This window comes from Lawsonibacter sp. LCP25S3_E2 (genome assembly GCF_052117285.1).
Lineage (GTDB): Bacteria > Bacillota > Clostridia > Oscillospirales > Oscillospiraceae > Lawsonibacter.
The window spans coordinates 1-41,787 of record NZ_JBQKJL010000024.1 but is presented as its reverse complement, the minus strand read 5'-3'; the positions used below and the strand labels follow the sequence as shown (position 1 = coordinate 41,787).

38 protein-coding genes and 2 pseudogenes are annotated in these 41,787 nt (G+C 55.3%); 8 read left to right on the top strand and 32 right to left on the bottom strand.

Features of this window, described 5'->3' with window-relative positions:
* The 3 genes from ACTQ3R_RS15025 to ACTQ3R_RS15015 all read left to right on the top strand — a co-directional run.
* On the top strand, window positions 1-327 hold a 327-nt coding region (locus ACTQ3R_RS15025; protein ID WP_441780005.1), incomplete at its 5' end, for a hypothetical protein.
* The gene (locus ACTQ3R_RS15020; RefSeq protein WP_441780006.1) at window positions 296-1,216 is read left to right on the top strand and encodes a site-specific integrase; all 921 of its coding nucleotides are present in this window, start codon (window positions 296-298) and stop codon (window positions 1,214-1,216) included. The genes ACTQ3R_RS15025 and ACTQ3R_RS15020, both read left to right, overlap by 32 nt.
* 937 nt (window positions 1,217-2,153) lie before the next feature.
* Window positions 2,154-2,768: a signal peptidase I gene (locus ACTQ3R_RS15015; protein ID WP_441780007.1), complete on the top strand. Its 615-nt coding sequence runs from the start codon at window positions 2,154-2,156 to the stop codon at window positions 2,766-2,768.
* A gap of 67 nt (window positions 2,769-2,835) precedes the next feature.
* Here ACTQ3R_RS15015 and ACTQ3R_RS15010 read toward each other — a convergent pair whose 3' ends face one another.
* The gene (locus ACTQ3R_RS15010; RefSeq protein WP_441792681.1) at window positions 2,836-3,942 is read right to left on the bottom strand and encodes an IS30 family transposase; all 1,107 of its coding nucleotides are present in this window, start codon (window positions 3,940-3,942) and stop codon (window positions 2,836-2,838) included.
* A 137-nt stretch (window positions 3,943-4,079) separates the two neighbouring features.
* Here ACTQ3R_RS15010 and ACTQ3R_RS15005 point away from each other — a divergent pair, with 137 nt between their 5' ends.
* From ACTQ3R_RS15005 to ACTQ3R_RS14985, 5 genes are read left to right on the top strand one after another with little or no spacing between them, the layout of a single operon-like run.
* On the top strand, window positions 4,080-4,748 hold the full coding sequence (locus ACTQ3R_RS15005; protein WP_441780009.1) for a SipW-dependent-type signal peptide-containing protein: 669 nt from the start codon (window positions 4,080-4,082) through the stop codon (window positions 4,746-4,748).
* Between the two features lie 59 nt (window positions 4,749-4,807).
* Entirely contained in the window at window positions 4,808-5,395 is a 588-nt protein-coding gene (locus tag ACTQ3R_RS15000; protein WP_441780010.1) for a hypothetical protein, read from the top strand.
* The gene (locus ACTQ3R_RS14995; RefSeq protein ID WP_441780011.1) at window positions 5,392-10,752 is read left to right on the top strand and encodes a hypothetical protein; all 5,361 of its coding nucleotides are present in this window, start codon (window positions 5,392-5,394) and stop codon (window positions 10,750-10,752) included. The genes ACTQ3R_RS15000 and ACTQ3R_RS14995 overlap by 4 nt, the downstream gene beginning before the upstream one ends.
* 24 nt (window positions 10,753-10,776) lie before the next feature.
* The gene (locus ACTQ3R_RS14990) at window positions 10,777-11,376 is read left to right on the top strand and encodes a hypothetical protein (protein WP_441780012.1); all 600 of its coding nucleotides are present in this window, start codon (window positions 10,777-10,779) and stop codon (window positions 11,374-11,376) included.
* The gene (locus tag ACTQ3R_RS14985) at window positions 11,373-12,590 is read left to right on the top strand and encodes an S-layer homology domain-containing protein (protein ID WP_441780013.1); all 1,218 of its coding nucleotides are present in this window, start codon (window positions 11,373-11,375) and stop codon (window positions 12,588-12,590) included. The genes ACTQ3R_RS14990 and ACTQ3R_RS14985 overlap by 4 nt, the downstream gene beginning before the upstream one ends.
* Window positions 12,591-12,811: 221 nt before the next feature.
* Here ACTQ3R_RS14985 and ACTQ3R_RS14980 read toward each other — a convergent pair whose 3' ends face one another.
* From ACTQ3R_RS14980 to ACTQ3R_RS14830, 31 genes and pseudogenes are all read right to left on the bottom strand, one after another.
* A complete protein-coding gene (locus ACTQ3R_RS14980) occupies window positions 12,812-13,108 on the bottom strand; it encodes a helix-turn-helix domain-containing protein (RefSeq protein ID WP_441780014.1) in 297 nt (98 codons plus the stop codon).
* A complete protein-coding gene (locus ACTQ3R_RS14975; protein ID WP_441780015.1) occupies window positions 13,105-14,970 on the bottom strand; it encodes a type IV secretory system conjugative DNA transfer family protein in 1,866 nt (621 codons plus the stop codon). The genes ACTQ3R_RS14980 and ACTQ3R_RS14975 overlap by 4 nt, the downstream gene beginning before the upstream one ends.
* A complete protein-coding gene (locus ACTQ3R_RS14970) occupies window positions 14,967-15,866 on the bottom strand; it encodes a DUF3991 domain-containing protein (RefSeq protein ID WP_441780016.1) in 900 nt (299 codons plus the stop codon). The genes ACTQ3R_RS14975 and ACTQ3R_RS14970 overlap by 4 nt, the downstream gene beginning before the upstream one ends.
* A 29-nt stretch (window positions 15,867-15,895) precedes the next feature.
* On the bottom strand, window positions 15,896-17,497 hold the full coding sequence (mobP3, locus tag ACTQ3R_RS14965; protein ID WP_441780017.1) for a MobP3 family relaxase: 1,602 nt from the start codon (window positions 17,495-17,497) through the stop codon (window positions 15,896-15,898).
* Window positions 17,479-17,916, bottom strand: coding sequence for a ribbon-helix-helix domain-containing protein (locus ACTQ3R_RS14960; RefSeq protein ID WP_331904480.1), 438 nt, complete (start codon window positions 17,914-17,916; stop codon window positions 17,479-17,481). Before ACTQ3R_RS14960 ends, mobP3 begins: the two co-directional genes overlap by 19 nt.
* Before the next feature lie 665 nt (window positions 17,917-18,581).
* Window positions 18,582-19,595 carry a hypothetical protein gene (locus tag ACTQ3R_RS14955; protein ID WP_441780018.1) on the bottom strand — a complete coding sequence of 338 codons (1,014 nt, stop codon included), beginning with the start codon at window positions 19,593-19,595 and terminating at the stop codon, window positions 18,582-18,584.
* 1 nt (window position 19,596) lies between these two features.
* Window positions 19,597-19,875 carry a DUF6103 family protein gene (locus ACTQ3R_RS14950; RefSeq protein WP_441780019.1) on the bottom strand — a complete coding sequence of 93 codons (279 nt, stop codon included), beginning with the start codon at window positions 19,873-19,875 and terminating at the stop codon, window positions 19,597-19,599.
* Window positions 19,876-19,896: 21 nt separating this feature from the next.
* The gene (locus ACTQ3R_RS14945; protein WP_441780020.1) at window positions 19,897-20,679 is read right to left on the bottom strand and encodes a hypothetical protein; all 783 of its coding nucleotides are present in this window, start codon (window positions 20,677-20,679) and stop codon (window positions 19,897-19,899) included.
* 1 nt (window position 20,680) lies between these two features.
* Window positions 20,681-20,872, bottom strand: a complete 192-nt coding sequence (locus tag ACTQ3R_RS14940) for a hypothetical protein (protein ID WP_441780021.1) — start codon at window positions 20,870-20,872, stop codon at window positions 20,681-20,683.
* A 14-nt stretch (window positions 20,873-20,886) separates the two neighbouring features.
* A pseudogene (locus ACTQ3R_RS14935) lies at window positions 20,887-21,093 on the bottom strand (M23 family metallopeptidase); the annotation flags it as partial.
* A gap of 31 nt (window positions 21,094-21,124) precedes the next feature.
* Complete coding sequence (locus ACTQ3R_RS14930) at window positions 21,125-22,198, bottom strand: hypothetical protein (RefSeq protein ID WP_441780022.1); 1,074 nt, start codon at window positions 22,196-22,198, stop codon at window positions 21,125-21,127.
* Window position 22,199: 1 nt separating this feature from the next.
* The gene (locus ACTQ3R_RS14925; protein WP_441780023.1) at window positions 22,200-22,391 is read right to left on the bottom strand and encodes a hypothetical protein; all 192 of its coding nucleotides are present in this window, start codon (window positions 22,389-22,391) and stop codon (window positions 22,200-22,202) included.
* A 15-nt stretch (window positions 22,392-22,406) separates the two neighbouring features.
* A complete protein-coding gene (locus ACTQ3R_RS14920; RefSeq protein ID WP_441780024.1) occupies window positions 22,407-23,471 on the bottom strand; it encodes a M23 family metallopeptidase in 1,065 nt (354 codons plus the stop codon).
* Window positions 23,471-25,300 (bottom strand): VirB4 family type IV secretion system protein, encoded by a 1,830-nt coding sequence (locus ACTQ3R_RS14915; protein WP_441780025.1) that lies wholly within the window; start codon window positions 25,298-25,300, stop codon window positions 23,471-23,473. Before ACTQ3R_RS14915 ends, ACTQ3R_RS14920 begins: the two co-directional genes overlap by 1 nt.
* Window positions 25,293-25,871 (bottom strand): hypothetical protein, encoded by a 579-nt coding sequence (locus ACTQ3R_RS14910; RefSeq protein WP_441780026.1) that lies wholly within the window; start codon window positions 25,869-25,871, stop codon window positions 25,293-25,295. The genes ACTQ3R_RS14915 and ACTQ3R_RS14910 overlap by 8 nt, the downstream gene beginning before the upstream one ends.
* Window positions 25,868-26,131 carry a hypothetical protein gene (locus tag ACTQ3R_RS14905; protein ID WP_441780027.1) on the bottom strand — a complete coding sequence of 88 codons (264 nt, stop codon included), beginning with the start codon at window positions 26,129-26,131 and terminating at the stop codon, window positions 25,868-25,870. Before ACTQ3R_RS14905 ends, ACTQ3R_RS14910 begins: the two co-directional genes overlap by 4 nt.
* 62 nt (window positions 26,132-26,193) lie before the next feature.
* Window positions 26,194-26,505, bottom strand: coding sequence for a hypothetical protein (locus ACTQ3R_RS14900; RefSeq protein ID WP_441780028.1), 312 nt, complete (start codon window positions 26,503-26,505; stop codon window positions 26,194-26,196).
* Between the two features lie 75 nt (window positions 26,506-26,580).
* A pseudogene (locus ACTQ3R_RS14895) lies at window positions 26,581-28,407 on the bottom strand (DNA cytosine methyltransferase).
* A 17-nt stretch (window positions 28,408-28,424) separates the two neighbouring features.
* Complete coding sequence (locus ACTQ3R_RS14890; protein ID WP_441780040.1) at window positions 28,425-29,321, bottom strand: conjugal transfer protein TrbL family protein; 897 nt, start codon at window positions 29,319-29,321, stop codon at window positions 28,425-28,427.
* Between the two features lie 81 nt (window positions 29,322-29,402).
* On the bottom strand, window positions 29,403-29,723 hold the full coding sequence (locus ACTQ3R_RS14885) for a DUF3852 domain-containing protein (RefSeq protein ID WP_441780041.1): 321 nt from the start codon (window positions 29,721-29,723) through the stop codon (window positions 29,403-29,405).
* A gap of 78 nt (window positions 29,724-29,801) precedes the next feature.
* On the bottom strand, window positions 29,802-34,526 hold the full coding sequence (locus ACTQ3R_RS14880) for a SpaA isopeptide-forming pilin-related protein (RefSeq protein ID WP_441780029.1): 4,725 nt from the start codon (window positions 34,524-34,526) through the stop codon (window positions 29,802-29,804).
* 83 nt (window positions 34,527-34,609) lie between these two features.
* Complete coding sequence (locus ACTQ3R_RS14875) at window positions 34,610-35,404, bottom strand: CAP domain-containing protein (protein ID WP_441780030.1); 795 nt, start codon at window positions 35,402-35,404, stop codon at window positions 34,610-34,612.
* Window positions 35,405-35,515: 111 nt separating this feature from the next.
* Window positions 35,516-36,325, bottom strand: a complete 810-nt coding sequence (locus ACTQ3R_RS14870) for a class D sortase (RefSeq protein ID WP_441780031.1) — start codon at window positions 36,323-36,325, stop codon at window positions 35,516-35,518.
* Window positions 36,322-37,239 (bottom strand): cell wall anchor protein, encoded by a 918-nt coding sequence (locus ACTQ3R_RS14865; RefSeq protein WP_441780032.1) that lies wholly within the window; start codon window positions 37,237-37,239, stop codon window positions 36,322-36,324. The genes ACTQ3R_RS14870 and ACTQ3R_RS14865 overlap by 4 nt, the downstream gene beginning before the upstream one ends.
* A 13-nt stretch (window positions 37,240-37,252) precedes the next feature.
* On the bottom strand, window positions 37,253-37,870 hold the full coding sequence (locus tag ACTQ3R_RS14860) for a hypothetical protein (RefSeq protein WP_441780033.1): 618 nt from the start codon (window positions 37,868-37,870) through the stop codon (window positions 37,253-37,255).
* A 13-nt stretch (window positions 37,871-37,883) separates the two neighbouring features.
* Window positions 37,884-38,615: a DUF3849 domain-containing protein gene (locus ACTQ3R_RS14855; protein ID WP_441780034.1), complete on the bottom strand. Its 732-nt coding sequence runs from the start codon at window positions 38,613-38,615 to the stop codon at window positions 37,884-37,886.
* The gene (locus tag ACTQ3R_RS14850) at window positions 38,612-39,133 is read right to left on the bottom strand and encodes a hypothetical protein (protein ID WP_441780035.1); all 522 of its coding nucleotides are present in this window, start codon (window positions 39,131-39,133) and stop codon (window positions 38,612-38,614) included. The genes ACTQ3R_RS14855 and ACTQ3R_RS14850 overlap by 4 nt, the downstream gene beginning before the upstream one ends.
* A complete protein-coding gene (locus tag ACTQ3R_RS14845; RefSeq protein WP_441780036.1) occupies window positions 39,130-40,116 on the bottom strand; it encodes a DNA adenine methylase in 987 nt (328 codons plus the stop codon). Before ACTQ3R_RS14845 ends, ACTQ3R_RS14850 begins: the two co-directional genes overlap by 4 nt.
* Window positions 40,109-40,423, bottom strand: a complete 315-nt coding sequence (locus tag ACTQ3R_RS14840; protein WP_441780037.1) for a hypothetical protein — start codon at window positions 40,421-40,423, stop codon at window positions 40,109-40,111. The genes ACTQ3R_RS14845 and ACTQ3R_RS14840 overlap by 8 nt, the downstream gene beginning before the upstream one ends.
* Window positions 40,424-40,542: 119 nt before the next feature.
* Complete coding sequence (locus tag ACTQ3R_RS14835) at window positions 40,543-40,941, bottom strand: hypothetical protein (RefSeq protein ID WP_441780038.1); 399 nt, start codon at window positions 40,939-40,941, stop codon at window positions 40,543-40,545.
* Window positions 40,938-41,787 (bottom strand): hypothetical protein (locus tag ACTQ3R_RS14830; protein ID WP_441780039.1); only part of this gene is annotated, 850 nt, incomplete at its 5' end. The genes ACTQ3R_RS14830 and ACTQ3R_RS14835, both read right to left, overlap by 4 nt.

Here is a 41,787-nt window from a genome sequence, read left to right as displayed (position 1 = left end):
CGAAATGATGCTTTTGTCAAGCCCTGTTTTGAATTATTACGAAAAAAATCCTCCTACCCTCTCATTTCTGAGGGTAGGAGGATTTGTCAGCTTAACTTACTGACATTGGCCGACCGGGGGAAGCTGTTCAAAATCATAAAAATGCTCTATGGGCTTATGGGCTTGCCCTTTTCCGAGGAAGCCGAGCCTATGGACGCAGACCCCGCCGTTTTGGAATACTTCATTTTTTCCTTTACGGCAGACTTTGGCGAAGTCATACAAGACCTCATAGCCGAAGAAGCAGAATACCCCCGCTATGGTAGACAAAATGTTTCAGCAGATTATTGACAAAGGCTTGAAACCGTCCACCGCAGCCGGGGCAAAGCGTGTTTTGAGCGTGGCGTTGAGCCATGCCCGGAAATACCGCTATATCGAAACAAACGCAGCAAAGGACACGCTTACGAAGTTTGGAAAGAGTGACAAGACCCCCGACCCTTATACGCCGGAACAGGTAAAAGCCCTTATGCAGCGCGTCGAGGGTACCGTTTGGGAAATGCCCGTTATCTTAGGCGGGCTTTACGGTATGCGCCGTTCTGAAATCCTGGGCTTGCGCTGGCGTAATGTGGATTTGGAAAACAACACCTTTGACGTTTCCGAGCAGCTACCCTTTAAGGTGCCGCCGAAAACAAAAGTCATTGAGGAAATGGCACCGCCGAAATCCAACGGGCGAAAGCTGCCTATCACAGAGCTTGCCCGCCCGTTCTTCCTCAAACAGTTTGCTATGCAGGAAGCGCAGCGCGAACAGGCAGAAAAAGACGGAAAGCCATACTATGACAATGACCTTGTTGTAGCGAAGCCGGACGGTTCCCCTATCTCCGCGTCGTGGGTATCTTCCCAGTTTGGAAAACTGCTTGAAGATTTGGATATGCCGCATATCCGCTTTCACGATTTACGCCATACGGCGGCTACGAATATGCACCAACTGACAGGCGACTTCTACACCGTAGGCGAAGTGTTAGGACATACGCTTGCGGGTATCGGCGTATCGCTTGGACTGTCTATGAACTTTGAAGCTGTTACCGCCCGTTATGTGGACGTGCGGCTTGAACGCAAGAAAGAAGTCTTAGACGCTTATCATGGGGCGGTCAAACAGGCTGACCCGGCAAAGGCAGAGAAAGCCGAGCCGAAGAAAGCAAAGAGCGCGGCAAAGAAAAAGAGCAGCGATTTAGAGCTTTAACCGCTGTATCTCTTTACCGCTTCTTATATCGTTTTATAGCCCCGCGTGGGATTTGGGCACCATTTGGGCACCATTTACCGAAAAAGCACCACTAATACAGGCGATAAAAGAAACGCCGAGAACCCGCAAAAACATAGAGTTTATGCGGGTTTCCGGCGTTTTCTAATCCCTCAACCGACCTAAAATCATCTTGCGGCAGAGAGAAAAATTCTACTATTTTTTATCATCTGCGCTCTCGGTGCTTGGCGCAAACCGTTCAAAGAACATATACGCTCTTTTTCATGTCAAACACTACTTTTGCCTATAGTGAAACCTATCAAAGCATGGCTGATCAGGCGATGCCTTGATAGACTGCATAATACCATGCGGCAGGCTTCTTGGCGTCTGCCGCATAGTTCGTGTTATGGTGTTGTTTCTGTTGCATAATGATGCACTGATAAACAACAATCCAATGGGTGAGTATACTGGATTTCCATTTTCTTTGCAACTGTACATTGTTAAGATTTTGTTAATTTTCTGACACGTGTAAAATGTTCCATAAAAGGAATGTTGCGGTCTTGATTTTTGCTTATCCATCGTGTAAAATTGAAAGCAAACTTGTTTGCGGAAGGGAATATCTCAAAATGAAGGTGCTGTCTCACATCGTGTTTCCGTCAGGAATGCGTAGGGGAAGGATGCTCTTTGAAGAACTTCTCTGGGCAATATAAACGATTTAAGAGCGCGTTCGCCTGTGTACTGTCAGGGAAATGGCTCTTTTTGTATGTCTTATGCTTTTGCCCGTGCATGAAAGAGAATAAAGATCGGACTATGGCATAAGACCATTTCACCAAGGGGTACCCCTTGGTGCATCGGGATATCCCGATGCACCAATAGTCTCTGTCACCGATCTGCATGGACAGGCAATTGATATCTTTCCAAAAAGCAAAGGAGAAACATTGTGAAGTGGATATTGAAGCTGTGGAATCTGATCGTAGATATTCTCCTCTTAGCGGCGCTTGTGTTGGCGTTTAGCTTTGTAGGGACCAGATTCTTCGGATATACACCGTTTATCGTCACCTCCGGCAGTATGCAGTCGATCTATCCGGTCAATTCCATCATCTATGTGAAAGAAGTCGCGCCGGAAGAGGTGCAGGTGGGCGACGCCATTACTTTCCATCTCGGCGGGGACACCATCGCCACGCATCAGGTCTGGCAGATCAATGAGGATGAGCGCACCTTCCGCACACAGGGCGTGGACAACAAGGACGCGGAGGGCAACATCCAGCAGGATGCCTCCCCTGTTCCCTTCGACGATCTCATCGGTGTTCCGACGCTGTGCGTGCCGAAGCTCGGCCTGGTGTACGGGGCGCTCAAGCAGCCGCTGGGTCTGTGCATCGTGGTGTTCATCGTGGCGCTGATCGCGCTGGTCTCGGTGCTCACCGCGCCGGCCGCGGGCGAAAAGGCGTCGCGCAGAGCGCGCAAGGGCCGCCACGAGCCGAAGCGTCTGCTGCGTCAGGATGCGGCGGAACCGCAAAACACGGGCATACCATCTTCGGATGAGCCAATAAAATAAAAAAAGCGCAAATTGCAAGTGCAAGCTGGACACCTGCACGGTAGAACTTAGTTAATCAGAGCGTCGGTCAGGATGGAAGCCGCTGGCTTCCATCCTGGGCGATGCTGCCGCAGCCGGAGGCTGCGTAAACAGAGTCGAGGAACTCGTCAAACAGTTCCTCCGGGGTGCGGTAGCCAAGCTTCTTGCGAGGGCGTCCGTTCAGCTCATCAGCAGCAGACAAGATGTACTCTGGAGAGAAGGATTCAATGGAGGCACCCTTGGGCACGAAGGCTCGGAACAGCCCGTTGTGGCGTTCGTTTTGGGGACGTTCCCACGAAGTATAGGGATGTGCAAAGTAGACTGCACAGCCCCAGTTCTCGACCTGACTGAACGCAGAGAACTCCGAGCCGTTGTCCACGGTAATGGTCTTGAAGACCTGTGAGAACTTGTCTCCGAATTCTTCCCTGAGTAACTGCATGGCGTTCAGAACGGAGTCTGCATCCTTGCCGGGAATCCGGATGGCAATATAGTTCTCCGTTTTCTTCTCCAACAGGGAGAGGACAACAGCCTCTTTACCGGCCCTCTTGCCCACGACAGTGTCACCTTCCCAATGTCCCTCCTCGATGCGCAGAGCCGCGATCTCAGGTCTCTGGGAGATGTCCGTGCCGAAGATATTCTTGTGTTCACGGGGCTTGGAATCCTTGTGCTGCTTGCGTTTCATGGCTTCGGGCAGTTCTGTCACAGACAAGTCAAGGTTGCCTGCCCAGACCTCATTGTAAAGAGTGCGGGTGCAGACCATCTCATCTGCTGGAAACAGCCCATGCAGACGGGCATAGCCGACGCAGGCATCCAAAGACCACTTGTGTTCTTTGACCTGTTCAATTATCCAGCGAATGAAGCGAATACAGTGACAGATTCGGTGTGGTTTCCGAGAACGCTTTCTGTTCGCTTTGTAGGCCGCTTCTCCGCGTCTTGCCGAGTATCCGGGCTTCCTGCCCTTGCTGCTCTTTCGGGGCGGTGTGCCGCGCATTAGCTCGTTCCCAACGGTGGTTGGTGAACATCCGATCGCTCTGGCAATGGCTCTGTTCGTGTAGCCTGCGTTCTTGAGATGCTGGATTGCGCCTCGTTCCTCTCGCTGTAGGTGCTGTCCCTTCTTGCGTTCTACCGATTCTGTGATATAATCTTGGCAGTCCATAGTGATTGCCCTCCCTTGGAAGAAGTTGTGTGCAAACTTCATTCTACCATGTGGGGAAAATCACTATGGATTTTTTCTTAGGTGTCCAACTTCATTTTACAATCGACCAAAATAAAAAAAGATAAGGAGAAAAGAAAATGAAAGCACAAACCAGAACCCTATTATCCCTGTGCCTTGCAGTCGTTCTTGTTCTGACGGCTGTCCTCGGCACCATCGCGTACATGACGGCGAGCAGTAGCGTGACCAACACCTTTACGGTCGGCAGCTTTGAAATGCCGGAAGATCCGGATCATCCCGGTACAAAGCTTACCAATTATATTTACGAAAAGAACTGGGACGCTAACACGGACGGTCATAAGCTCGTTCCCGACAGCTCCACCATCAAGGACCCGAAGGTCGGCATCGGTAAGGGCAGCGAAGCCGCCTATGTCTATGTCTACATTCAGAACAAACTCGTTGCCACTGATGTAGATGCTGTTTACTTCACGCTCAACAGCGGCTGGAGTCCGGTCGGCACGGCAGGAGTAGACTATAAGAAGGTCACCGTGGGAGGAACTGAGTATTATACCGGCGGCCTGTTCAAGTATGACACGATGCTCGAACCCACCACAGACGCTGATGCATGGACGACATCTGCTATTTTTGATACCGTAACAACCAACGCCGATGTCAATACGACTGATTTGACCGAGAAGGATATGGTCGTCAATGCCTACATCCATCAGGCGAAGGACAACGGCACTCCGATCGATACCGCTACGCTCGATGGTAATGCCCAGACATGGGTTGGCACTCTTGGTGCCTAAATCCACCACAGCGCACTAACGCGAGCATCATTTACTAACCAATGAGAGGACTGAGGAAATTGCGGAAACGGAATCTGGTTTTGGCGCTTTTGCTGCTCGTACTGCTTCTGTCCGCAGTTTCCTCGGTCCTGACCTATACCACGCGCAGCACGCGCGTGAAGAATGTTGTCTCCTACGGCAGCGTGAAGATGGAGATCATCGAAAATACCCTCTCCGGCGGAACGGAGGTTCCCTATGCGGAAAACGTCCCCGTCCGCATCAATACGGACGAATATAGCCGCATCGTGCGGCTGAAAAACATCGGCAAGCACCCGGTCTATGTGCGTCTCGCACTGACGCTCACCGCAGAAGACAAGGCCGGAAACACTGTCGTCATTCCCGAAAACTTCTATTCCTTTGATATCAACACCACCGATTGGGTCGAGGACGAAGGCTGGTATTACTATGACCACGCCGCGCTCACCCGAGATGAAGAAACGACAAATCTCATGACGAAGATCATGTTTGACCATACAAAACTTGCAGCGCTCTCCGACTGTCGGCTCACGCTGAACATTCAGGCTGAGGCCGTGCAGAGCGAACACAACGGAGATACGGTCCGGCAAGCGCTGGGCTGGCCCTCCGACGAAGGAGGTGTCACGCCGTGAAGCTGCATAATCGTATTCTGTCCCTGCTGCTGGCGGTAGTTCTTTTGATAGGATTGGTACCCGCAGTGACTCAGATTGCCGTAGCAGAGGGATGGACCTATGAAATCAGAGACTTTGAGAACCTCCGCGACTATGCGGCAATGAGCCAGAATGTCAATTGCGAAGGAATAACTTTCCTGCTGATGAATGACATCACAATTACCGAGGAGAATCTGGCTACGCTGGAGAACAAACCGCTGTACTTCGGCAACCACAACTGCTATTTCAAGGGAACTTTCGATGGACAAGGACACACCATTTCCGGCTTGACCTTTAAGACGGGAATCGTAGCGGAGGTGGACACAGCTCTGTTTGCCCATACGGATGGAGCTACCATCAAAAATCTTACCATTGACAATGCCCATTTGTATGCTGACCTGTTGGGCGGTATCCTGATCGGCCACGCCAAAAATACTCGTGTGGAAAATGTGACCATCCAGAAAAGTGATCTGAGTGTGGACTGCGCCGACAATGCGCTGACTCTAATCACCGATGGCGGCGTAATTGCGGGCAGTATTATCGGTCGGGCGGAGAACTGCACTCTTTATAACTGCGAGGTCAATGCGACCCGTGTCCATACTGCGGCTACCGGTGCAATTCAGGCACTGGGCGGCAAGGGTCTGTATATGGGTGCATTGGTAGGCAGTGCCGAAGAAACGACCATTGAATACTGTCGGGTCATCAACGGGTCGTCCGTGAAGAACTCCTATGATGTGGCAGTGGGCGCGCTGGGCGGCAACTCAGTCTATGCAGGTGGTATCACCGGTCAGATTAAGACCAAAACAAAAATCATTGACAGCTTCTCTACTGCCAGTCTGTATACCTACTGCGCCACCTATGTGTCCGTTGGAGCGGGCAACGTGGGCTATGTCGGCGGTATTTCTGCCGCGGTTTATGGGAAGGACTGCGAGATCACGCGCTGCCACTATGCGGGCAACGCCACGAGCAAGCAGTATAACGCCATTCTTGTCATTCCCATCATTCAGAAGAACATAAACGTTTCCGGTATCTCTCAGCGTTACGAGGGCGGCACGGTGACGGGCAGCTATTTCCGCCCCAGCGCCAGCCCCGAAACCACTATGAATGTGATGGGAAACAGTACCTCCACGGAGGAATACGGACCCAAGGATGATACGCTATATGCTGACCGCAGCTTTTGGGCGGGACATGACTATGACTTCACAGGTACGGTTACACGCTCCTCCAGCTACAACGAAAACCATACCAACAAGTGGGTCATGGATTACGAATTAGGAATTCCTGTTCATGGACAGAGTGTGGCAGCGGGGTTTGATTTCCCCAACGCAGGCAGCGTTACCATCGGTGTCACAGATCTCGTGAATACCACTGTGACCACGGACGATGCCTATGACTTTGCCGTGCAGGGCTTCAAGCCCACGACAACGGGCTATATGGTGGATCTGTCTGCCGCAGTAAATGCCAATTTCCGCTTTGTGGAGTGGTATCGTATTCCCGATGTGACGGCTTTCTCCGCCCCGGAGGGACACGAATACTTTGCTGGATTAATGGAAGGAAAAACGCCTGTCTCGTCGGAAGCCGTCTATTCCAAGGCCGAGTGCGTAGACAATGACCTGTTTCTGGCACACATGGAGGCGCTTGTGCGCTTCCATGACATTGCTGGCAGCGCCATCGATAAGACCAGCGGCGCAGCCAGTGATGACCGCAGCAAGGACTGGTATACGTTCGAAGCGCCGCTGCCTGCCGTCACACCCGCAGTGCGTCCTGCGAGCGAGACCGCAAAGCTCATCGGCTGGACAACAGATAAAAGCTCGGAAGCAGGCGGCGGTTACAGCTCAATCACGGATACGGAGCTGACGCAGCTCCGACTCAACGGGAGTTTCTACCAGACCGGTGATCCCATAGAAAAGCCGATGGACCTGTACCCAGTCTATGCGGACCTGATCTCCAACGCCGTGACGATCCACGAGGGCCATGAGCAGGATAACGTGGATGATCCGTCCAGGAGAGAGGGTGTTGGCCTGACCTGGGTGACCATGGATGAGAACAACACCGCCACCATCCATGTCGGCGGCGTGGGCAGCACCAATGGGAGCCTGACTCCCTTCCCCGAGGGCTATCGCTTCCTCGGCTGGTACACCGATGACGGAAACGGCAATCAGGTGCGCATCAGCCAGGAGCAGGAATACACGCTCAAGGGCGTGGATCTCAGTCAGGGGAAGCACACCTACACCGCACGGTTTGAGTATCGTGTGCAGTTCTGGCTGCCGCAAAAGGTGTCATATGTGCTTGCGTCTCATGACTTTGGCTTCACGTTTTCCAAGAAGATCAATGAGGTGTATGTGCCTTATGAGACACAGCTTTTCACCTCGGAATGGGAAAGCGCCTATATCAACGAAACTGTGTATCAAAATGCGCCCTCCGCACATTCTGACTATCAGTGGAAGTTTGGCTTTTGGACTGCGGAAAATATCCGTTTTGATGCGAACGGAAAGCTGACGGTATACCATCAACAAACGCACTTTAGTGATTACACAGTAAAACTGCTAAATCAAGAGAGAGCGCTGAAGTATTCTACTACGGAAAAGGTATCAGCCCCGCTGGAGCTTTCTGGTGTTTGGAAAAATCCGGATATCTATGCCCAACGAGGCGCTTATGTCTACACCGATTTTCCTTACTCTGCAACGGTGGAACAAACTGCGGTTAACGGTGATGATAAGCGAACGGTATCCGCACAGTTGCTGAACGGATATAATTTTGCATTCTGGAATATGTACGGCATCGCAACCGACTATGCCCCGATGAATGTGAACTATGCCGATTCTCAAAAGACAACGTCCGGAACACTGACCTTCACAAGTCCCGCAACCGCTACGTGGGTAACGAATACAGAAGTTGGCGCTGCTGGCGAAGGTATCAACTACACCCATTACTACATCGCCCATAACACGGCGGACGTCAATTTCCATACTGCTGGCGGTGCGCTCATCGAACACGCCACAGTCTCTACGGCTGACTTCCCCTACCTGACGGAGGACAAGCCCGTCACCATGACGCGCCGCTACCAGTCTCCCGTGTTCGGTACGGCCAACAATGTCTACAGTGGCGACGGCAACGAGATGAGTAAGGACCCCACCAATTACACCAGCACCAAGGCGGAGATGGGCACTTATGCCACAGCGGAAGAAGCCCAAGCTGACGGCTACCTCTTCATTGGCTGGGCGGAGCCTGCACGGATGCAGAACTATGAGCGTGCTTACGCCTTCGACCTCTCTAACGGAGAGAGCGCGGAAGGCAAGCCGCAGTACATTTCCTCCACCATCGATAAGGCAAAGGCATATACGCTCAAGTCCGACGCCCTTGTGGAGCACACCATGGAGCTGTACCCTGTCTATGTTCCCTTGGGTCTGATCCGGACCACCACAAACCTCTCTGACGCGCAGGGCGGCAGCATCACAGTACCGGCTAATCCGACCTACACAACTGCTGCCGACCCAGACAACAGTAACATACGGACGGTCACGGTGCAGGCCGACATAACCACAACGATCCCTGGCAGTAGTGAACCCTATAAGCTGCTGCGTATGACCGTTTCTGTAGACGGCGGCGAGGAAATCGACCTGACAACAGGAGATGTGAACACCGGCGAGTATACATACACCCCAATTGAGCCGGGTCACAGCTATCTGTTCACGGCCTATTATCAGCCCTATGTGGTTATCTTCCACCAAAACGGAACGGCAGATATGGTGACGCAGCTCTACAACCAGTACGACCACATCCGCAACACGCCTCTGCCCACGATACAGGACTCGAACTCCGCACTGGACGATTACATTTTCATCGGCTGGACAGAGCAAACGCCGGAGAATGGACTGTACCTCACTTATGTTGCGGAAGCGGATGAAACCGTTACCTACGACAAGATGGACGACATCTATCATTTTGTAGGCGACGGAACCTCGGTGAGCCATGCCATGGAGCTGTGGCCGGTGTATATCAACATCCGGGTGCAGGTCAATTCCAACATTGACGCAGAGTTGACTGAGAAAGGTGTTGACCTGAACACCATCCGTAAGGTAGACCGCAATGCGGCTGACAGTCTCCAAACCAAGGTTGTTGCAACTGAGGTGGAGGGATATAAGTTCTACGGCTGGTACAAAGAAATCCCTTCCGGTAGCTTGGCCGATGATGCACAGTATACGAACGAGAGACTGGTATCCAAGGACAGCACCTATCATCTTACCGGCGATAAGCCTTATGAGACAACGGTTTATACCGCCCGCTATATCAAGGTGTATAAAGTCATTTACCATGACCTGACCGGCGATGTGCTGGAAACCGAGTATGTCTACGAAAACGATGACCATGCTTTTGTCACAGAACAGACACTGACGGATGCGGACGGCAATCCGATCAAGAATGAAGACGGCAGTGAAAAGAAAACAAAGGTGCTCTACAACTCCTCCCCCTTCTATGCCATCCACGAAAAAATGACTCAGGCACAGACCTTTGACACTTGGGTATGGGTCAAGTCAGACGGCAGTCAGACTCCCTTCGCGGACTTCTGTGAAAAGCAGATTATCGCCGGCTGTATTGAAGGAAGCGCAGCTGTCGGTGCGCGTGAAATGCACCTCTATCCCATCGTCTGGACACTTTCTGCCAAGGACAGCACAGGCCAGCCCTACGATAAGCTAATCGTCAGTGGATCTTTTACGTCCGAAGGGAACAGCGTCAAGGCATATTTCGACAGTGAGACTGCCTATAGCCAACCGTCGCTGACGGTCCATGTGGAGAAGAACAAGTGGACAGACTCGGGTAGTTCCGAAGCCCCCGGCAGCGACAATCAGAAAGACGTTCCGGTTACGCTCTATCCAGACAGCAATTCGGAGGCCGTAGCTATCGACACGAAGCCCACCGACATCGAGGGTAACGCTACCTTCTACTTTAACGCTGCTTCGCTGACCATTGAAAAAACCGGAGGAGCAGACCTTGTGGGGCAGACCTTCCTCTTTACCGTCCAAGGCACCGGCGTAAAAAAGACCGTTAGCGTCACATGTGAGGCATCGAAGGACAGCTCTTCCGCGTCAGGCTCGGTCACACTTCTGCTCCCGGCAGGCATCTACAGCGTCACGGAGGATCTGAATTGGGCATATCGCAGCAACACACCGGCATATCAGGTCTGCTACGGTAACGTGGAAAGTTCAGATAACAATGCATCGGTCAAGGTGTCCCAAATCGGCTCTGCTGCGGCAAAGGTGATCTGCACCAATACGCAGAAAGCGGGCTTGAAGGGCTGGCTGTGGGCATCGACCCATAAGGAAAATCTGTTCAACTAACAACCGACGGAAAGGAGGCTGCCAATGGCATATCAAGGAAAACGGCTGCTGAAAAAGCCGCAAAGGAACAAAACGCATCGGCTTCGCACACTTGGTTTGATCTGTGTGCTGTTGGTGCTTCTTCCCGTGGCGATCCATGGGACGATCGCCTTTATGCAGGCGAACGACAAGACGGTCAACCTCTTTTCTGTCGCTTCAAGCAGTCTCAAGATAGACGAGACCTTTGATAAAAACAGTAAGACGAACGTGACCGTAAAAAACACCGGGGATATCCCGTCCTATCTGCGTGCTGCGCTCGTGATCAGTTGGAAGGACGACAATGGAAATATCCTGCCGGCCATTCCGGAAGCTGGAACGAATTACACACTTACCATGGGCAGCGGCTGGATACAGGGCGATGATGGCTACTGGTACTATCCGCATCCCGTAAAAGCAGGAGCTTCCTCCCCTGTGTTGATTAAGTCCTGTGCTCCTGAAGGGAAAGGGCCGACCGTTGTCCACTTGTGTGTAGACATTCTGACGCAGGCTGTGCAGGCCGAACCTTCTGACGCTGTGCAGGAGCTTTGGGGTGCGACCGTGAACTCTGATGGTGCTTTGACTCCGAAGGAGGTGCCGACGCCATGAAAAAACGGCTATTGATGATCGCGGCAACAGCAACACTCGCTATAGCTACACTCGTCAGCGTTGCAGTTGCAGACAGCCTTCGCCCCACCGTGATCTATGATGGCAGTACGCACACCTTTTCCTATCGGAACACGGATGCAAGCGGACTGTTTGCCGATTTCCAGGATCTGATGCCCGGAGACGACCGAACGACAGACATTCGATTTGAACTTAAAAACATCGATCACACGGTACGGGCCTATCTTCGCGCCGAGCCGGAGGAAGGTGACCGGGCGGCACTGGAGCCGTTGGTGCTCGGCATTAGCCGAAACGGAATATTGATCGACCGCCAGACCGGAATGAACAGTCTCAGCCGCAACACGCTGCTTGGCACGTTCTCTCGTGCGGACTCCGTTAGACTGGATGTGTCGCTCTCGGTTCCTACAAGTGTAGGGAATGAAGTGGCTGACCATACAGGTATTCTGAACTGGATATTCACTGTGCAGGAGGATGGCGTCGGCGGTTCGGACAGATCGGATGCTCAGTCACCGCATAGAGGCTTATTGAATGATCGGGACCATTTCGCATACATCATCGGTTTTGAGGACGGGAAGGTCCATCCGGAGAGAGAACTTACCCGAGGTGAGGCTGCAACACTCTTCTTCCGCCTCCTCAATGATGATACGCGAAATCTCTATCTGTGTACCTGGAATCCATTTGAGGATATTTCTGAGTCGGACTGGTGCAATACCGCGATTTCTACGCTTTATAACCTTGGCGTTGTGTATGGAAGAAAAAATAACGTGTTTGATTGCAATGCCCTCATCACGAGAGCAGAGTTTTCTGCCATGGCAGCCCGATTCAGTAACAGTGAGTACCATGGTGACAAGAAATTCTCTGATATATCCGGCCATTGGGCAGAGAACGAGATCTACCGTGCGGCGGAACAGGACTGGGTTCGTGGATTCCCGGATGGTACCTTCCGACCCGAGCGGAAAATCACCCGCGCAGAGGCCATGGTAATCATCAACCGTGTGCTGCGCCGCGTCCCTGCATCGAAGGACGATCTTCTTGCTGACATGATCGTGTGGCCCGACAATATGGATACCGCCGCATGGTATTATCTGGATATTCAGGAGGCGACAAACAGTCACGATTTCATGAAGCGTGCTGACGGCAGTGAAAAGTGGACGGCACTCACACCTGCAAGGGACTGGAAGCAATATGAAACATAGCGGTGCTGATGCCTACTAAGAATTCCTGATTTTAGGAGTCTTGAGAGCCAAGCATAGAGAAAGAGGACACCACCAAGTGTCCTCTTTCTTTCGTACAAGGATGCCTTCAAGCAGTTCTATTATTCTTGTTCTTTCTCTGTACTGGTATATCCTCCGGTAGAGTAGGTTCTTCTGGATGCGCCATGATGACGCCACCCTATAGACAGAAATTTCGCAAAAGGTCACAGTCCCCCCTTGGCGGGAGGCTGTGACGTTTTATGCTTTGTCAGCCGGTATAAATTGCTGGTGAGGCTGCCGTTTGAGCGGCGGCGGTTCCGCTTCTCGATGAGCTGCCTGCACTCAAGATCTGCCAAGGCCCGCTGGACCGTCCGCGGCGAAAGTCCCAATTCACGGGCAATGGTTTTGATCCCCGGCCAGCAGACACCAGAGGCGTCCGCCCGATCCCGAAGGTAGATATAGACCGCCTTCTCCCGGTGGCTCAGATGCTCCTCGGCGTAGATAAAGTTGAATTGGCTCATCTGCTTCCCTCCATGTTATAGGGATTCTTTGTGCAGCTCCGATGGATGCTGCGAACGAGTTCGCCCTGGTCTATGTAGGCGATCTTTCGGGCTGCCCGCTCCGGCATCCGGTAACCATCGGGATCGAAGGTGATGCCCCAATCCAGAAAGAGGCGTAGTTTGGTGCGCATGGGATGAGTTCCCGTTTTCATCACCACAAATTCGCCCTTGGGGATGGATTTCAGTTCATCTGGCGTCATGAGAGGGCGCTCTATCATCTGCAAGGACTGGCTGCTCTCCTTTCCCTGACTGACAGAGCCGGACAGCACGGTCCTGCTGCCGAGGGCGGCGGAGAGTGCGTCGGCTGTTTTGCTCTGGGGCGAAAAGCCGCCAAAGATGGTGTCCTGGCAATTGTCACATATAATTTCCGCACCTTCTTTACCATAGTTCTTCTCCAGTTGGGCAAGGCTCTGGATAATGGGTACCAGCGTCAGCCTACGGGAGCGTCCCGCGCTGAATAGGGGCAGAATGTCAAAGGGCGGCATGGTACCAAGTTCATCGCAAAACAGCACCACACGGTTTTTGAGCCTGCCGCCGGTTTCATCCGCCACGGAGAACAATTCGCGGGACAGGTTTTGGATCATGAGCGCCGCGATGAAATTCTTTGCCGGATCTTCTTCCGGTAAAATCAGAAAGATGGCGCACTTCTCCGAGGCAAACATCTCGGCGTTGATGGGGCTGTCGTAGCAGATGACCTGTTCCAACTCCGTATCCAGAAAGGCGTTGAGGCGGGACATGACGGTGGACATGACCGAAGCCATAGATTGATCCGCACTGGTGAGGGCTGCGCCTGCCAGCCACCGGGCCTTATGCTCCGGTGGCAATTCATCCATGAGCAGCTGAAAGCCATTCTTGCCTCTTGACTTCGGCACCGCCAGCAGGTCCTGCACCAGCTTGAAGGCGGAAACGATGTGCCGCTTTTCCGGCTCTCCGTCCTTTGGTGGTGCGAACTCCGCCAGCAGAAGCACAATGGCAGTCAGCAAACCTTCTGCACTGTCATAGAAGAAAGCATTCTCACCGTATTGTGCAGCGTCGCCGTCCGGGTTGATAATGGTCTTGGCGAGGATCTTGGCGTATTTCTCTGCGCGCGCTCGGGCAGCGAGGTTCTCCGGATGCTTGCGCGCAATATCCATGTAGTGATTCATCAGCGTCAGGAAATTGAAGCCGTCCGAGCGGGTTGGGTTGCGCAGGTCAATGACGGATACCTTGTAGCCGTAATACCGGGAGGCGATGGCACCGTAGTTGCGCGCCAAGTCTCCCTTGGTATCCAGCGCCAGATAGCTCATACCGCTGGCGCTGGCATACTCCAAATTTGCGTATAAAAAATACGCGGTTTTGCCCACGCCGGAAGCACCGATCATAAGGCAATGGATATCATCGCTGTCCACCAGCGCGCGGACATCCCGCTGATCTTCCATCACATTTTTGATTTTGGAAATCGCCGACTTCTTTTTCTTCGGCTTTCGCTTTTCTTTTTTCCCTGCTGTAGGACGGCGGAGCCTCTCCAGCAGCTTGTGAGTGGTTTGCGAAATCACACCTCTTTTGGCTCTGCGCTTTCTGCCGCCCATGCTGCCGAGAATGATGCCCTGTACCGTGGGAAGCTCCTCTCCCTTGCGCCAGCGGCGGGGACGGAACGGGACCACATGATAGGTCGTGTGGATCTCCTTGGGCGTTGCCCAACGCGCCGTGCCGTGCTGACCGTCACCAACAGTTTTGTTCTTGAAGTTGTTGAGAGAATAATTCTTGGAGAGGAAGGATACTACGAGCAAGAATGCCAGCAGTCCGCCGCCAAGCAGAATCAAGGGCCATACGTTTTCGTTCATGCGTCTTTCTCCTTCCTCTCGAATTTGGCGCAGAGATCGTCATTCCAGTCCTTGCGCACCGGGCAGAGACGCTCCACATCCAAGCCCATGTCCTCCAGCGTATCCGTCATACGGTCGCAGGCATCGTTGCCCGCGTCATCGTTGTCGAGGCACAGGTACACCATGTCCAGCTTCGGATTCTGCCGCAGCCGCTCCAGCACCGGCTGGATGGAGAGCCCGCAGCAGGCAACGTAGCTGTGCTCCTGCCAGCCGTAGGGATAGAGGGTAATGTGGGACAGAAGGTCGATAGGAGCCTCGAACACATAGAGGGACTTGTCGGTCCCGCTTTTGTGGAAGCAGTGCTCACTTGTGCTGCCCTCAATGTTCATGCGGAACACCTGTCCCTCGCTGTTGGTACTGCGGATGTGCGCGTGCTTGGCCTCACCGCTGTCATCCAGCCCCACGAAAACACAGTTGTGATGCTTGTCCTCGTAGAGCAGCTTTTCATGTACGAAGGCGGAAATAACCTCGCGGTCAATGTGGCGCTGACGCATGAGGTAGGCATACATACGCCGCATGGTTCCGTAAGGCTCCGGCAGCGCGAAAGCCTTTGGAACTTCATTCACAGGCTTTGCCTGTTCATATGTTTTTCTGTTCTTCCTGCCCAGCAAAAGCAAAACCGCCTCCGGATAAGGGAGGCGGTAATAGCGCTGGACGAAGCTGACGGCGTAGCCGCCGACGCGCGCAGAGTGGTCAAACCATTTGTTGCCCCGCACGGTGATGCTGGGGTCATTGGGAGCGCGGAACTCCCGGCCGGAGCGCACGGGTCGTTCCCCCTGGGCGCGCAGCAGAGACACGAGATCCGTGTTCTGCGCCCGTGCTTTTTCCTCCGGCGTGAAATAGATAAATTTGCTCATGAGGTTTCCTTTCAAAATTCTGCTTTGTGCTATCTGAATGTCTGCTCTTCATGATCGTCCGGCTTGTGTCCCATCGCCAGACGCTTGCGCTGCAATTCCTGTCGGCGCTTGCGGTCGATCTGCAAGCCGCGGTGGATCTGGTCGATCTTGCTGTTGTCCTCAAAAATTCTGCTCATGTGATGCAGCATCCGCACAACGGTTTCGCCCACCGTGGGGGCACGATAATCTGCTCCTGCCGGTGCGCTCTCTTTTTGCTGATCAGGGTGAACTGACTGCTGAGAAAAAGCCGGTGCATCTTCAACCGCAGGCGGCGTGGTGCCGTCAGAAGCGGCAGCATCAGCGGAGGTGGAATCTTCTGGTGCGGCACTCGCCGCCCGGTCAGATTTGGGCTGCGCCGACGCGAGAGATGCCGTGACCTCAGAGTTCTTTGGCGCGGCTTCTGCGGCATCCTTTTTGATGATAGGTCCTTCCTGCGCGGAAGGTGTTCTCCGCACATCCGCGTACCGCTGCCGCTCTGCTATCCATTGCAGTGTTTCCTGAATGACCATATTGCGGACGCTCCGGAACTCCTTTTGCTGGGAGAGCGGCAGACGCTTGCGCGGCCGCTGATCGTAGTCCAGGCACACCTGCTCGTAGAGCGCCTGCCACGTTTCGTAGGCGGCGGACACCTGCTCGTCCTTCGCCAGCTCCTCCACGATGGCATCCACGATGGTCTTGACCCTTGGCGGCAGGTAGCCGTAGACCTTTCGGCCCTTGATCGTCAGCAGACGATTCGCCAGTTCTGCGGTAAGCTGCTCCAGCCGTGGGTTATCCACTACGCCATGCTCCAGCTGCACGATGCACTCTACCATGGCCCTGCGGGTCTGCACCTGTAGCTCCTGCCGCGCGGTATCCTTTTGCTGGTAGATGTGCATCCGATCCGCGTGGTAGATCCGCCTGGCGAAGACGGATTTCATTTCCCGGATACCCTCTTTGGTGAGGTAGCCCTCCTTTGAATCTGCGGAGAAGATGATTATGTGGATATGCACCTGATTCGGCTTTCGGTGGAAGGCGGCATACCAGCGCAGGTTGTTCGGCTGGATCTTATATGCCGCGGCGATGTCACAGACGGAGGCATTCACCAGAGCCTGCCAGTTTTCCGCGTTGTCATAGCCCAGCCGCTCTGCGTCCTCACGGCGCAGCGCCACCACCGGTGTCCATACATTTCCGGTGTGCTCCGCCACCTCCCGTACCGCCTGCGCGAGATTTCTCACCTTGCCATGAGCGTCCCACAGACCATGCTCGCCGTCCTTTTGAACACCGGGACGGTGGGAGATGTAGTCGATGAAATTTTCCTTTTGATCCAGCGCCTCCATGTAGTCTTCCTGCACCTGCTGGATGAATGCGGAGGCATTGCCTTGGGTGGGATGATCCAGATACTCCTCATACTCAATGAGCTCCCAGCAGGAGGGGAAGGACTTCAGCAGCCGTGCGATGAATTCCTGCTGCTTTTTTGTGGCGGGGAGTGTACTGCGCTCATCCGCCAGCAGCTCCACGCCGGGACGGGTGGCGACGTAGCGGGTGCGCTGCGCCAGCTTCGCGGCATTCTGTCCGCCCTTGAGGTAGGGCGAGATCAGTACGATCCGGGCCATGCGTCATCCGGCTCTATGCGCCGCTGGCTCCGCACCGCGCTTTCAAAACTCACCTGACCATTGGTGCGCTTCACCTCATCCACCGCGTAGGCCCGCAGCTCCCGCGTGTGGATGGGATCGGTACGGAAGTGCGCGGCGATGGTGTGGCAGAGCATATTCAGCTCCACCGCGCACTTGAAGAGGATCGTCCGCAGACGGTTGTTGTTGTCGTCCAGCGTACCCTGAATGGCGGTGAGGATGGCTTGGGAGATGTAGGCGGTGTTGTCCTCTGTGCCGAGATAGCCCATGTAGAACCGCAGGGCCTTTTCTACGAATTCATTGCGGCTGCGGCAGTTATCAGCTTTCAGCCAGCTGTCCATGCGGTCGATCATGTCGGGCGGGAGCCAGAATGTCGTTTTCTTTTTCACTTTTTCTTCCATCGGTGTTCTCCTTTCCTTGCCGTCGGTCAAAAGGGGCGCGAGTGCCGGAAACACCGTGCCTTTTTGGAAACCAGACTGCGGTTTTTCTGAAATGTGCTGAAATAGACTGCGCTTTGGAAAGCGCGAAAAAGCCCCGCACTGCGGGGCTTTGTGGGCGGGCCGCGGGCGCTTGCGACTGCGGCCCTTTATCTTGTTCCACTATCGAACGGGTAAATAAGGGGCAAAAACCTCTGGAACAGGGCATGGTCGGGAGGAAAAACACCATCACCAAAGGCTCATTTCTCCATCGTCGAAGCCGTATCCACACGGATTTTTCGCACATCGCCCACAAACGCCGCAACACTCGCTTCAATGGGCTTTGGCGGGTACACACTCCACCCCAGCCCTTAAACGCGCACACAGCGGCACACAGGGCGAACGGTGCGGGGAAACGGGGAGCCGCCCTGCGCGGCACATTTGAAAGCACAAAAATCTGCGCAAAACGCTTTCAAATTCGGGACGGAGAAAAACCGCGGGAGCAGAATAACAGCCGCCAAACTGCGGCTGCCCGCCAAGGGCGGGTTGACGCAGTTCGGCGGCGCCGCGGGCCCGCAGGCACGCGCAGCCTGGACGCTGTTGTTTCCGCAGCCGTGAGTGCTTCAGCCTTGCTGTGCCTGCGTTTGTACCTACAGCTTCATCACCGGCCCCTGCTGCTGTTCCGGTTCCTCGCGGAATTGCTGCGCGTAGTCGTGGAGACTCATGCCGGTCTGCTGTTGACAGTATTCCCCCATCTTGCGCAGCAGGACATCCTGCTCTGCGGCGTTGAGCTGATAGCTCCAGCTCTCCTCGGAGCCGTCACCCTTGCAGAGCGTCAGCTCCAGTGTGTCGCAGGGTCTATCCTCCGCGATGTCGTAGTTGGCATAGATGTTGAGCCAGTCATCGTTTTTGTCCGTGAGGACGAATGTACCGAAGGCAGCATCTACATCGAACTCCGTCTGTACATAAAAATTGAGCTTGCCGTCCGATTCGATGATCTCATCACCGAAAGAGAAATTTCGTGCGGAAAGATGTCCCACCGAGGTGATCTCTTTACCGCTCAGATGATCCAGCAGCTTGCGCCACTTATCATCGCTCGACGCGAATTGCGACTGTGTGGCATGGTACACCGCCACGGATACATCCCGCATCGCCCAGGTCTGCCAACCGTCCATGATGTGAACGGCGGAGAACTCCCGCTTGTCGAAGTTGAGATCAAACACGCCGCGCACCTTGCCGGTGTTCTCCATGCGAAGGGCGGTGAGCGCGTTGTACTCCTCCGCCGTGATGGGTCGCCCGTCCGCAAACAGCTTGATGAACAGATCCGGCACAGTGCCTTTCTCTGCGGTGACATAGCCGCGCAGCTTTTCCGAGGCATCCAGCAGCTCCTCACCGGGCGTGGTCTTGAAGTACCACTCCTGTCCGTTTTCTACCACATGGTAGGCGGCGTAGGTGCGGGCCGCTTCTTCCTCCGTGCGCCGCGCGGCATCCTCTGCGTAGATCTCGGCACTGATGCGTTTATACTCACGTTCTGGAAGCTGGTTGCAAATTTCATCCAGCACATCTTCCATGTGCTCCTGCAGCGTCTGACCGTTGAGGCGCTTTTCGATAGCGGTCAACCAGCGCCGGTCGATCCACAGCACGATTTTTTCCTGCTGTGCCATCTCAACCACCAGCCCTTTCGCCGACAGGCTGCGCCAACGCGGAGGGAGGCTCCTCCCGCGGCTGCGGCTTTGCCGGTCTTGACGGACGGCGGGGACGAGCAGCGGGCGCCGCACGGCTGTCCAGATACTCCCTCACCGGCTCCGGCACCTCGGATTCGTAGAGACATTTGAGCAGTTCCTCCAGTTGCGCCTGCACGCTGGTGTTTTTCTTTTTGAGCGAAAATTCGAGAGCGGCAAGCTGCTCGCTCTCGAATGTGATCGTAACATTTTCTTTTTTCATAGTCGGCATATTCCTCCGTTCCTATTTCATCCACATCGTCTGTTCTTGCACCGTCTGCTCACAGATTTCAAACAGCGTATGAGAGAATTCTTCCTCCTGTCCCACCTCCTGCGCCGAGGCCCATGCGCTGCGCACCACCTCCAGCGGGTCATCCATAGCCGCCAGCACTTTCAACTGTTCACGGTCTAAACGCATGGTCAGCAAGGCATTATAGCAAAAACGATTCGCCTCGATCTCTCCGGCGTTAGCGATGAGCTGTCCCTGCGTCATGCGGTGGAGAGAATCTGTGTATTCTCTCTGCTCGCGCTCGACGTGTTCAAACAGGAGCTCCCGCAGTTCCGATGTGGTCTGCACCGGATTTCCCTGCACGATCCCATCCGTAAGAAACAGTGCCACATCGATGACCTCCGCGCTGCGGAACGTCATATCGCCGCGGTAGCCGATTTTCAGCATGGAGAATTCTTTTGCTGCCTGCATCAGTTCTCTGGAACTGCCGGGAGGGATCTCCTGATTCCAGCGGTACCAGTTATCTTCATAGCCACGAGGGGTGAGTTTGAGCAGCACATAGTCCTCCGGCACGAATTTGGGATAGCGGCAGAGCTGACCGCCTACGGCGTAATAGGGCTTGCCCTCACAGAGAACCGTCTGCCCCATATACGCTTTCATTTTGTCGAGGCTCTCACAGAACCAACATTCGGTATCGTTGAAGCGGCGGATCACACCGTCGTCCAGAATGCTGTCAAGATTGCCTTTTTGCGTCAAATGATAGACCGTGGACGGTCTGGGGACTTTTTGGTATGCCATGTTATTCGACCTCCTCGTAGTAGTCGCGGAGCTGGAAGCCCAGCGCCTCCATATCGACGTGATCCATGCCGAGCCCGTGACGCAGGATGTCATAGAGATTCCCAGCGTCATAGCGGCTGCTGAGAAAATCCACGAGCTTCGCAACCAGCTCCTGCTCACGCTCCGGCGCGATCGGTCTTATTGCAGTATTCATAATTAGTTTTCCTTTCAGCCTTTCGGCAGATATGCCCTCGGATTCGTTCGTTCCCCGTTGACGCGCACCTCGAAGTGGAGGTGCAGCCCAGTGGAGCGCCCGGTGCTGCCGGAGAGGGCGATGATGTCTCCCGCCTGCACGGTTTGTCCCACTCTCGCCAGAAGCTGAGAGCAGTGGCCGTACAGCGTGGTGAGTCCGTTGCCGTGGTCGATCATCGCATAGGTTTCGATGTGTTCGTCAGTAATGAGCATATCAGGTCATTTTCTTTTCCCGTCTAAGCGCCTCCAACAGCTTTGGATGGACAACCAGGACATACCAGCAGCCCTGCTCATCCTTTCTCATATCAATGACTACCATTTCAAGCAAGCCTGCTGTCTTAATCGGTTCCGAATCTCCGGAATAGTCCAGAAGTACAGTGTATTCTTCACCGCGCAGAGCCTTTTCAGCTTCATCGGAGGCAAGCTTTAAAATACCTTGCGGCATCAGAAGCATGAAGCAATTGTTTGGACAGGATTCCAGCATCTGCTTCACGGTTTCTGGCTGTTCATCATCGATCAGATACCCATTTCCCTTCTGCTTGTACAGTTCCGCAAGCAATCGGAAAAAAGCATTACCTTCTCCGGCATTCTGCTGCTCCATCCACACTTCAGAAATCATTCCCAGCGGCTTTTCCACCTGCAGCAAAAATAGAACGTTTCTTCTTGTCAGTTTTTTCCTCTCCGCCATTAGTCTTCTGCGGCACACCTGCATGGCGGAGATCTCCGCTGCGGACTGGATCAGTTCGTCACGTTCCAGATGATCCAGCCCGCGCATATAGGCAGCCATTTCCACCTCGGTTCGCTCAGATAACAGGCCCCACAGTTCACTGGAGGTCAGTTCCTTGTGGCTGACGATTTCGCCGGCAAGGAATTTTGGCACATCAATCACTTCCGCATTTTGAAATGCCATATCACCGCGATATCCAATACTCAGTGGGAAGAATTCTCTTTCTGCCTGCATCATTTCATCAGAACTGCTTGAAGACTGTTCCTGAGTCCGGCGATACCAGGCATTTTCCTGCCGGACGGGAGCAAGCTTGAGAAGAATGTATGCTTCCGGGTTAAAGTTGGAGTAATGGCAGAGTTGCCCATCTGCGGTGCGATACGGTTTACCCTTACACATCACGGTCTGCTCCATGTACGCTTTCATTTTTTCGAGGCTCTCACAGAACCAGCATTCCGTATCGTTGAAGCGGCGAATCACGCCGTCGTCCAGAATGCTGTCGAGATTGCCTTTTTGCGTCAAATGATAGACCGTGGACGGTCTGGGGACTTTTTGGTATGCCATGTTATTCAACCTCCTCGTAGTAATCGCGGAGCTGGAAGCCCAGCGCCTCCATGTCGCCGTGATCCATGCCGAGCCCGTGACGCAGGATGTCATAGAGATTCCCAGCGTCGTAGCGGCTGCTGAGAAAATCCACGAGCTTCGCAACCAACTCCTGCTCACGCTCCGGCGCGATCGGTCTTATTGCAGTATTCATAATTAGTTTTTCCTTTCAGCCTTTCGGCAGATATGCCCTGGGATTCGTCCGTTCCCCGTTGACGCGCACCTCGAAATGGAGATGCGGACCGGTGGAGCGCCCGGTGCTGCCGGAGAGGGCGATGATGTCTCCCGCCTGCACGGTTTGTCCCACTCTCGCCAGAAGCTGAGAGCAGTGGCCGTACAGCGTGGTGAGTCCGTTGCCGTGGTCGATGCACACGTAGTAGCCATAGCCTCCGGCGTTGTACTTGGAGACTGTTACCGTCCCGCCCAGCGCCGCGCGGATGGGCGTACCGGTGGGGACAGCCAAGTCCATGCCGGTGTGCCCCTTGCGCTTCCCGGTGATGGGATCGATGCGGTTGCCGAATTCAGAGGTGACACGGCTTTCCCATCCTGAACCGATGGGCGAACAGAAACCGTCCGCGCCGATAAACGGCACATCCGCGCTGGGTATCCAGCCCTCTGAACCTCCGGCAACGCCATAGCGCACCAGATTGTACACACTGTCGGCGTTGGACTTCTGCTCCGCAGATATTTCCAAGTGAAACAGGGTTTCAAGATTGCCATACACGGTGGCTATGTCTGCAACGGGAATCGCCACGGTGTAGCTCTCCTCGGTTTCCGTCCCATCCTCGGCGGTGACGGTGCGGGTGCGTTCCTCGTAGGTCACAAAGCAGTCCACGAACTGTCGGTGCGCTCGGCGGCTGGGGGTGTCCTCTCCAAAGAAAATGGCATAGAAAACAGCCTTGACGCGGATACCGTCAAGGCTGTCGCTGTTCTCCGTCATGTCATTGACGGCATCAATGGCGCTGTCCAGCAGTGTGAAGCTGCGGCGCATATCTTCGATGTAGGCGACATATTCCGTGGGTGTTTTGCCCGGAATGTTGCCGCCGTTGAAGCAGAGCAGAACAGCGGAATTGTTATGCTCTGCGCTGCCGGAGAGCAGAGAGCAGATCAGCGCCAGCGTCAGGATCAACGGTGAACAGATCGCCGCCACGATCCAGCCCAGCTTTCGCCGGGTGTCCTCATCCGAGAGAGCGGCAGCGGCGATCTTCGCCAGTGCAGCGACGGGTACTGCCATTACCGTCCACCTGCCGTTCCGAAGAGAGCCTGCTTGTACTCTGGGGCCTGCACCTGCAAGAGATACCGCTCATTGCCGCACTTGTAGAGGCAGGAGCCGCGCTGCGGGTCCCGGATCAGGGCATACTCAGATTCCTCTAATTGGAGGTTATTCATGAAGAATTTCTTGTCCACGTTGCCGCCGTTAAAGATAAATTGATGGACGGGGATGGAAAAGAGGGGGCGTGTCAGCTCCCGTATCCCCGGCTGGGTGAAGTCCTCCAGATTTTGGCTGGCAAGGAACAGGGCGGATTCCTTTTTTCGTACTCTTTTAAGCGCGTTGCGGATGTAGGTGATGACAGTGGGATCGGACAGCCACAGGTACAGCTCATCGATAGCCGCTACGGAATTGCCCAGCGTCAAGAGCTGATCTGACATATAGGACAACAGACTGAACAGCAAGGTGTTCCGAAGATTTTCCGCCATGTTATCTAATCCCTTAACGCAGAATACCAGGAATTTGGAGCTTGTAATGTTGGTATGCCCGTTGAAAAACCGGGCGTCCGCGCCGCGGCACATGGAATGGAGCCCCAGCAGCAGATCCCGCAGCATCTCCCGCGGGTAGAGGCTGTCTGCGGCCTCGTAATGGTCGTAGCTTTCCTGAATGGCATCGTAGAGGTCGGAGAGGATGGGGTAATCGGTTGGCTGCATTCCGGCAAAGTCCGTGCGGTCGGTGATGTTCCACTTTTGATAGAGCCGCTCTACCATCAGCTCCAGCGTGTCGATGTGGGGCGTGTCAAAGCCCTTGTAGACGCGGAACACATCCCGCAGGAAGGAGATGTGCTGAGAGAGCAGCGTCCCCCGGAAAGCGTCCGGCGCGTCCGGGTCTTCCGGCCCGCTGCCATCGTCCCAGCAGCGCGGCTCCAGCAGGTTGATGCGGTACTGCCCGCTTAAGTAGTCCAGAAAGCAGCCGCCCAGGGCGCGGCACTCGTCCTCCATCTCGTGCTCGGAGTCCAATGAAATGACGCTTTTGCCCGCCTCCCGCACATTGCAGAGCAGGAGCTTCAGAAGATAACTCTTGCCCTGTCCGGTGTTGCCGAGGATGAGGGCGCTGGCGTTGGTCTTGTCAGAAGCACGGCGGTCGAAGTCCACGATGATGTTGGAGCCGAAGCGGTCCCGGCCAATGAAGAAGCCCTTGGGATCGGTTTTGCCGGAATAGTTCATGGGGTACAGATTGGCAACGCTCCTGGCAGGCAGAACACGCTCCGCAAAATTGGCAAGCTGGCTGCCGCCCGCGGGGTTGGCGGAGAGAAAGCCCTCCCGCTGGCGCAGGAGCAGCGGATCGGCGCCCATGCGGGAGCGGACCAACTGTGCGGATACCGTGTCCCGCGCCGCGCGCAGCTTTTCCGTATCCGTGGCGGCAATGTCCAGATACACGCCGCAGTGGATGAGCGGCTCCTTTTCCTGCCGCTGCTTTGCCAGCAGCTCCGCCATATCCCGCAGGTTGGCCTCCGCCGTGACGCTCTGCTTGTAATCATTGGTATTGCTCCGCTCCATGCGGCTTTTGTTGGTGGCGGCATGAAGGATGGCGTCCTCCTCGGCAGGCGTGACCTGCCGCGCCGTCAAGCGCAGGTTGACGCCGCCCATATCGCCAAGGCCCCGCAGCAACGCCAGCTCATCCGTCATGGGCGGGTAGCTTTTCAGCGCCATCGCCGTGTGATACCGGCTGCCGAGGATGAAGTGATCTGTGTTGAACTTCACCGCCGCAGGCGCGATCATATCCAGAAAGTCCTTCGGACGCGGGGCCTGCTCCGGCATCTTCTTTTTCTTCTTCTGTTTCTTTTTAGCCATGTACATACTCCTCTCCATCGAAATCACGGAATACCTCCGTGGTGAGATCCTGCCGGTAGTAGATCGCCAGCAGGCGCTTCACATCCTGTTCCTCCGCCAGACGCACACGGAGCCCGTGGTCGCAGATGGCTTTCTCCAACTGCCGCAGCGCGCTTTCATCCGCACCGGCTTTTTCATCCAGCGGGAGCACCAGCACAAATTCGCGGGAGGAGGCGGATGAGAATTGAATGGCGTCCAAATGGGCCATGTCCCGTTCCAGCAGCTCCCGCACGGCAGGTTCCGTTTCCTCCTCCAGTCGCCGCAGGTAATACTCCTTGTTCCGCTGGAAGGATTCGCGGGAGTCCAGCGCCAAAATCTCCAGCGAGGGCTGTGTGCTGAGAAGCATGGTGAGGGAGCGGACGCGGCCCCGGATGACCTCCGGGGACAGGACGGAGAGGTTGTCCGGCTGGATCAGGAAGAAGACCCGCTCTCCGGAATCTGTCACGATGCCGTGGGGCGTCACACGGACGATGCCCATGAGCTGCCGGGTCGACTGCCGCTGGCGCAGTTCCTTTTTCTGTTTCCGATTCATAGATCCTGCCTCCATTCGTAATATTGTTGGCATAGAAAGAGAAAGCGGGCGGCACGGCGCAGGAAATCCAGAATGCTGGAGCCATCCACCTGAATGGTGAGGAAGGCATACAGCACCGTGACCACCAGCAGTCCCATGCCGAGGCCCTGTGTCAGCGCCAGCACAGAGAGCAAAGCGCCGATGCCGATGACGCCGATGTCCCGCAGCAGCCAGAGCCACAGCATGGGCTTGGCTTTCAGGTTTTCGGGGTAAATAAACATTTTGTTCCTCCAAAGCAAAACCGCTGCCGAGAATCTCAGCAGCGGTTCGCGCGATGTATTTCTTATCCTTTGGCGGCACCGGTGTCCTCCGCCAGCGCCTGCCGGATACAGTCCAGGAAGAAGGCGTTCTGCTTGATGCCATTTCGCTTGAGGTATGCCTTGAGCTGCTCAAACAGCTCGGTGGGCACCTGAAACGCCACCGTCCTCACATTGTCCTTGTCCATCTTCACATTTTCCTCCATTTCATAAAATTTGGTGATGAGCGCGGTCATGTACCGGCTCAGTGTCTCGCCGGATTCCGCCTGCCGCTGCCGTACTTTGGTATGCAGTTCCAAGGGAATTTCAGCGCAGAGGTTGCGCGTTTTTTCTGCCATGTCAGTTCCTCCGATCTTTTTAATGGTAAAGCCAAGATACCCGAAAGTAAGTGTGAAAGCTATTACCAAAGCCAACTAAAACTCCCATTCCAAATCAAGCGTAATGACCATAGCCACCCGTTGCATGAGGTATTCCACGCAGGGGATGGCAACGCTGTTGCCGAGGGCTTTATAGCGTGCGGAGTCCGAAGCGCCGGGAACATCGGTCCAACCGTCCGGGTAGCCCTGGAGCCGTTCGCACTCCAGCGGTGTGAGGCGGCGAATGAGATTCCGGAAGTCCGCATCCCATGTAGAGGGCGGCTGGCAGACAAGGTCTGTAGCGTCCTTGTGCTGCCGCGCGCTCTCCGTGGAGGCGATCTCATCATCCCTGAACTGATCTACCCTCTGGCGGGCATAGACGCTGTGGCGATCCGAGGTGGTCAGGGTATAGGAAATATCCCGCTGCCAGCCGAAGCCGTTGCCGCCGTTTTGCGGCTGCCGGTCAATGGCGTTGCCTGCAATGCAGATGACCTCCTCCGGCACCTGTTGAACAAGCGAGGTGTTCAAACCGCCCGTACCCATTCTGGCTGAAAGCGTTGGTGCTACCTTATGGGGGCCTGTATAGCGGCTGTCTATTCCATAGTTTTCATACAGTAAAGGCTTTCCCGGACGCAGCACTAAAGGCTGGTGTCCATGCTCCTGTGCCCGCAGGGTTCCGGTGACGTTCTCACTGCACTCCATGATCTGCCCACCTTGATCATTGATACAGAGGATGCTGGGCATACAGTTCCCGCTGGGGCTGCCTTTCAGGGTAGGCGATACGCCTTCCTGATATCCGATGGTTCCGGCGCTTGCACCTGCTCCGGCAGAAAATCCAGCGACAAAGGTTTGCTGTTTCATCCCCGGCTGAGCCTGCAGCGCACCTGCCACATCGTGCAGATCCCGCACCTCATCCCGCTGATTGGCGGCAAAAGCCATCCGCTTTTGCAAGTCGTTCTGATTGATGCTGGGATTTGTGATAAAGGTCTGCATTTGAAGGTTCTGCGTCGCCATCAGAGCGCCGGACACACCGTCCAGGTCAATGCCTTCATTGCGCTGATTGATATGGTAGGCTTTCGCTTCGCCGGATATGGGCGCGGGCGGGTCAAGCCCTGCCTGCATACGCAAAGCTGCTTCCAATAAGGGTGGCAGCGATTTGCCGCGGCAGGCTGCGCGGCGCAGAATACCCAGGCACGCTGTCTGGGATAGCGAGTATCGGGATGGCGCTGTAGCCTGCAAAATCTGCCACAAGGAACACTCGACGGCGTCTTTGGGGCACTCCGAAGTGTTGGGCGTCCCAAACGATCCAAGCCACGGAGGATCGTACTCCCAATATGCCCCCAGCATATTCCCAGCGCCCGGCCTCAGGTCTAACAGCATGAAGGTATGGTTCTTCAACTTGGAGGAACGCTTCGAGGACTTTTTGAAAATCCGCCCCAGGCTTTTTTTGACCCGTTTCAGCGTCCCGCCCACTTGAGAGAGCGCCGACGACATTTTCCCAAATCCCGAATCTCGGCCGAATATGGATTCCTGTCCTTCCAGATTTTCTGTCTGCATCTCGCATCTCCTGAATGATTCGTATTTGTTCCATAAAGAGGCCGGAACGCGCACCAGTCAAACCGGCGCGCATTCCGGCCACGCTGAGTCCTGGCACGGGCTGCCCCCGCAGATGATGTCTACAGGCGGCAGATACGCACCGTTCAGTTTTATGATGTCTCCCATCTGCTCCATGCGTGGGAAACGTATTTTTGATACCAGTATGGGGAACGGTTCAATCTCGCTGGCCCAGATCGGCTCGATACCGCACCGCACCGAAGCCAGAGGAAAGCCGGAGATGCCATCGAACAGGCTCCCCATCGTAAGTTTCCTCGTTGACTGTGTCATATCATACACACCCTTTTTCATTTGATTGCCGCGGCGATGGTCCTCGTCACATTCACCGCGGACTGTGCCGTATAAACGGCGCTCGTAATATTGGCCTTTGTTGTGGTGTCCAGACCGAAGCTGCCGGCGATGCGGGGAACTTCGCCTGCGGAGAGCATGAGTCCAACGCCCATGAGCGCGTGGTCCTTAAACACCATGAGTCCCGCAATCAAGATGGTGGACTGGAGGAAGGCAGTCAGGCACAAGCCGATGACCTGCCGCATCCAGCCCATAAAGCCGTCCAGATAGCCCCGTGGGACACTGAACATATAAAGGCTGCCCACCGCGATCTGGATGAGCAGGATGCCGCCTCTCTTCAAGTTGGCAAAAAACACCTTCAGCACCGCATAGCCCATAAGGATCACGCAAAAGAGAAGCATAATGGGGCTGGTGATGATGCCGAGGCCAAAGTGGGAACTGTTCACTACATCGGCAAGGGTCTGGATCTCGCTGAGTTCGGTGATGATGTCCTGTCCCACCTCACCAATGCTCCGACCGTAGCCGGTGAGGCCCGCAGAAAAGGTTCCCTGCAGCGATACCGATAAGGCATAGAGGCGGACGGGGACAACGGTGAAGAGACTCACCGCCAAAAAGCCCTTGATGATATTCATCCCGCACTGCTGGAGATTTCCTCTGCCGGTGGAGTATTCGATGCCGCATTCAAAGGCGCAGACCACCACGCTGACGGCGAACAGCGCCCACGCAAGGCGGGAGAAAAAGAGAATAATGGCGCTGACCCATTCCAGTTCAAAAAGTTCCACGCCCATATTGCCCATGAGGGCAAAGAAATTGCCGAGAAAGCCCACAATCTGCCCGTAGATCCAATCCACCAACTGATCCAGAACCGTCGCGGCAACAAAGTCCCAAATAAATATCTTCGCTCACCTCCTCGAAATGCAGAAAGCCGCCGCCCAGATGGGCGACGGCCTCGCACAGTCTGTTTCATCTTGTGCTGCTTAGATCCCAATGATATTCCAGATGTATTTTGGCGCAATCAAGCTGAAAATCAGGCAGGCAAAGAGGATGGCGGGGCCGGTCCACTCAAACTGTCCTCTCTGGCGATAATCAAAGTACGCGCCGCCAAGTTTCACAAAGAATGCGATGGCGAGGATCATATCCAATGCAGGGAACACCACCTTCTCCACCACGCTCTTGATCTGCTTGGCCGCCTCCGTCCACGTCTGCTCCACCGCTCCCGCCACATCCCCGCCCGCAGCGAGCGCCGAGGTGCAGCAGAGGGTGGTCAGAAGCAGAAGCGTCAATGACAGAATAATCATTTTTCTGTATTTCAAGAAATCTCAACCTCCTTAAAATGGGGATGCCGCCCCTTGCGGAGCGGCATCCGTTGTTAGTCCTTAATAACCGGTGCGAGGCAGGGGCTTGCTGGGGGCATAGACACGGGTGACCCAGCGGGAGGTCGCCATGATCCACTGCCCGTTGTAGACGCCGCCTGCATCCGACGTGTTGACAAACTGCGTGCCGCCGGTGAGCTTTGAAAGCACCTTGCAGTCTACGCGGGGCGCCTCCACCTGACGGAAGTTTGAAGGTACGATGCCGAACGCCGCCATAAACTCCGTCACATACTCATTGGAGGCAAGCCCCAGCGCCGCGGGCGAAGCATCCAAGACATAGTTTTTGGATGTACTCAGATTATCCGCCAGCGTGCGCCAGGTATCCCCACTGAGATTGGTTCGGTAGACGATCTTATAGTTGCCGGGGGTATTCCACGTGCCGGTGTAGATCTTTTCAAGGCGCACCGCCTCGACGGGCAGGGTATCGCGCCAGTAGAACGACTCCAGCGCCGTGGTAGAGTTGTTGGCAATACCGGTAAAGTTGTAGCGGACAAGCTGCCCCGGCATGACCTCTACGTAGCCGGTTTTCTTGATCGACACATTCGTGTACAGGCTCTTATTGGTCATGCTCGCCTTAACGATCTGACCGGCGTGTTCGATCTCCACCTCAATGGGCGTCTTATCCAGCCCGTAAAACTCCGCCGCCTTGGATTCTACGATTTTGTACCGCGCCAGAGGCAGAGGCTTACTGACCGCGAGCCCGTTTTTATCCGTCTTAATGGTATCCACCAGACGGTTGGTGCGGGCATTGTAAACTTCGAAGACGGTGTTGGGGATCGGCGATCCGGCGGGCCAACCATTCATGGAATTATAGTCTGCCGAGGTCTTGACGATCTGAATCTGACCGGTGATGGGGGTATTCTTCCATTCGATTTCCGTGGTTTCGCCGGACTTTACGTACACGGTCTTTTTCTGCGTGTCGGGGATATAGCCCTCGTTTTCCAATTCACGCAGATAAAAACGGCCAGCGGTCAGGTTTTCAAAACGGACATAACCGCGGTCATCGCTTGTTTCCTGTGAAATGGGATTATTTCCGCTGTCGTAGAGAATGAAGGATACACCGTAGATGCCCTCGCCGGTGGCCGAATCGACCTTGTGGATCAGGATACCGGAGATGGCTTTGTTGGTCACCGTTTTGGTCGTGGTTCTACCATTCTCCACGGCGAAATAGATGGGGGTATTGTCCAGCTGGAAGCCCTTGCCTGCCTCGGTTTCCACGGCATAGTAGCTGCCGCTTTCCAGCGGCACATACACGCGACCGTCCGTTCCGGTGGTGACGGTGTCCACCAGACCGCCATCGCTGACACGACGGATCTCGAAGGTGGTGTTGGGGATACGCTGGGTTTTGTCCGCCGCATTCACTTTCACCAGCTCCAGCCCACCGATGGGAGCATTATAAAAATAGAGGGACTGCGTGTCGTTGGGGTTGACCACCACGGTCTGCGTGCGGGTGTTCTCGTCGATGGTGTAACCGGAGATAGATTTTTCCTCTGTTACCACCAGTGTGCCGGTGACGCCCTTGAGAATGATCTGCCCGTTTTCGTCGGTATAGTACAGACCGTTGGAGCTGATTTTTCCGTTTTCGTCGGGGACAAACTCGCCGGTAGCCGTAGTGATCTTGAAGGTAACGCCCTCCAGCGGCGTCTTGCGGTCCAGAGAGGACAGCTTGTTGATGATGAGCGCGCCCTGTCGCTCATTCCAGAAGGTCATGCGCTGGGGAGACTGGCTCTGGTCGATCTTGATGCTTTGCGGCGTCCCGTCCAGCACGAAACCGTCCACAGATTTGACCTCTTTTGCGGTAACAGTCATGCCGTCGGTCAGACCCTCAATGACGATCTGGCCTGCAGCGTCGGTGGTATAGTAGCCGTTGTTGGGGCCGACTACCGCGCCGGAGGAGTCCGTCACAAGGAACTGTACTCCGGCAAGCGGTTCATTTTTCGTGCCGGAAATGTATTTCTGGAGAATCAACGTTGTGGTGAGTTTGTTGTAAAAGGTCAGCGTCTGCGTGTCGTTGGGATTGACTACCACCGTCTGTGTGCGGGTCGCTTCATCAATGGTGAAGCCCGGAATCGTCTTGGTTTCCGTTGCTACCACGGTGCCGACGACGCCGGAAATGCGGATCTCACCGGATTTATTGGTGTAATAAATGCCGTTGCTGGACAGTTCGCCGTTGGCGTCCGGGACGAAGCTGCCGTCTGCATAGGTGATCTTAAACTCTACGCCCTCCAGCGGCTCCCCTTTGGGGCCGGAGCTGACCTTGCGGATGATGAGATTACCGGCAGGCTGGTTCAGAAACTGCAAATGCGCCGTTTCGCCGCTCTTGATGAGCGCGTGCTGGGGGCTGTCATCCAACAGGTAGCCCGTTTTTGCCCGGACTTCACGGGCAATGACCGTCATGCCGGGTTCCAGACCATCCACCAGAATTTCGCCCGCGGCATTGGTGGTGAAGCGGCCGTTGTCGTTGCCGAGATAATTGCCGCTGCTGTCGGTCAACAGGAACTCTACGCCGGAGAGCGGTTCATGCTTGCTGTCATCGCTCAGCTTTGTAATGAGCAGGCTGCCCAGTGGGGCATTGCCGAAGCGGAGCGTCACCACATCCTGATCCTCGCCGGAGATCCACACGGTCTGGGGTTCGCGGTCGATGATGTGATTTCCATCGCTCTCAATCTCCTGGCAGATGTAAGTGCCGCGTTTGAGGTTTGTCACGGTGAACGCTCCGTTGGGTCCGGTCACATAGGTCCCGATGACTGTGCCGCCAGAGCCGCTGGTATTGCCGCTGAGATAACGCAGTTCAAAGCGGCAGCCCTCCAGTCCTTTTCCGGTTTTGGCGTCATATTTGTACACGACGAGGGCACTGTGAGGAACATTGTCCACGGTCACGGTCTTAGAGGTATTGGCTTCCAGATAGAACTCGGTGACCCCGCTGCCCTGAATGCCGAAGCCCTTGGGAGCGGACTCCTCCACCAGCTTGTACCAGCCACGGTTTACGTCGGTGAGCGTGATTTTACCATCGGAGGCCGTTGTGAATACACCGAGGTCGTTGATCTCGCCGGTGGTGGTATTGTCCGAGCCGTAATAGATATGGAATTTGGCATTGGAGAGAGGATCACCGGTGACGCTGTTTCGCTTTAGGATCGTCAGGGAGGGTTTGACCGCGTTGAAGAAGGTCACCGTTCTGGTGCAGCCTGCTTCCAGATAGACCTCCTGGGGGATCTCAGAGAGAATGACATGGGAAGGCACATTTTTCTCCGTGACCTTGTAGCTGCCCACAGGGATATTCGCCAAGAAGATGCGCCCTGCGCTGTCTGTGGTGGCGCTGGTGGAGTAGCTGCCGTCGATCTGTTCAATGAGATAAGTGACGCCCTCGATAGGCTCTCCGGTGGCAATATTTTTCTTCAAAATTTCGAGTCCCGGCTTTTCATAGTCAACGAAGATGACTTCGGAGGTCTTGCCGGGGCGCAGCGCCACGGTCTGCTCCGTATTGCTCACGATGTACGGCTCTGGTACGGATTCCTCGCGCACGACATAGACACCGGCAGGAATGGCCGAGAGCGTTGCGGAACCGTCCGAGCCAGTCGTGATGGATGTAGAATAGCTGCCGGTCACGGATTTGATGGACAGCACCGTGCCGGGGATCGGCGCACCGGTCTGCGCATCGGTCTTGATGATCTTCATGCTGGGCAGTTCATAGTTTGTAGCGGTGACGGTATACTGCTTGTCTCCATCGGTCGTATCCACATAGACGCTGATAGGGGTGGAGTCTGCACAGTACCCTGCCGGCGCTTCGGTTTCCACGAAGGACCACAATCCTTCGGTGACGTCCTTTACCTCGATCATACCGCCGTTTTTGGTCACATCGCTGCCGACGATCTGCCCGTCGCGGTAAATCAGGAAGCGGGCGCCATCCAGCCCGCGGGTAGTACCAGCTGCGACCTTTTTCAGCGTGATGTCCGCATCTCCCGCGGGAGGCGTGGGCTTATCCGGCTCAGGCGCGTCATTTACCACCAGCTTGCGGGGCGCATAGTAATTGAAGAAGCTCTGACGGCCCTTGACGCTGGACTTTGCATAGACCGCCCATTTTGCAGCTTCATCTTCTACCACAGAGGCGATGATACCCTTGGCGGCGTAATCTGCAATCAGCTTCTGGAATTCCGCATCCTCCTTGGCCTTTTCTTTCAACATCCAATCGATGTAGCCAAGATAGGTTTCATAGGTATCGGCGTTTGCGTAGCCGCCGCCATCGATGTCGCCGTCTCCCTCGCCCTTGAAGGTCTGATGATCCCACACATAGGTCTGTGCGGCCATAAACAGGCTGCCGGGAACATCTCCCTTATAATTCACAATGAACGTCATCATCCATTTGAAGTTTTCAAGCTGCTGGGCGTCCAGCTCCCCCATGCCGCTCTGCGCCAGCGCTGTTTTCAGGACGGTGTCCGCGTCTGCACCGGTGGCGGAGGTATAGGTGTAGCTATTCAAAAAGCTGGCAGTGCCCCAGCGGTAGCCATAGCCGCGATCCAGGCAGTAGAGCATTTTACCTGCTGCCATCGGGGGCTTATAGCTGTACGGTGTCCCGTCATGGAGCAGTCTCGTTGTCCAGTAGTTGGTATTGTTGGTAGGCTTGATGCCGGTTCCGGTACTGGAAGCGGCAAGCGCGGAAGTCGGAAGCAGCGTCAACAGCGTCATAATGACGAGAAGCGCCGACATGATCCTTGTTTTCCATGTTTTCAAGGTTATTTCCTCCTTATATTCAGATTTAGAAACGAAGAAGCAGACCGATTTCTCGGTCTGCTTCGGGTTGAGATGATGTGATTTTATTTGGCTGCCGGAGTGTCTACCCAGCCTACGGTATAGCCGTTCCATAGGAAGAGTTGGACGCAGTACCAGCATGCATCGCCGTTGTCATTGACTCCTTTGGCAAGTCCCACGCCAATCTCAGCGTAATTCTTTTCGAGAAGATTATCACGGTGCCCACCGGAGAGATTCCATGACCATACGGCGACCTCAGATACCGATTTACCCTGCAGAGCCCAATCCGCGATGCGGTGGATGTTTTCCCCTGCATACGGGCAGTCCGTAACGGTGGTATTTTTCCGCCCATCTGGTCTGGTGTGGGAGTAGGCTCCACTGGCAGCCATTTCTTCTGCCCGTACCTGCGCCGCCTGCATGAGTTTGGCATTGACAGTCAGCGCAGAAATTCCTTGCTCTCTGCGGAGGACATTGGTGCGGTCAACGATGTCCTGTTTCATGGCATCCACATCGGCATCATTGGTGGGGACTGTGGGTTCTGGCTGCGGAGTAGGTTTAATGACTTCGTCCTTTGCTGGTTCTTCGCCGGTGTAAGGTTTTCCGCTCTCCACCTGCACACAGCCGTTCTCGCTATCCCAATAAACTTCGAAACCAACAGCCTTGCCGATGTCCCGGAGCCGCACATAGTTGCTGCCGCCGATGGTATAGGCGGTCATGTGGGTTTCCTGTCCATCCACAAGGATGCGGTTGGTGGAAAGTGTCGCTTTCAGCGATTCCACCGCCTGCGCCGCGGGAGCACTCAGCGAAAGCCCCAGCACGAGCCCGCAGAGGACGAGCCCGGTATTCTTTAATCTGTTCATCGTTCTGCCTCCATTCTAAATGTGTATGTGGAAATCTTCCTCGCAGCTTCACCATATCACAGGCGACGGGCAGAAGTCGAACAGAACCGATCCGGCAAAACGGAGAAAAAATCAAGTTTCCACTGCGGTGACGCACCAGCGCTGGTCCCGCTGGTTGCGGACGCAGGTGTAAAGCGTGAGCATATTCTCGCCGGAGTCCGCAAGACCGCTGCGGTCTGTCTCACTGACCTTGCTGACATCCGTCACCTTGTAGGTGCGGGTGCCCAGCCTGGTGGTCAGGGTAATTTTGTCCCCGATGTCCAGCGTGTGGATCTGGCCGAAGTAGCTGTTGGCGCCCCGGTTATGGGCGGCGAGGCAGACGTTGCCGTTCCAGATGGAGGTATCCTCGAAGTGCCCGATCCCCTTGGCAAGCGTCTTGCTGTCCGTTCCCTGATAGATTCTCACGCTCAGATCCAGAGCGGGGATCTCCAGCCTGCCGAGGGAGCCGTTTTTGTAGTAGAGGTCGCCCGTCACCTCCGTGAACAGCACGGCGGGCTGATAGCCGCTGCCGCCATTCACCGTGCTGCCTGGGGTGACAACGCCGGAGGCGCTGCCGGGTGTGAAAACGCCGGAGGCGCTGCCGCCAATCACCGCGCCGGACGCGGGAATACCACCGGGGGCAAGGTTGGGCGTGAGATACTCGCCGGTATGGAGGGCGTTCATGCTCTCCGAGCCGAAGGCGGGCGGAATAAGCGCGGCGTTCTTGCTCATGTCGGCGTTTTTCATAGCGCCGCCATCCGCCGTGTGGATGACCTCAATAGATGTATCCCTGCCAAAGTCATAATCGTCCGGCGCGGCGATGCTGTACTCCAACGCATACGCCGGAGCCGCCAGAGCCGCTGTCATGCAAAGGCTCAGACAAAGGGTAATGATCTTTTTCATTCTGTATCCTCCTCATCCGCGTTTTCTTTTCTATGCTTCACCAGCAGCGCACCGCCGACGCCCGCGCCTGCCGCGGCCACGATCCCAATGGGGATGAGCACATAAGACCAACGGAACGCGGACGCCGTGGCGGGTGTCTCCGCAGGCTCCTTGGGCTGGATGGGCGTTCCCTCAAAGATAGCCACATAGCGGACACGGTTCAGGGCGATCCGGCTGACGGTCCCGGTATAATCCGCCGTGACGGTATAGCCTTTCACATAGCTGCTGGTGGCGCTTCCGGAATAGGTGGCAACGGCCGTGTAGCGATCCGCCACGGCGTAGCCGTCCAGATTGGCGGTGTTGTCGGTCTGCCACTGGATGTCCGTGAGTGTCAGGGTCTTGCCGTTTTCTGTAATGGTTTTGGGAAGATACTGCGTATCCTGCTCGGCAAGGTTAGGATAGCTGCGCTTGGTGGTGATTTCCCTGGTGGAGCTGCCGTAGCCGGACGGCTCCACCTGCACGGTATCAAGTCGGAGCGTCAGGGTCCCCATGAGCCCGTCGTCCGTGATGAACTCCCGCTCCTGCGGCAGCAGCGCCAATACAGATTCCATGTCTTTTTTGGCGCTTTCAACGGAAATGTGCTCCGTGTGCTGGCGGCTCTCGTTTTCCGGAAGCTCCTGCTTCAGAAGGTCCGTCAGGGTGTAGTGGAAGCCGTCCTGCCGGAAGTCCGAGCGGGGGATACCGGCAGGATCGTCTTCGGGGCTCAGATCATAGATCTTTTTCAGTTCTGTACCATCGTCGTTTCGGACGATGGCGGTGGGGTAGCAGACCTTGGCATTCGGTGCCGCAGGCTCAAAGTCCGCCGCCAGCGCGGTGGGCGTCAGCGTCAAGGTCAGGCACAGCGCCGCGGCGCAAAGGGAAAGCATTCGTTTCATTTTGTGTTCCTCCTTAATGTTTCTTCATTTTATAGTGATCTCTTGTCTGCTCCAGCAGGAGGTCATATTCCCAAGGCTCTACTTCTAAGGAGAGGTAGGCCCCATCCTTCGTCATGCCGTCCACCCGATAGCGCAACACCAGAGGAAGCTGCCGCTGCTTTTTCACATCCTGGGGTGAGAGCCAGCCAGCGCCTTCTACAAAAACAGCGCGAATGGCGGAATCGTAGTTTTCTTCATAACCCTGCCAGAGAAGCGCCTCCCGCAGTTCTTCCCGCAGCTTTCTGCGCTGGGGAACGGGAACCAGACGTTCCGGCTCCAACAGGAAACGGGGATGCAGGGCTTCTAAGCAGATATCCAGCGCAGTTTTCAAAGCAGCATTCTTTTTCGTCAAGCCGCTGCGCCGGTAATCTGCCGACAGAACATCCTCGCCCTGGGCGTCGCCGGGGAAAAGGCGCACACAGCGGATGAGTTCATAGGCGTGGGCATCATCCATCATACCAAGGACACGGGTCCCATCCATGGGGAGCGTCCGGTAATGGTCGATGGCCTTCGCCAGTGCGGAAAACTGTCTCACATCCCATCCGGGTCTTCCGGGGCGGAGATCGTCCACGGTGTAATAGGTCATGCACATTCAGACATCCTCCTCACTTCATATTCATGCCGCCCATCGTGGGCGCGTCGGTCTGCTCCTGCGCTTGAAGCTCTGCCAGCTTCGGCTTTGCCCATTCCGGAAGGAACTTGTCATCCAGCACACCGATAAACTCATTACGGTTCCAGCGTGTCATCTCCCCGTCGCTAAGGCAGGTGCAGCGCACCGAGCGGCCAATGGCGTGAGGCGAACAGCCAAAGCCGTCATGGGCATACCAGAGCTGGTTTTCCTGACTCCAGCAGGATTCTTTCAGCGTGTCGGGGCTGAGTACCAGCACCTTGCCGGTATAGTCCTGCTCGGCGCGGTCACCGACACAATGCTCCGCGCCAAAGAGATTTAACGCCTGCACCGCCTTGCGGTAGAAACTGACGAAGCCATCCAGCACGGCCGGATGGCTTCGGACAACAAAATCGCTGTTGTGGTTGAGATCTGTGGGAATATATATCTTCTCTGCCCAATGCTTGTTGGCGTAGCTGAAACGCCCATCCCACTTGAGTTCGTGCAGCGTATTGGCGAGCACCCATGCGGTGCGCTTGTAGCCGTATTCCTCCAGCACCGGCGTGATACAGTTCTTGCCCAGATGCATCCCATCGAAATTCTGGCGAATGGCTTCCTCGATAGCGTTGCGGCAGGCGATGTTTGCCTTGTGGCTCTCCCGCCAAAGGGAAAGCTCATTCCGCTTACGGGCTTCAGCAGCGGAATACGGGTAGGGATAAGTATTGTTCATCCCGAGATCTCCTCCTTTTCCAACAGACGGCATACGCCCTCCAGCTGCACACCGGAATCCTCCAGCATGGTGCGAACATCATCGTCCAGCTCGTCGATGAGCACATCTGCGGCGGTTTTCTCCGCTGCCTGCACGATGACTCTGCCCTTCTCTACAAAGGACTCCAGCGCGGTGTTGGGCGAGATTCCTGCCTCCGCCAGCTGGCAGGGCGGAATTTCAAGGCCGGAGCAGTGGGGTTCGTGTTCACAGGCACCGCATGCCGTTTCCGTCATTCCGGCCTCCATCGCCATCTGGCTTCTCTCCGCCAGACGGGAGATCAGCTGTGGCGTAACGGTGGAGATGAGAGAAATGGTTTTCAGCAGTTCCGCCACGGTGGGATCTCCCGGCAGCAGCAGAACACAGCCGCTGTCGGTATGGAGGATCAGGTCGCTGACGCCTGCAAGTCCGGAGAGCTGCAAAGCGGCGCGAGGGATGGAAAGAGTTTTATTGTTAGGATCATGGTTCAAATTGAATTTCATGTTGCTTTTCTCCTTTTCGGATGATTTGGAATATGGACCAGCTTCAGCTCCCATTCGCCCAACGGCTCGTCAAAGAGGTTCATCTGGCTGGTCATGTAGGGGCGGGGATCGTAGTTGGTGATGATGAGTTCACCGAAGGACGAGCCCTTTTTCTGAGAGAGCGGGTTGCTGCGCTGAAAAGATGAAATGTACCAATCCTGATAGAGCTTACGGATAAAGGGACAGTCGTTGTAGGACAGTACCACATAACTGTCACGGCCAGTTAGCACCTGCCAGAGCCGGACATGGAATCTGCGGAAACGTCCCAGCTTCCCAGCGACCCGGTAGAGCCGCTCCGTTTTGACATAGGGCGGATCGGCATAGATAAGACTGCCTTTTTTATCTCGTTCCCGAATGAGCTGCAAGGCGTTTTTGTTCTCCAACGGCACATCTTTTAACCGTGCGGACACCGGTGGAAACAGCTTTAGGAAGCGTTCGACATCCAACCCTTTGACACCGAAAGAGTTGATCGTCCCGCTGAAGCTACCTCGGATGGCGAGGTAATACGCCGCTGCCCGCTTTACATCGTAAAGCGCCAGCCGCTCCTGAAAAATGGGGAGCAGTTCTCCGGCCTGCTCCTCCGTAAAGCAGGAGCGATCTCCGAGGCATTCGATCTCCGCCTGCACATTTTGAAAGTAGACCTCCTTATGTGCAACAAAGTCGCGGTAATACTCGAAGAGCTTGCGGCCGTGGATGGGCAGGAATCTCAGTTCCCGCAGCAAAACATTGGAGCATTCTTTGATGCAAGAGAACAGGTTCACCAGCTCGGCATCCAAGTCGTTATAAATGTCCAATCGGTTTGGGTCCGGCGGCAGAGCCAGCAGCACTGCGCCGCTGCCGCCGAACGGTTCCACATACTGCGTCAGCTTGGGCGGGAAAAGCTGCAGGATGTACGGTGCAATCTTCTCCTTGCTGCCGATCCAGGGAAAGGGCGGCTTAGCCATGTCCGGCCTCCTCGTCCTCACGGAACCGATCCATAGACCGTTCCAGACCGTTGATGGCCGCTTCCAGTCCCGCCGCCATCCGTTTCAGCTGGCGGATGGTGTCGTAGACTTCACCGGCAGTTGTGGCGTAAAAGTAGCCGTTGCGGTCGCTGGCGATGGGATGGGTCTTGCGCCGCAGCTGATTCACCAGCTTTCGCAGGTCGGTCCCGCTGACATGGAGCGTTCGCTCCAGTTCCGTCCCACCGACGCGGTTTTTCCTGCCGGAGCAGGAGTCTTTGAGGTATGCCAACAGTTGTTCATCGCGCATGTTTTCTCCTTTCCGGGGTGATTTCCCGAAAAAGGGCATAAAAAAAGAAGGGGCCGATCCCCTTTCGGAAAATCGGCCCCTAAAAATATTCTTAACCGCGCTCGCGGTTCAAGACGGTATTACTTCATTTTCATTTCCTGTTTCTGCGGGGGATACTGCACATAGTCGCTGCCGATGAACACGCCGGGATGCTCGTCCTCGTAGCGGCAGCCCAGCGCACCCAGGTCCATGTACTCATACAGCTCCTCCGGGACGGTAGTTTCGTTGGCGAGATAATATCTGCCCAGCGCGGCATAGCTGTTGACGCCCTTGAGAATCGTGTAATCACGCAGCCGCTCCGGTGAATTTGCGAAAATCTCTCCAGCCTCCGCCTCGCCCTTTTGCAGAACGATGGCGGAGAGGATTGCCTTTTCGTCCTTGGTCAGAGCGCCCATCCAGCGACGGGCCGCCTCGAATTCCTTCCGCGTCTTGAGCGGCAAGGAGAGTTTATATTTTTCTTGAAATTGTTCCCTGGTCATTTCGTTTTCATCTCCATTTTCTGTGTTTCCTGCATTGGTGACAGCATGGGCTGATAGTCCGCACGGTGCAGCAGACCGTAGGGCGAGAGCACTGCGTTGTCCTCTCTGATGAGGTCGCAGCCGTAGGCGTAGAGGTTTACATGGGAAAGCAGCAATTCCACCGAGTGGTCATCCGTCATGAAGTGAAGCTGGTCGATGGCAGTTTCCTGCGGTGAACTGATCTCCGGTGTGAGAACGTAGTCATCCAGACACTCTGTCAGGCTTATGGCGGTCGCAATGTCCTGCACCTCAAACTGCTTCAGCAGAGCCTTCAGCTTTGGAAGCTGCTTTTCAGGCGAGGGCATATCCCGCACCGCTGCGGCGAGTACGTTGAATTCCTCCAGCTCCATGGGCAGGTCGGTGAATTCTGCCGCATAGGGGATGATCCCGTCATAATCAATGACCGTGACACCCTCCCAGCCCTCCGCGCCGAGCTGCGCCTGTGCGTCCAGCAGCTCCACCTCTGCCGCGGGAAGGATCAACGTCACCGTGCGGTCATCGCCAATATCGGGATGCAATCCGAGCGTGAGCCGGAAGAGGTATCCCGGCTTTTCCGGCAGCGTCTTTTGGACGGGCGGTGCGGTTGTCAGCTCGCCATCCCGCAGCACATACAGACTGTTCACAAAAACGCCGTTTTCGCTGCACCGCATCATTCTTCCGATGCCGGCAAAGTCCAGCATCTCGAATACCGCATCCGATATGCCCTCCAGTTCCGGCACAAAGTCGTTTTCCGCGTAGAAGCGGCCAAGCTGGGCGTCATCCGCGGCCTCCACCACATGATAGCAGTCTGTTTTTGCGCTGACCGCC

What these genes read in the sequence shown, in the direction of transcription:
- ACTQ3R_RS15020 (WP_441780006.1), top strand. Translation starts at nt 296, where the DNA reads ATGGTAGACAAAATGTTTCAGCAGATTATTGACAAAGGCTTGAAACCG.
- ACTQ3R_RS15010 (WP_441792681.1), bottom strand. Translation starts at nt 3,942, where the DNA reads ATGGACTGCCAAGATTATATCACAGAATCGGTAGAACGCAAGAAGGGA.
- ACTQ3R_RS15005 (WP_441780009.1), top strand. Translation starts at nt 4,080, where the DNA reads ATGAAAGCACAAACCAGAACCCTATTATCCCTGTGCCTTGCAGTCGTT.
- ACTQ3R_RS14990 (WP_441780012.1), top strand. Translation starts at nt 10,777, where the DNA reads ATGGCATATCAAGGAAAACGGCTGCTGAAAAAGCCGCAAAGGAACAAA.
- ACTQ3R_RS14985 (WP_441780013.1), top strand. Translation starts at nt 11,373, where the DNA reads ATGAAAAAACGGCTATTGATGATCGCGGCAACAGCAACACTCGCTATA.
- ACTQ3R_RS14980 (WP_441780014.1), bottom strand. Translation starts at nt 13,108, where the DNA reads ATGAGCCAATTCAACTTTATCTACGCCGAGGAGCATCTGAGCCACCGG.
- ACTQ3R_RS14975 (WP_441780015.1), bottom strand. Translation starts at nt 14,970, where the DNA reads ATGAACGAAAACGTATGGCCCTTGATTCTGCTTGGCGGCGGACTGCTG.
- ACTQ3R_RS14970 (WP_441780016.1), bottom strand. Translation starts at nt 15,866, where the DNA reads ATGAGCAAATTTATCTATTTCACGCCGGAGGAAAAAGCACGGGCGCAG.
- mobP3 (WP_441780017.1), bottom strand. Translation starts at nt 17,497, where the DNA reads ATGGCCCGGATCGTACTGATCTCGCCCTACCTCAAGGGCGGACAGAAT.
- ACTQ3R_RS14960 (WP_331904480.1), bottom strand. Translation starts at nt 17,916, where the DNA reads ATGGAAGAAAAAGTGAAAAAGAAAACGACATTCTGGCTCCCGCCCGAC.
- ACTQ3R_RS14955 (WP_441780018.1), bottom strand. Translation starts at nt 19,595, where the DNA reads ATGGCACAGCAGGAAAAAATCGTGCTGTGGATCGACCGGCGCTGGTTG.
- ACTQ3R_RS14950 (WP_441780019.1), bottom strand. Translation starts at nt 19,875, where the DNA reads ATGAAAAAAGAAAATGTTACGATCACATTCGAGAGCGAGCAGCTTGCC.
- ACTQ3R_RS14945 (WP_441780020.1), bottom strand. Translation starts at nt 20,679, where the DNA reads ATGGCATACCAAAAAGTCCCCAGACCGTCCACGGTCTATCATTTGACG.
- ACTQ3R_RS14940 (WP_441780021.1), bottom strand. Translation starts at nt 20,872, where the DNA reads ATGAATACTGCAATAAGACCGATCGCGCCGGAGCGTGAGCAGGAGCTG.
- ACTQ3R_RS14930 (WP_441780022.1), bottom strand. Translation starts at nt 22,198, where the DNA reads ATGGCATACCAAAAAGTCCCCAGACCGTCCACGGTCTATCATTTGACG.
- ACTQ3R_RS14925 (WP_441780023.1), bottom strand. Translation starts at nt 22,391, where the DNA reads ATGAATACTGCAATAAGACCGATCGCGCCGGAGCGTGAGCAGGAGTTG.
- ACTQ3R_RS14920 (WP_441780024.1), bottom strand. Translation starts at nt 23,471, where the DNA reads ATGGCAGTACCCGTCGCTGCACTGGCGAAGATCGCCGCTGCCGCTCTC.
- ACTQ3R_RS14915 (WP_441780025.1), bottom strand. Translation starts at nt 25,300, where the DNA reads ATGGCTAAAAAGAAACAGAAGAAGAAAAAGAAGATGCCGGAGCAGGCC.
- ACTQ3R_RS14910 (WP_441780026.1), bottom strand. Translation starts at nt 25,871, where the DNA reads ATGAATCGGAAACAGAAAAAGGAACTGCGCCAGCGGCAGTCGACCCGG.
- ACTQ3R_RS14905 (WP_441780027.1), bottom strand. Translation starts at nt 26,131, where the DNA reads ATGTTTATTTACCCCGAAAACCTGAAAGCCAAGCCCATGCTGTGGCTC.
- ACTQ3R_RS14900 (WP_441780028.1), bottom strand. Translation starts at nt 26,505, where the DNA reads ATGGCAGAAAAAACGCGCAACCTCTGCGCTGAAATTCCCTTGGAACTG.
- ACTQ3R_RS14885 (WP_441780041.1), bottom strand. Translation starts at nt 29,723, where the DNA reads ATGATTATTCTGTCATTGACGCTTCTGCTTCTGACCACCCTCTGCTGC.
- ACTQ3R_RS14875 (WP_441780030.1), bottom strand. Translation starts at nt 35,404, where the DNA reads ATGAACAGATTAAAGAATACCGGGCTCGTCCTCTGCGGGCTCGTGCTG.
- ACTQ3R_RS14870 (WP_441780031.1), bottom strand. Translation starts at nt 36,325, where the DNA reads ATGAAAAAGATCATTACCCTTTGTCTGAGCCTTTGCATGACAGCGGCT.
- ACTQ3R_RS14865 (WP_441780032.1), bottom strand. Translation starts at nt 37,239, where the DNA reads ATGAAACGAATGCTTTCCCTTTGCGCCGCGGCGCTGTGCCTGACCTTG.
- ACTQ3R_RS14860 (WP_441780033.1), bottom strand. Translation starts at nt 37,870, where the DNA reads ATGTGCATGACCTATTACACCGTGGACGATCTCCGCCCCGGAAGACCC.
- ACTQ3R_RS14855 (WP_441780034.1), bottom strand. Translation starts at nt 38,615, where the DNA reads ATGAACAATACTTATCCCTACCCGTATTCCGCTGCTGAAGCCCGTAAG.
- ACTQ3R_RS14850 (WP_441780035.1), bottom strand. Translation starts at nt 39,133, where the DNA reads ATGAAATTCAATTTGAACCATGATCCTAACAATAAAACTCTTTCCATC.
- ACTQ3R_RS14845 (WP_441780036.1), bottom strand. Translation starts at nt 40,116, where the DNA reads ATGGCTAAGCCGCCCTTTCCCTGGATCGGCAGCAAGGAGAAGATTGCA.
- ACTQ3R_RS14840 (WP_441780037.1), bottom strand. Translation starts at nt 40,423, where the DNA reads ATGCGCGATGAACAACTGTTGGCATACCTCAAAGACTCCTGCTCCGGC.
- ACTQ3R_RS14835 (WP_441780038.1), bottom strand. Translation starts at nt 40,941, where the DNA reads ATGACCAGGGAACAATTTCAAGAAAAATATAAACTCTCCTTGCCGCTC.